Raw genomic sequence first — 56,685 nt, 5'->3', positions numbered from 1 at the left:
CTACGGGTGCGCAACCCTGATAGCCGTGAATCCACCTTCGATTACACCGTTCCTGGTCCGGCCGCTGGCTGAGTGCCGAGCGCGGTTGCAACCTGGCGGGTTGACCAACAAAAAGAGGCGCGGCGATTTTGCCGCGCCTCTTCTGTTGCCTCAGGGCATGCTCGTGAGCTCAAGGCCCTCGCGCCCTCCGCTCCAGCGCGTACACGTAGTCGCCCAGCGGCGAGCCGTCGTTGTCGGCGGCGTTGGCGGCGGCGGAGAAGGTGACGGGACCGGTGGCGGGGGCGGTCCAGAGGACGGACCACTCGGCAGCACCGGGGGCGGCGAGGCGGGATCCGGGCTCGGTGTGGCCGGCGTAGCGGATGCCGGCGGTGGTTTCCACCTTCACCGCCGTGGAGCCCGCCGCCACGGCGAGTTCGCCAGCCTGGGCGCCGGCGGCGGTGCGGGCGGAAAGCTGAAAGCCGGCGGCGGCCATCCGCGGGCGGCGCAGGCGCACGATCAGGCGATAGGCCTGTCCGGGCGTGTAGCGCTCGGGCAGGCCTTCGATCGTCAGGGAGCCGGCGGGGTCGTTCTGCTCGTTGCCGAAGTGGCAGGCGATGCAGGTGGGCTCGCCGAATCCGCCCGTCGTCCCCGGCGGCGCGCCGTACGGATAGACGCGGCCGTGCACACGCGCGGAGCCCGCCGCGGCGAGGATTGCGGCGGCGGCAAGCGACAGGGGAAAAACGGCGAGCGCACTCCGGAGCTTCATCTTCCCAGACTTCGGCGCGAGGTTCAGGGGCTTGGGAGGGATGGCCGATGATAGCTACATCACGTCGGGCGGATTGTCGAGGGCCGGGGGCTGAGATCCGGGTATCCGCCGGCTTTTACGGATGTGCCTCACACGGAGTCAACGGAGTTAACGGAGTGCAGGCGGAGGGGTGAGATTCAGGGTTCGCGGGTATCGGTCCGGGCAGGCAGGGGAAGTTGGCTGTGGTTGACAATGGGCCGATGTACAGGTCATTTGGCGGATGATGGAGGGACCGGGGCGGCGGTGCGGCGCCCCGGCGTTTTTTCGTATCAGCGCGGATGGATGCGGATGGGCGACGGGACAGTGGCGGAGCGGCTGCGGCTGGGGCACATCATCTACAGCAACTGCTTTCCGGTGCACGCGCGACTGCTGGACGTGGGCGCGCCGGAGTGGATCGACATCGTGCAGGGCGTACCGTCGCACCTGAACGCGCTGCTGGAGCGCGGCGAGATTGACGTGGCGCCGTGCTCCAGCATCGAGTTCGCCCGCAACGCGCACCGCTACCGCGTGCTGCCGGACCTGGTGATCGGCGCACGGGGTCCGGTGCGCAGCATCATCTTCGCGACCACGCGGCCGCCGGAGCAGCTGGACGGCGCGCTGGTGGCCATGCCCACGGCATCCGCCACCTCCGTGGTGCTGCTGAAGGTGCTGCTGCGGCTGCGCTGGGGCGTGCAGCCGCGCTTTCGCTGGTTCGACCAGGCGGCGGAAGATCCGTTCGCCGCGGGCGCCGACGCGGCGCTGTTCATCGGCGACGTGGCGCTGCAGGCGGACCTGTATCCGCGGGTGCCGCATCGCTTCGATCTGGGCGCGGAGTGGTGGGCGCACACGGGGCTGCCGTTCGCGTTCGCCGTCTGGCAGGCGGGCGGCGGCTCGGACGACGCGTTGCGGCGGCTGCACGCCGCACTGCTGGAATCGCGCGCCTACGGCCACGCCCACCGCGCGGAACTCGCGGCTCGCTGGGCGGATCGGTTCGGGTTTGACGCCGCGTTCCTGGACGGCTACTGGCGCGACCTGTCGTACGAGCTGGACGCGCCGATGCTGGAGGGGCTTACCACCTTCTACCGCCTGGCCGCGGAGATCGGCGAGATTCCCCAGGCACCGCGCCTGCGCTTTGTATCCGTCAAAGATCCGCACGTGGCGATCGGCTGACCGGCGGCGACCTCGTCCTGGCGGGAACGGTCGGATCGGGGCGGATGATCCACATCCAGTTCCACAACGTGCCCGGCTGAGCGCGGGCCTTGGCGGGCCGCGCGAGTGTGTACATCTTTCAGGGGCCGCGCCGGTGCATCCGCCGGCGCGGCTCTCGTTCTCTCGCGGAATCAACCGTGAACTCCCATCCCCTTCCCTGCCTCCGCGGCGCTCTTCGCCGCGGACCGGCCCTTTGCGCGCTGGTGGCCGCGCTGGGGCTTTCCGTCGCGCCGCTGGACGCGCAGTCGCGTCATCAACCGCGTCCGCCTCTCCGGCCCTTGTCGACGGACACCGCCGCGGGCGTGCGCGTGTGCGCCGGCGGCGACGTGACGCTGGGCACCAACCTCGACACCACCTGGGTGCACACCGCCCGTGCGCGGCTGGGCCGCCGCGTGGCCGCGCTGCCGTCGCCGGACTCGCTGCTGGCGCCGCTGCGGCCGCTGCTGGAGGATGCGGACATCGTGCTGCTGAACGTGGAAGCGGCCATCGGCGAGGGGCGCATCAACCGCCAGAAGTGCGCGCGCGGATCCACGGCGTGCTTCGCCTTTCGCTCGCCGGTGGCGGCGGCGGGGGCCATGCGGCGGGTGGCGCCGGAGCAGGCGCGGGTGATTGGCAACGTGGCCAACAACCACGCCCGCGACGACGGCGACATCGGCCGCCGCAACACCATCCGCCACCTGGACGACGCTGGCGTGCAGGTGACGGGGATGGACACCATCGCCACGCCCGTGGTCACCGAACGCGGCGACACGGTGGCGTTCCTGGGCTACGCGCAGTGGACGGGGCCGGACCCGCGCGACCTGCCCGCCGTGCGCCGGCAGGTGCGCCGCGCCGCGGACGCGTACGCGCGCGTGGTGGTGACCATGCACATGGGCGCGGAGGGGCGCGGCCGGCAGAACACGCCCAACGCGCGGGAGATGTTCGTGGGCGAGGACCGTGGCAACGTGGTGGCGTTCGCGCGCGCGGCGGTGGAGTCCGGCGCGGACCTGGTGATCGGCCACGGGCCGCACGTGATGCGCGCGGCGGAGTGGCGCGACGGCAAGCTGGTCTTCTACTCGCTGGGCAACCTGGTGACGTACGGCCCGTTCACCATGAGCGAGCCGCTGAACCGGGGCGGCATCGCCTGCGCGGTCCTGGGCCGCGACGGCGCCATCCTTTCCGCGCAGCTGCGATCCACCGTGCAGCGGGTGCCGGGGCTGGTTTCGATCGATTCCACACATCGCGCCGCCGTGCTGACGGACTCGCTGGGCCGCATCGACATGCCGTCCACCGCCGCGCGTCTGGATCGCTACACCGGCGAGGTGCTGCGCCCGGACGGCACGCCGCTCCCGCGCGCGCTGCCCGGGATCCCCGCGCCCGCCGTTCAGCCCGACTCCGTGGCGCCGCGCAGGCGTGGAGCGCGGCGGCGGAGCCCGTAACCGACTGGGCCTCACACGGAGTCAACGGAGTTAACGGAGTTTTCTCGTGCCGTTTCATCGGGCTTCGGTCCGAGGAAACACGACAAAGCAACTCCGTTAACTCCGTTGACTCCGTGTGAGCTATTTCTTGTGATGGATGAAAAACGAAGAAGCCGGCTCCCTTGCTCGGGAGCCGGCCTCATCGTGATCTGCATCGACCGAAGACGGAAGATCAGCTGCGCGGGCGCGTGGCGCGAGGGACCGCGGGGGTGCCCTGGCGAGGCGCGGGGGCGCGCTGGGCCACCGTGGCGGCCGTGCTGTCGATCTGCGAGCCGAACACGCGGCGCACGCCCATCCAGGCGCGGACCAGGTTGCTCTGCGGGCGGTCCAGGTTGCTTTCGGTGATCTGGCCGCGGCCACTGCTGGCGTGCACGTACCGCCCGTCGCCCACGTAGACGCCGATGTGCGTTACCCGGCCGCCGCGGCCAAAGGTAAGCAGGTCGCCGGGGCGCAGCATGGAGCGTTCGCGGGGAATCTCCGTCCCCACGCGCGCCTGCTGGGCGGCGGTGCGCGGCAGGTTTACGCCAAAGGCGCGGGCCAGGTACTGGGTAAAGCCGCTGCAGTCAAAGCCACGGGTGCTGGTGCCGCCAAAGACGTAGCGGATGCCAAGCTGCTGGCGGGCGAACGCGACCACGGAGTCGCGGCGGGCTTCCATGCCAAAGCGGGGCGAGTCGTCGCTGGGTACGGGGCGGCCTTCCTGGGCCACGGCCACGACGGGAAGCAGTAGAACGGAAAAGAACAGCGCACGCAGCGCGGTGGTCCGGGACATCGTTTTCGGGGATTCGGGTCCGCGTTCCCGGCGCCGGGAAACAGCTGGCCGGGTGGCGTCGGTCCCTCGCAAGGGAGAATGACGACCGCGGCGGCGCCGGACGGATACAGCAGCACTGCTGTTGGATGGGGCGGCAACCTACGCCCGGCCGTGAGGCCCGTCAACACCTTCGGGGCGAACGAATCTCTATCCCGTTGCGCCCCATCGACTTGCGATCCGGTCTTCGGGGCGGCGGAAAGGGCGGACGGGCGGGCGTTCTTGTGACGATGCCCATCGCCCGCTACCATGGCCGCACGTTCCCGCCGATCCACCAGATCATCGTGCATCGGCGGATGATCGAGCGAACAGAAGGACGCGTGTGATGAACGAGATGCAGACGTTTACGGACCTGTTCGCGGGCACCGTGGCGAACGGGCTGTGGAAGGCGACGCTTACCGCCATCGTCTTTGGTGCAGGCGGGCTCGCGCTGGGCGTGGGGCTGGTCGTATTCGCGGGGCGGCGGGGGATGCTGCGGCGCGACCCGCGGCCGTGGGGGTGGGTGGCGCGGATGAACTACGTGTACGTGCCGGTGGTGCTGATGCTGCTGTGCGCCTCGCTGGGGAGCGTGTACAGCGCGCACCGGGTGGTGCGCACCGCCATCGACCGCACCACCGACCCGGCGATCTCCTACGCACGCTCGTACCTTCCCGCGCTGCAGACGGCGCTGAACGAAAAGCTGGGCAAGCCCCGCGGCTCCGTGGCCACGGTGGAAACGCTGGTCGCCGAGCAGATGTCCGGCGAGCGCGTGCGCAACCCGCTCGTTCGCCAGGCCCTGTACCGGCTGAACCTGGCGCTGGTGCACCACGCGCTGGACCAGGTGCAGGTGCCGGACGGCGCGCGCGGCGCGGTGAACGCGCTGCGCCACGCAGACCTGACCGACCTCGACGCGCAGTCGTTCCAGAGCCTGCCGCGGGCGCTGCACGGCGCGGCCAACTCGTTCTTCTTCGCCAAGTACCTGTTCGTGTGGACGCTCTTCGCGCCGTTCCTGCTCATCCCCGTCGCCGAGCACCTGGCGCACGCCGGCTACCGCTGGCACCGCCGCCGCGCCGCCGCGCATCCCCATCCACAACCCTGAGCGACCCCATGCGCCTGCGCCTCGCCTGCTTTGCCGCGCTCCTGATCGCCGTCCTTCCGCTCCAGGCCACCGCCCAGGCCGACATCGCCGGGTTGCGGCGGTCGATCGAACAGATCACGCGCGGGTACGAGGGCGTGGTGGGGGTCAGCGTGCGCAACCTGGCCACGGGCGAGTCGCTGTCCATCCGCGGGGCGGAGACGTTCCCCTCGGCGTCGCTGATCAAGGTTTCGGTGCTGGTGGCGCTGCTGGACGAGGTGGAGCGGGGGACAATGCGGCTGGACGACCCGCTGACGATGATCGCGCGCGACCGGGTGGGCGGCAGCGGCGTGCTGCAGCACCTGCACGGCGGCCTGCAGCTGACGGTGGAGGACGCGGCGCGGCTGATGATCATCATCAGCGACAACACCGCCACCAACCTGCTGCTGGACAAGGTGCCCATGCGCACCGTGTGGGCCAAGATGGATTCGCTGGGGCTGCCGCACACGCGCATCCACAGCAAGACGTTCCTGCGCTCCACCTCGGTGGCGATGGACAGCTCGGTGAAGTACGGGCTGGGCGTCACCACGCCGGACGAGACGGTGCGGCTGTTCACGCTGCTGCACCAGGGGCGCGCCGTGTCACCCCGGATGGACTCGGTGGCGCTGGCCATGCTGCGCGGCAACGAGGACTGGAACAAGATGGTGCGCTGGCTGCCGGACGGCGCCACCGCCGCGCACAAGAGCGGCGACGTGGACCAGTCGCGCAACGACTGCGGCATCCTGTACGGCCCCGACGCTCCCGTGGCCCTGTGCGTGATGACGCGCGAGAACCGCGACACCTCGTACGCCACCGACAACCCCGCCAACCTGCTCATCGCCCGCATCGGCGCCGAGGTCTACCGCTTCTTCAACCCCTCCGCCCCGCCGCCGCCGATTCCGCGCTAAAGCGGACCCGCCGACGCAGGCGGGCGCATCGGCGTTGAGAACCGCCGGACCGGCAATCCACCCGGGAAGATGCAGCCGCTCGCGCCATGCAGCGCCGGTCCCTTACCTTTCACCGCATGCCGATCATCCACCGATCCGCCTTGGCGGCCTTCCTCGCGCTCGCCACCTCCTGCGCGCCCGCCACGCCAAAGCCCGCACCCGCGCCGGCCGCCGATCCGCGGGCGGAGGTCGCGCCGCGGACGGCACTGGGCACGGCGCCGCTGGACGCGGAGGCGGAGGCGTGGGTGGAGCGGACGCTGGCGTCGCTGAGCCTGCGCGAAAAGGCGGGACAGATCGTTTTTCCCTGGACGGGCGGGGAGTACGTCGCGACGGACTCGCCGGAGATGGACCGGCTGCTGGAGTGGGTGGAGCGCGACGGGATCGGCGGGGTAGTGATCTCCATCGGGCTGCCGCACAGCTACGCGGCCAAGCTGAACGCGCTGCAGCGGCGCGCAAAGGTGCCGCTGCTGGTGACGACGGACATGGAAAACGGGCCGGGGATGCGGCTGGGCGGCGGATACACTCTGCCGCACCTGCTGCCGCTGGGAGGCGGGACCGTGTTTCCGCCCACGATGGCGCTGGGCGCCGTGGGGTCGGACTCGCTGGCGCGCGAGGTGGGGCGGGTGATCGGCCGGGAGGCGCGGGCGGTGGGGGTGCACCTGACCTTTGCGCCGGTTTTGGACGTGAACAGCAATCCGCTGAACCCCATCATCAACACGCGATCCTACGGCGAAGACCCGGCGCAGGTGGCGCGGCTGGCGACGGCGTTCATCGGCGGGCTGCACGACGCGGGGCTGATGGGTGCCGGCAAGCACTTTCCCGGGCACGGCGACACCGAAGCCGACACGCACATCGGACTGGCGGCGATCCGGGCGGACCGGGCGCGGCTGGACAGCGTGGAACTGGTGCCGTTCCGCGCCGCGGTCGCCGCGGGGGTGGACGGGATGATGGCGGCGCACATCTCCGTGCAGGGGGTGGAAGGGCCGGACGCGCCCCCCGCCTCGCTCTCCCCGCTGTTCGTGCGGCGGGTGCTGCGGGACCAGATGGGGTTCCGGGGCATCGTCTTCAGCGACGCGATGGACATGGGCGCGGTGGTGCGCCGCCACGGCCGCACGGAGCCGCTGCTGCTGGCGCTGGAGGCGGGGGTGGACGTGCTGCTGCAGCCGCTGGACGCGCGTGAAGCCGTGGACGCGGTGGCGGAGGGCGTGCGCTCCGGCCGCATCCCCCAATCCCGGCTGGACGACGCGGTGCGCGCGGTGCTGCGGGCCAAGGCGCGCGCCGGCCTGCACCGCACGCGCGAGGTGCCGCTGGAGGCGGTGGACGAACACGTGGACACGCGGGCGCACCAGCGTCTGGCGCAGACGGTGGCGGAGCGGTCCATCACCCTGGCCCGCGACACCCGCGCGACCGTGCCGCTGGCGCCGGGGTCGCGCGTGCTTTCCGTAACCTACGCGGAGGCGACGGACCTGACGGCGGGCCGCTGGTTCGACCGGGAGCTGGTGCGGCTGGGGTTCACGGTGGGATCGTTCCGCGTGGATCCGCAGACGCCGCCGGAGACGTACGCCCGCATCCGCACCCTGGCCGATTCCGCGGACGTGGTGCTGGTGTCGGCGTACGTGCAGCCGCGGGAGCACGCGGGGACGGTGGGCGCGCGCGGCGGCTTTCCGGCGTTCGTGGAAGCGCTCTCGTCGGAGGACGGGCGGGTGGTGGCGGTCTCGTTTGGCAGCCCGTACGTAATCGGCTTTTACCCCTCGGCGCCGGCGTACCTGCTGGCCTGGGGCGGCGCGGAGGTCGCCCAGCGCGCCGCCGCCCGCGCGCTCGCCGGACAGACCGCCATCACCGGGCGGCTTCCCGTCTCCATTCCTCCCCTTTTCGCGCGCGGCGACGGGCTGCGGCGTTCCGTTCAGCCCTGAAAAAGATAGGCCTCACACGGAGTCAACGGAGTTTTTACGTGCCGATTCCTCAGGCCTCGTCCGGGTCACAAGGCTGGCGAGAGCAAGGGATGAAAGTGGATTCTGCGCGAAGCCAGCGGAGCCGCGCAGAACAAACTCCGTTAACTCCGTTGACTCCGTGTGAGGCATTCTCTTTTGCGATCCCAGACCGCAGAACGCGGTGGGGAACGACAGGGAAGTGCGAAACGTGCGGAAGCGCGTGAGTGCGGTAGCAGCGACTCCAGACAGGATGGGATGATGGGGATGCGATTGGTTCGCGCGGCGGGGCGCGGAATTGTGGTGGGGATGGGGATGCTGGGCGGATTCGCCGCGGCGCGGCCGGTGGCGGCGCAGGCGGCGGATTCCACGGGAATGCCGGCGGTGGCGAGGGAGTTCCGGGGCGTGTGGGTGGCCACGGTCGACAACATCGACTGGCCGTCGCGGCCAGGGCTGCCGGCGGACTCGGCGGCGGCGGAGCTGCGGGCGATCATGGACCGCGCCAGGGACCTGCGGATGAACGCCATCATCCTGCAGGTGCGGCCCGCCGCGGACGCCCTCTACCGCTCCGATCTGGAGCCGTGGTCCGAGTACCTGACGGGTGAGATGGGCCGCGCGCCGGATCCATCCAACCCCCTCAACGGGTGGGATCCGCTGCGGGCAGCCATCGAAGAGGCGCACCAGCGCGGGATGGAGCTGCACGCGTGGTTCAACCCCTACCGCGCGCGGCACCCCTCCGCCCGCTCGCCGATCGCCGCGTCGCACATCGCGCGGCGGCGGCCGGACCTGGTGCGGCGGTACGGCGGCAACCTGTGGATGGACCCGGGCGACCCCGAGGTACGCGCCCAGACGCTGGCCGTGGTGCTGGACGTGGTGCGCCGCTACGACGTCGACGGCGTGCACCTGGACGACTACTTCTATCCGTATCCGGAGACGGACACGGCGACCCGGCAGCCCATCGACTTTCCCGACGAGCCCAGCTGGCGGCGCTACGTGGAGGGCGGCGGACGGCTGGGGCGCTCCGACTGGCGGCGCGAGAACGTCAACACGCTCATCCGCGAGCTGTACGAAGGCATCCACCGCGAAAAGCCGTGGGTAAAGTTCGGCATCAGCCCGTTCGGCATCTGGCGGCCGGGGCACCCCGAAGGCCAGGGAACGCGCTTTGACCAGCACGAGCAGCTGTACGCCGACGCGCGCAAGTGGATTCGCGAGGGTTGGGTGGACTACTACACGCCGCAGCTGTACTGGGCGATCTCGCGCCCGGACCTGAGCTACCCCGTGCTGCTGCGCTGGTGGACCGAGCAGAACGTGCACGGTCGCCACATGTGGCCCGGCAACTTTACCAGCCGGGTCCCGCGCGAGTGGCGGGCCGAGGAGATCACCGACCAGATCTGGGTAACGCGGGGGATTCCCGGCGCCACGGGGAACGTGCACTTCAGCATGCGCGCGTTCATGCAGAACCCTGATTCGCTGAACGAGCGCCTGCTCCGCGGCCCGTACCGCGCTTCGGCGCTGGTGCCCGCGACGCCATGGCTGGGCGGCACCGTGCTCCCCGCCCCGCGCGTGGTCCTGCATCCGCGCGGAAGCACGGGCGGCGTTCTGCTCAACCTACCGCGTGAGTCCGGGGAAAGGGCGCGCTGGTTCGTGATCCGCGCGCGCCGCGCCGGCGTCTGGACCACCACCGTGATCTCCGGCTGGACGGAGGGATACGGCGACACGGCCGGCGTCGATACGCCCTACCCGGACCTGATCGTGGTCACGCCCGTGGACCGCCTGGGCATCGAAGGCCAATCCACGTATCTGCGCCCCACCACCGCACCGTAGGCGTTTCGCGGACTTCGCGCAGCGAACGGAACGGCGGTTTCACGCGGAGCCGCGCAGGAAAGAAGAGGCGCGGAGAACTTCATCGGTTCTCCGCGCCTTTCCGTTCTGCCTCTGGCATCGGCGCTCCAGACTGGCGGCGGCGGCTCGCCGGGACAGAACCGGGTCGCGATGGACGTTCCGTAAAGGTGCGGATGACGCTGGAGCCTGTCTTCCGCCGAGCTGGTGCGGCAGGAGTGGGCGGTCCCGGGGGACGATGAAGTCTGGGAGACCGGGATGGCGCTTGTCTTTACGCGTACGTAAAGCGGCGGCAGCGGGTGGATGTCCGGCGTCCCACGTCGGCTCCCCCCGCCCGTCCACCTCCTCCGCGCCATCCGCGTCTCCGTGTAGTTCCGGAAAACCAACATCGGAAGGTACAGAGGGACCGAGCACAGCCAGAGGAACAGAGGTCATCCGCATTCAGTCCTCTGTTCCTCTGGCTGTTGTCTGCTCCTCTGTACCCTGACCTCTGTTTCCCGACGTCCGACGTGAGGTGAGGTGTTTTCCCGGATCTGGTATAACCATACGAACTGCCGTTCGGCGGCTTCGAACGACGAGAGTCACGGCGGCACGCTCAACGGCGCTTGATGCGGCGCGGGTCCTGGCCCTGCTCGATGCGGTCGGCCAGCTCCAGCAGCGCGGCGAACGCCTGCTCGGCCGAGGCGTCCAGGTCGCCGATCTCCAGGCGGTCGGCGTCGCCCACGGCGCGCTGCAGGGCGTCAACGGCTTCGCGGATGGCCTCAGCGCGGCTGCCGCGGTCCTCAGTGCCCTCCACCGGCGCCGGGGCGGACTTGGTCCAGCCGCTGCGGGCGCGGCGGCGGCGGCGCACCTTGCTTTCGTAGAACGCGCGCCCGGCGTCCGTAAGCAGCACCAGGCCATCCGCCTTGCGCAGCAGGCCGCGCCCCTCGAGCGCGCGCACCACGCGGCCATCCAGGTCGTCGAACGGCACCGGCTGCTCCGAAAGCGCCAGCTGCCGCAGCATGTCTTCCTGCGTGGTGTTGACCGTGGGATCCGCCTCCGGCTCCGCGGCGGGCGCGGCCTCGCGCGGCTGCATGGGATACGGATCGCGGCGGATGGACGGCGCCGGCGCCGGGGTCTGGCCCCGCTGCAGCGCCTGCAGCGCCTTGCGGCCTTCCGGCGTGATGATGGAAAAGCCGCTCAGACGCTTGATGTAGCGGCGCAGCCCCAGGCTGCGCAGCGCGTCGGCGTCCAGGCGCGCCTCGGAAACGGGCGCGCCCTTCTCCGCCAGCTCCTTGAGCAGGGTGATCTCGGCGGGCGAAATCTCGTCGAACACGGGTCGTGATGTGGGGGGGATGCGGAACCATGTGGCCAACCAGGCTTCCGGTGCAGAAACGTACATCCATTTCGCCCCGAATGCCAGCACCCGCGCCGCAAGAGGCGGGTTCAGCGTCCCTGCGCCACAGGTTCGGACGATGCCGCGGAACCGTCTACACGCGTTGACGTCCTGAGTGATGCGCCGCACCGGAGCCTGCTTCCAGGCACCGACGAAGGACCTTCCCTGCTTGACTGAGGGACTTGAACGGCTCCCGAGGGCTGGGCCTGGCGCGACCCGACAAAGATCCTTCAGTCGCGCGCAAGCGGTTGAGCGGATTCAAGTTCCGTGTGGCGCTCCCTCAGGATGACACCGGGGCCCCACCACACCAGCTCAGAAGCTTGACGCTGTCGCACGGGTCTGACACACGCCCTCTCAAGGACCGCGCGGGCTGAACGGTTCCGGATAATGGTCCAGCGCCTCCTGTGCAGCCGCTTGCAGCGTCGCCGCGGTGGCGGGATCGAAGCGAAGGGTCTGCGTACCGTCCGGGGAGCGGACGGTGAGCGCCGCCGGCATCTGCGCCGGCGCGTGGCCGGACAGGCGCGCGGCGATGGTCAGCGCGGCCAGGTAGCTTCCCGCCGGCGTGGGATGCAGGCCGTCCTGGTACAGGTCCAGGCCCGGCTCGCGCTCCCACGCCTCCAGCCACGCCGTCGCCGCCGGAAGCATCACGCCGTTCACCTGCTCCGCCGCCAGCGCGTAGGATTCGATCGAACGGGCAAAGTCGGCGCGGCGCGCGGCGGCGGGCCAGACGGAGAACAGCGCGGAGCGGCCGCCCTGCTCGCGCACCAGCCCGTCGAAGCGGGCCGCGTACTCCAGCAGCAGCTCGCGGCTCTCCGCCAGCGACGAGGGGCCCTGCTGCAGCACCACGTAGTTCCAGCAGCCGCCACGGATGGCCCGCGCCGCGCGGCCGTCGTTCCAGTGGTCTTCCAGGCTGAAGTCCGGCAGCGCCACCTCGCGCAACACGGGCGGCGCGTCACCCGCGCTGTCGGCCAGCGCCTGCACCATGTACGGCAGCTCGTTGAAGTACGTCAGGCTGTTGCCGATGAAGAGGATGCGCATGGGCCCGTCCGCCCCGCCGTCGCACGCCACCGGCCCCGTCCCGCCGCCCCGGCACGCCAGCATCCCCATCATCGCCACCCCCGCCAGCACCATGCGCATCATCATCCCCCGGTTCCGTGTTCGTCGATGTCACTCGTCCATCGAACGCGGACACGGCGGGATTACTGCCGGATTGGGGATGAACGGCTTCACGGCGTGACGAGCGGCCGATTCGATCCACGGACGGGGATACCCCGGAGTCCGCGGCGTCGCTCGCGCCGATCCGCGGCCTCCGCGCTACGCGCCGCCGGCGGCGACCAGGCGCTCGGCGGCGATGCGGGCGCCGTCGGCGCGCACCGACGCGGCGACGGTGCGCGCGCGTACCGCCACGTCAGGGTGCAGGGCGCGCTCCAGAGCGACGCGCAACGATTCAGTCGTCGGAGCGCCGGGCGCGTGCGCCGTCCCGATGCCCAATTCGCCCACGCGCAGCGCCCAGTAGGGTTGATCGTAGTACTGGGGCATCACGACCTGGGGCGCGCCGGCGCGCGCGGCCGCGGTGGTGGTTCCCGCGCCGCCATGGTGCACGACGGCCGCCACGCGCGGAAAGAGCGCCTGCTGGTTCACCTCGCCAATGGCCAGGCAATCCGGCCCGTCGTCCGTCAACGACAGTTCGGCCCATCCCCGCAGCACGATGGCGCGGCGGCCCAGGGCCCGGGCGGATTCGATCATCGCGCGGCTGAGACCCGCCGGCGCCCGCATGCTGCCGAAGCCGAAGTACACGGGCGGCTCGCCGGCATCGAGAAACGCTTCCAGTTCGGAGGACAGGGGCCGCTCGTCCGGCAGGATCCACGCGCCGGTCTGGAAAACGGCGCCGTCGGCGGGATCGGGCCAGGGCCCCAGCGTGGGGTCGGCGGCCAGCCAGGGACGGGCGGTGAGGACATGGGCACGCACGTCGTCCACCGGCGCCAGGCCAAGGGGGACCCGGCGCGCGTTGAGGCCGGCGCCCCACATGTCGTTCCAGCGCAGCCCATCCAGCTCCCACAGCGCGCCGACGTCGGGGGCAGGCGCGGCCGGCGTGTCGCCCAGCATCGTCAGCACCGGCGGCGCGTGGTGCCGCGACGGCAGCAGACACGGGCAGTACGAGGCAAAGACGTAGGGAATGCCCATCCGCTCCGCCACGGACGGCGCGGCGATCTGCAGCGCCGTCGCGCCCACCATCAGGTCGCGGTCCCGCGCGGCGGCCGTGAGGGTGTCGAACTGGGCGGCGACGGTGGATTCCATCATGCGCCGCACCTGCTCCGGCGTGGGACGGGGCGCGGACGGATCTGCCCTGCCCGTGGAACGCAGCTCGGGGCCAAGGGGCGTCACCGGCATTCCCAGCCCCTCGATCCACGCGCGAAAGTCCGGTGGCACGCACAGGCGCACGTCCTGGCCCAGCGCCCGCAGCTCCAGCGCCAGCGCCACCAGCGGCTGTACGTCGCCCCGCGAACCGATTGTCGAGAGAAGCACGCGCATCAGAAACATCCTGGGAAGGGGTGATCCGGTGGCGAAACACGGGCACAAGTGTGCAACCGCACCGGGCGCTTGCCGCAAGCCCGCCCCCCGGTGATATTGTCGGTCACGGGGCACAGGGCACGCGGGGACCGATCCGCGGGATGTCGAGCGAGGCGTGGAGACCGGTTCTCCGCGCCTTTTCTGCGCCCGCGAACCGCGGACCCGTGCACCGCGGCATCTTTCCATTCTCCGCTCCGCGACGTATGCTGCGGCGCCCAAATCCGATCGAGCTCCATCCATCCGCAGGACCATGAAGCGCTTTGCCGCCTACGATCCGCCCGAGTACCACAACTGGTCCGCCGACCCCGCGCTGGTCAAGGCCTGCCGCGAGTGCATCACGTCCAACCCGCAGCGCGAAGAAGTGGTGCGCGGGCTGGGCGAGGAGCAGCTGCTGGACCTGTACGCCGGCCTGCTGCGCAACCGCCTGCACGACATCATGCTCAAGCGGTGGGTCAAGAGCGGCGTCATCAGCAAGGCGTGGCTGGGCGTGGGCGAAGAGGCCACGACCGTCGGCCCGGTGCACGCGTTGCGGCGCACGGGGCCGGACCGCGACGTGGTGGCACCCATGATCCGCAACTCGGGCGCGTGCCACGAGATGGGGATGCCGGTGGCCGACATCTTCCGCAGCTACCTGGGCACCGCCGACAGCCCGTCCATGGGCCGCGACCTGCACGTGGGCGCGCTGGAGCACGGCGTGCTGGCGCCCATCAGCCACGTGGGCGACGTGGTGCCGGTGATCAGCGGCATCGCGCTCTCGTTCAAGCAGCGCGGCCAGGACCGGGTGGGGATGACGTGGACGGGCGACGGATCCACCAAGACCGCCGCGTTCCACGAGGGGATCAACTTTGCCGCCGTGCTGCGGCTGCCGGTGATCTTCATCATCCAGAACAACCAGGTGGCGCTGGGGACGCGGCTTTCGCAGCACGCCGCCGGATCGTTTGCGGATTGGCCGGCGATGTACGGCGTGGCGGGCGGCACCTTCGACGGCAACAACGTGCTGGATGCCTACGCGGCCACCAGGCTGGCCGCGGACCACGCGCGCGCCGGCAACGGCCCCACGCTGCTGATCGCCGACACCTTTCGCATGGGCGGCCACGCCACGCACGACGAGCGCGAGGCGCGCAGCATGTTCGACGCGGAGCTGTTCACCAGCTGGGGGCGCCGCGATCCCGTGGGCCTGTACGAGGCGTGGCTGGAGGAAGAGGGGATCGGCCGCGACGCGCTGGAGGCCATCGAAGCGCGGGTGAGCGCCGAGGTTGAAGCGGCGGCCGAAGACGCCATCCGGAGCCGCGAGAACGCCATGCCCGCGCCCGAAGCCGCCGCGCAGGGCGTGTACGCGTGAGCCAGCCGGCGCCGCTGCACGGAAAGCCGGACGCGGCGGCGCCGGGCTACATCGTCGTTTTTCACGACGGCACGGTGCCGGACCCGGTGGTGGACGAGCTTGCCGCCGCGCACGGCTTCGTCCCCAAGCACGTCTTCCGCAACGCGCTGCTGGGCTTCGCAGCAGACCTTTCGGCCGACGCGCTCGACGCCATCCGCCGCCACCCCGCCGTAAAGTACGTGGAGCACGAGGGCGTGGTGCGGACGACGTAGCTCCTCATCACCCGCTAACCTCCCCGCCCCAACCTCCGCCGCGCCCGCGGCATCCAATCCGGCGTGACCCCGATCCACCCCACCACGATCTTTCTGATGATGAAGACGCGCTTTCTCCTTGCCGCGGCGCTGCTGCTCTGCGCCGCGTTCGCCGCGCCGGCGCGCGCGCAGACCGCCGCCGACTCCGCCGGCATCCGCGCCACCGCGCTGGACTATGCGGAGGGCTGGTACACGGGCGACGGCGCGCGGATGGGCCGCTCGCTGCATCCGCGGCTGGCCAAGCGCATCTCCATGCAGCGCGACGGCGCGTGGACGCTGGACGAGATGTCGGCGAACGAGCTTGCGCGCGCAGCCGGTGGCGGGGGCGGCACCCGCACCCCCCAGGCGCAGCGCCAAGCCGACGTGCAGATCCTGGACGTGTTCGGCAACGTGGCCAGCGTGCGCGTGACGATGGCGGGGTGGATCGACTACATGCACATGGCCCGCGTGGACGGACGCTGGCAGATCGTCAACGTGCTCTGGGAGCTCAAGCCGCGCGGGTGAGAGTTCCAGGCGAACCGCAGAGTTCCTGACGGCTGGTGGGTACAGAGGAACAGAGAAAGCCAGAGTAACAGAGGGAACGTCTTCCTCTGTTTCTCTGGCTTTTGTCTGTCCCTCTGTACCCTTCCTCCGTTTCGTGCTCTGACGAACCTGGGAGTCGAGCCGGGTTCACTCCGGAAGCGCGCTCCCCGCGTACAGCGCCTCGACCACGGATGCGTAGTGCTTTTCCACCAGCTTGCGCTTGATCTTGAGGGTGGGCGTAAGCATGCCGGACTCGATGGTGAACTCCTGGGGGATCACCGCCACCTTCTTGGGCCGCTCGTACTTGGCGAACTCGTCCAGGCCGCCCAGAGCCTCCCTGGTCATGTGCTCCACGATGCGCGGATCGGCGGCCAGCTTGTCGCGGTCCGTCTCGGTGATGCCGTGCGACGCGGCCCAGGGGAGCAGGTTCTCCCACTCGGGCACCACCAGGACGCTGGGAAACGGCCGCCGGTCGCCGATGATGACCGCCTGCGACACGAACGGCGACATCACAACCGCGTTCTCCATGGGCTGCGGCGCCACGTTCTTGCCGCCCGCCGTCACGATGATGTTCTTAAGCCGGTCGGTGATGCGCAGAAAGCCATCCGGCGTAAGCTCGCCGATGTCGCCGGTGTGAAACCAGCCTTCGGCGTCGATTATCTCGCGCGTCGCCTCGTCGTTGCGCCAGTAGCCCTTCATCACGTGCGGCCCGCGCGTAAGGATCTCGCCCGACTGCGGGTCGATGCGCACCTCCACGCCGGGGATGGGCTTGCCCACCGTCCCCAGCTTTACCGCGTCCGGCTTGTTCACCGCGATCACCGGCGACGTCTCCGTCAGCCCGTATCCTTCGAACACCGGCAGCCCGGCGGCGAAAAAGAACTTGGCCACGTCCGGCGACAGCGGCGCGCCGCCGGAAACAAAGTTGCGCATCCGCCCGCCCGTCTTCTCCCGCAGCTTGCCAAAGACCAGCTTGTCCGCCAGGGAGTACCGAAGCTTCAGCGAGCCGCCCGGGGTGTGCCCCGCCAGCTTTGCGTCCGCCACCGCCTCGCCCACCCCGCGCGCCCAGCCCACGATCATCTTCTTTCCGCCCGTCACGCCCACCACGCGCGAGTAGATCTTTTCGAACAGGCGGGGGACGGAGACGGCGATCATCGGCCGCACCTGCACCAGGTTGTCGGCCACCTTGTCGATGGATTCGGCGTACGCGGTGCAGGCGCCGATGTCCCAGTACAGGTAGTCCACCATCCGCTCGAACACGTGCGACAGCGGAAGGAACGAGAGGGTGGTGTCGCCCGTTTTGATGACATCGCTCAGCCCGTGCTGCAGCGCGCCGGCCACGTTGCTGGCCAGGTTCCAGTGCGTGAGCATGACCCCCTTGGGGTTGCCCGTGGTGCCCGACGTGTAGATGAGCGTGGCCACCTGGTCGCGCGGCACGGCCAGCGCGCGGGCGCGAAAGCCGGTGAACCGCCCCTCGTCCACCGCCCGCTGCCCGTCCGCCACGAACGACTCGAACGTCGTCGTCCCGGGCGAAACCGTGCCGTCGAACACGATCACGTGCCGAAGCTCCGGCAGGTTGTCGCGGATCTCCGCGATCTTGGCGGCCTGGGCAGAGGTGGAGACGAACACGATCTTCGCCTCGCAGTCGCGCAGGATGTACTCCACCTGGTTGGCGGGAAGGGTGGGATACAGGGGGACGTCGATGATCCCCTGGCCCACGGAAGCGTAGTCGGTGATGGCCCACTCCGGCCGGTTCTCGGAAAGGATGGCCACGCGGTCGCCGGCCACGATCCCCGCCGCGTCCAGCGCCGCCGCCACCGCCGTCACCCGCCGCTCGATCTGCGTGGTGGAAAGGCACGCCCATACGCCGTCGCCCGTGGGGTACTGCATGGCCTCGGCCCGGTCGTACCGGTCCAGGCCGCCAAAGAAGATCTTGGGGATGGTGTCGCGCTCCACGGGGAGCAGCGGATCGAGCGTGTTCTGCATGGCGGCTGAGTCCCGCTTGGGATCGGGTGATTTCCGGATTCCGGCACGCAAGCACGCTGCGAAACGCGTGCAGGCATCCAGCGAAGCTACCCCGCCCCGCAAGCCGAAACAAGACACCGCACGGACGTTCGATCCGGAGCGTTCCACCGGATCCGCTACACGCCGCGTTGCTTTCGTGAGACGGTTCTGCCAAACCTCACCTGCCCGGGAGGCGCACCGTCATCCTGAGGGAGCGCACACCCGTCAGGTCCGTAACCACAAACGCCTGCGCGCGACCGAAGGATCTTTGTCGGGTCGCGCCAAGCCCAGCCCCAGGAGCCGTTCCAATCCCTCGATCCGGCAGACGAGATCCTTCAATCGCGCGCCGGCTGCGGTGCGGGCGGCAGAAAATTGTGTGGCGCTCGCTCAGGAAATCAGCTTTCGGGGGTTCGATCCCAAGTATCCAGATGCACGACGCCCCCGACCGGAGATTCCGGCCGGGGGCGTCGTTCATCAACCGGACTGCCGTTGATCAGCAGTACTGGTCGAAGGCGTTCCGCAGGTCTTCGGCGATGGCGTCGGCGCTGCGGCCCTCGATCTGGTGGCGCTCCAGCATGAACGCCACGTCGCCGTCCTTGAGCAGCGCAATGCTGGGCGACGACGGCGGATAGCCGTGAATGTAGCCGCGAGCCGCCTGCGTGGCCTCGATGTCCTGGCCGGCGAACACGGTGGTCAGCTTGACGGGCTTCTTGCCGTTCTCCAGCGCCATCGCCACGGCGGGGCGCGCGTTGCGGGCCGCGCAGCCGCAGATGGAGTTCACCACCAGGAGCGTGGGCTCGCTGGTGTCTTCGAGCACCTGCTTTACCTCGTCGGGCGTGCGAAGCTCCTGCACGCCCAGACGCGTGAGGTCCTTGCGCATGGGCGCGACCATCATCTCGGGATAGGCCATCTTCGTCCTCTCGGTTCGTTGATCGGAAACTGCTCCCGCTGCTGCGGTTGCTTACTCCGGAACGCCGGATCGGTTCACGCGTGGCGGATTGGGAGCGTCCGGCGGGGCGACCACCACGGGTCCGGTGGATCGGCGACGTGCATCGAACTGCGTCCGGCGGTGCCCTTCCCCCGGCCCCTCCCCGCTCGTTCCTCGCGGAGAGGGGAGGACGTAGCCGCGGGATCCCGGCGTCCTCGAAGGGCATCGAACGGACGCCGGCAGAACGCCCTCTTACTCGCGCAGGCCCGCACCTCCCCAAAAACCCTGGGGGAGGTGGGACTTCGATCCTGATCCGGAAGCTGCCGACACCACCCCTCCCCCGCAGTTTGGGGGAGGGGTCGCCGGCCGTTGCGAGGAACGAGCAAAGGCCCGGCGGGGGAGAGGGCCCCGCGTCGCAGACGCGGCCCGGGAAATCGGATCGCGTTAGCGCAGACGACTACACCGCCGCGCCGTCGACTGCGATGAGGGCGCTCAGGGCGGCGGCGCCAAGGGTCCACTCCAGCCAGAGCAGGCGGCGCAGGACTTTGCGCGGCGTCCACTCTTCGCCGTCCAGCTCGATGCGGTGCGCGCGAGCCTCGTCCGGCAGCGTGGTCAGGCGGTCGACGACCAGGACCATCGCCGTGTCCAGGCGCGCCAGCGTCTTTTCCGGCACCTCCGCCATCGCCGACGCGCCCAGGCGGCTGAGCGTCCACCACTGCGCCCGCGCCAACTCCTCCAGCACCTGCCGCGCCGACATCCCGCCCGGCGTCTCGGCGTCCAGCAACGCCTCGGGGCGGCGGCGGATGCGCGCCAGCAGGCGGGCGCGCAGGTCGCCCAGGCGGTGCACGCCGCGCTCCGCCTCGTCCTGCGGGAGCGCGCGCAGGTCTTCCGCGAAGAGCGCGGTCGTCTCGCCGGCGGCAACGCGGGCGTCGGTGGCCAGCCACTCGTCCACCGACAGCTCGATCTCTGCGTCGCGCGGCGGCACCGGCTCGCCCAGCGCGGCAAGGAAGCGGAACCACTCGCCCAGCACGCGCTCGAAGGCGGCCACCGCGGCTTCCGGCGATCCACCCACGGCGGCGCAGCCGGGAAGGTTAAGCGCGTGCGCCATCACCGCCCCGTCCGCGCCTTCCTCCAGGCCCACGCGCACGCGCGTCAGGTCATCCACCGGCTCCATCACGCCACCGCCGGCTCCAGCAGTTCCAGCGTGCCGGCATCCGCGTCCAGCCGTGCGCGCACACCCATCGGCAGCGTCCAGTTGTCGTCGATGTGGCCGAAGGGAAAGCCGATCGCCACCGGGACGCCCAGGCCGGAGAGCGCGTTGCGCACCACGGTCGCCGCGTCCGACATCCCCTCCGTCTCCGGCGACTCCGTGATGCCGCCCACGGCGATCCCCGCCACGGCGGAGAGAACGCCGGCCAGCCGCAGGTGCGAAAGCAGGCGGTCCAGCCGGTACGGGTGCTCGCCCACCTCTTCGACAAAGAGGATGGCGCCCCGCGGCTGGATGGCGAACGGCGTCCCCAGCGTGGCCGAAAGCAGCGACAGGTTGCCGCCCAGCAGCGGCCCCTCCACCACACCCGGCGTCACGGTCTCCACCTGCCCGTCCGCCGGAAGCGGCAGCACGCCCGCCGGCTCCGGCGACGCCAGCACGCGCAGCAGCTCGTCGCGCGCAAAGTCGGGGAACTCGACGGAGTGCGGATGCGGGCCGTGAAAGCTGACGACGCCCGCGCGCTGCGCTCCCAGGTGCACCGCCGTGTTGTCGCTGAAGCCGATGAGCGCCTTGGGATGGCGGGCCAGCGCGTCCCAGTCGATCCGGTCAAGGATGCGCATGGTGCCGTAGCCGCCGCGCAGAAACCAGATGGCGGCGACGTCCGGATCGGCCAGCGCGCGGTTCAGGTCGGCCAGGCGCTGCTCGTCGCTCCCCGCCAGGTAGCCGTCTCGTGCCCCGCAGTTCTCCTCCCGGCGCGGCACCCAGCCGAACGACCGCACCCGTTCCTCAGCGCGCTCCACGCCGCCCGGGGGCACCGGGCCCGCCGCGGCCACCAGCGAGACGACCGAGCCTTTGCGCAGTGCGGGCGGGCGGATCATCGCGCCACCTCCGGCCCGCGCGCCGCCGTCGCCAGGATCAGCAGCGCGACCGCCGCCAGCAGCGCCCCGCCCGCGTACGGCGCGGCGATGCCCACGTAGGCGAACGCGGCGCCCGCCGCCCACGGTCCCAGCACCCGCGCCAGCGCGGAAAGCGACTGCGACGCGGCCAGGATGCGCCCCTGGTCCGCCACGCCGCCCTGGTGCGAGATCATCGCCATCACCGAAGGCGTGGCGGCGGCCTGGCCCAGCGCAAAGACGGCGGCGGCCAGCACCACCAGCGGCAGCGAGGGCGCCAGCGGGATGAGCACCATTCCGGCCGAGATCAGCGCCAGCCCCAGCAGCCCCGAGCGCCGCTCGCCGATGCGCCGCACCAGCGGACCCACCATCAGCCCCTGCGCCGCCGCGGCCACCAGCCCCACCATCGCGAACCCGTATCCCACGGATTCAAAGCCCAGCCCCCAGCGCCGGCCGGCCCACAGCGCCAGCGTGGCCTCCATCCCCGCGATCCCCATGGTCACCATGAACGTGGTGGCGTACAGCCCGCGCAGCTTGCCGGGCGCGTCCAGCACCGTGGCCACCCGCGCCCGCAGCCCCGCGTTGCGCGCCGTCACCGCGCCGCGCACCTCCGGCGGCAGCGATTCAGGAAGGCGGAACCAGGCCAGCACGAAGTTGGCGGCCGCCAGCGCGGCGGCGCCCAGGAAGGGCGCGTGCGGCCCCCAGCGCGACAGGAACCCGCCGATCGCGGGGCCAAAGATGAAGCCCAGGCCGAACGCCGCGCCGATCATCCCCATCCCCCTGGCCCGCTCCTGCGGCGGCGTGACGTCGGCGATGTACGCCTGCGCCACGCCCACGTTGGCGCCCATCAGCCCGTTGACGGCGCGCGCCACGAACAGCCAGGTAAGCGACCCCGCCAGCCCGAACGCCAGGTACGAAAGCGCAGCCCCCGCAATGCCCACCAGCAGCACCGGCCGGCGGCCCACCCGGTCGGAGAGCCGCCCCCACCAGGGTGCGAAAAGGAACTGCATCAGGGAGTAGATGGACAGGAGCCACGCGGCCGCCACCGGCCCCGCGCCAAACCGCTCGGCGTACAGCGGCATCAGGGGGATCACGATCCCGAACCCCACCAGGTCCAGGAACACGGTGACAAAGACCACCGCCAGCGGCGAACGGCCGCGGGCGGCGGGACGGCTGCGCGCCAGGCGCGGCCGGTCAGCGGCCGAACGGAAGCCGCGTGAGGCTGCGGAGCTCGCTGATCTGCTCAATGACCGACTTGTTGTCATCATTCCGGGTTTCGGGAGGCGGCGGCGGGGGCGGGCGCAGCAGGTCGCGCACGTCCAGCACTGCCTCCAGGTACAGCTGGTCCCGCCTGAACTCAAAGTCCAGCCGCGCCATCTCGGCGTGGTCGGTGGCGGCCTGCGCGCGGGCGTGGGCCTCGCGGTACAGGGCCTCCAGGTTGCTAAGGATGTGCTCGCGCGGGCGTGGCACGTCCGGTCTCCCTCTGTGGACACGGTGAATGCGGGGCGCTCAAGATACCGCCCCGCGGCCTCCCTGACAACGCGCCCAAGTCGAGATCGCGGCATCGTTTCGCGTGCCCAGCCGCCACCACGCGATTCGGCCCTTCCGCGCCCGGCAGACTGCCCTCCGTTCGCGCTGAACTGTCATTCCGAGCCCCCACCCACCCCACCCCGTCTCCTCGCGCCGCAGGTCGCAGAGCCGAGGAATCTACCTCCGCCTGCTGGCGCCCCGACGCGGCAGCGCGCTCCGAAGCCGCGGCAACGACAGGGGCGGACGATGGCCGATGGGGAACGCCGCGAGATCTCGGTAACTGCGGCCAGGGAGGAGCATTCCGAGAGCAATTTCTCATTCGCGCGCCTGGTTGGGAGGGTGCGGACGGGTTCGCGCGGCGCTCCCTGGAAACGACAGATGGTGGGGAACGCGATCCGTTCTCCACCCTCGTCCGGCGCAGTTCGCCGGGCGAGCGAGCCAACGGGCTGGGGACCCGGCGCGGTTCTTCCGGAGGCGGCGCCCGCATTCACATGCTGGCGGATTCAAACATCGGGAGGATGACGTGTCGGAAGACCGGATCGCAGCGCTGCAAAAGATGATCGCCGAGCACCCGGACGATCCGCGTCCGCGCTTTGGCCTGGCGCTGGAGTACGAAAAGGCGGGGCGGTGGGAAGACGTGATCGCGGCGTTGCGCGACTACCTTTCCATCGCCGACGACGAGGGGAACGCGTGGGGGCGGCTGGGCGCCACCCTCCGCACGCTGGGCCGCGAAGAAGAGGCGCGCGAGGCGTACCGGCTGGGAATCGCCGCCGCCACGCGCCACAACCATCCCACCATGGTCGGCGAGTTCGAGGACATTCTCGAAGAGTGGTAAGCCGGCGGCGGATCCCACGGCCGCGCCAGCGGGAACTCTGGCTGGCGCACCAGCCGCCCGGTGGCCGCGGACGATCCAACTGCTACAGAATATCGGGTGCGATGGGCAGCGAATACCTGCACAGCTACTTGCGATTTCCGTGCAGGCATGCACGGTGCTACAGATTTGGGAGAGCGGCTCGATGAGCCCATAAACCTCACGCGTGCGGCAGCCCAGGATCGTGATCCGGGCCGCCGCACGCGCGGAACCGTAACCCTGTACATCCGAAGCACCATGCGCCGCACACTCCTGATCGTTGCCCTTGCGTTGCCACTTCTTTCCGCATGCGCGTCGGGCGGCGGAATGAGGCCGCGGTACGATCCCTCCGCGGGCCAGAGCAACCTTGAGCAGCTGATCCTGCAGACCTCCGACGCGACGCCCATGCGGGTGACCGCGCGGTACAGCTGGCGCGGTCAGGGCACGCCCGACCCGGCGCCGCACGCGTATCTCAGCTTTGACGCGTGGCCGCAGTCCGGCTGGCCGTGGCGCAGCGAGAACCAGCTGCAGGTGACGGTGGAGGGGCAGCGCGCCCGCTACAACGGCCGCTACGACAGCGACACGCAGGGTGGCCGGCGGCACGAGAACGTCACCTACCAGATCCCCATCGGCGACCTGGCCGTGATGGCCGACGCCGACCGCATCGAAGGCCGCATCGGCCCCCGCAGCTTTACCTTCGAAGGCGCGGACCTGGCCCGCCTGCGCGAGTTCGTCACCTACATCCGCGGCGGCACGGGGCGTTAGGCTCTCGAACACAGATCATCCTGCAGTCGAAGCCCCGCGCGGTTGGCGGGGCTTCGCTTCGTTTCGTCGCAGGGCTAAGCGAACGCTCAAATCGCTATCTCTGTCCTCGCTCTACAATTCCGACTCGATCAGCCCGCTTCCCGCCAACGCCTGTAAACATTTGACCGTGACCACTGCTGCCGTTAGGCTTGTAAACATGGTGAACACGGTACCGACGCGCCGAGGACGGGCAGCTACGCTCTGGACATGGAAGTCAATCGGGCTGGCAAAGAAGCCCGTATGGCTGACGGTCCTTTTGTGGGTGCTCGCGGGGTGCTCGTCGTTGCAGGGCCAGGGAGCCGCCGGGCGGGGCGCTGATGCACTCGCCGCGGTCGCCGAAGTGATGTCGCTGAGGCGTAGTGCGCTGGGAGATTCGCTCCCATTCGATGCCTGCACCGTCTTTGAACAGACCGGGCAACCCGCGGGCTTTCCCGATGGACTGCCGCCCGGACTGATCCCCTTGCTGGACCGGAGCGGACCTGATCCGTGCTCGACCGAGCGCCCCGGAGCAACGGGGAGGTTTCCGCGCACGGTCCGGGTGGATTCAGTGAGGGTTACCAGTTCATCGGCGTCCACCTGTACGTGAAACGAGGGGAGTGGAGCTACAACGAGGATTACTTCTTCGCGGCCCTGCCACCTGGCCGCGGCTGGGGATTTCGGGAAGCGCGGACGACGCATCTCTTCCGGGCTACCTCGCCACCCTGAGCCTTCTCCCAGCACGACCGTCAACGACGATCAGCCAATGCGAGTCCACCAACTGAGCGCCGCAGGGATCATTCGATCAGGAAGGACACGCGTGTCGACGTCGCACGCGATCCCGGATACCCGGCGTGGCCGCGCGTACCGGCGGGTGATGCTGGTTGCCGGCATCCTGTCGATCGTCGGGATCGCCGACCACGTGCGTGCGCTCTTCTGGCGCGTCCTGTCCGGCCCGCCCACCAACGGCAGCATGGGGGTGCCGCAGCGCCTGATCATCCTCACCGGCTGGGCCATCATCTGCTGGTGCGCCGTTAGAGCGGTCCGCGGCAACCTGCTGCCCCCCATGTGGGCGGCGGTCACATTACCGATTCTGATCTGGACGTACCTCCTCTGGCCTGGTTGACCTTGGGCGCCGCCCATCGCGCAGACCTCCCTGCAGATTGAAAGAAGCCCCGTTCGGCGAGTGTAACGAGCCGAACGGGGCTTATCGCTTTCCCAGCAGCGGGTTTACCCGCTCATCCCGGAGCTTCGCCCGATCCCATCCCACCCTCACCCCCGCCTGCGCTCCTCCAACACCGGCGGCACCAGAACGTCCGCCGCGCTCACCTCCCCCGGCGTAAACGGCAGCAGCACCTCGCGCCGGGTACGGACGATGGTTTCGATCTCGAAGGCGATGTCCTCGATCGACCGCCCCTCCGCCGGCACCGACACGTCCGCCAGCCGGTACAGCGGCTCGCGCTCCGCCAGCATCTGCGCGATCATGCCGCGCGGGTCGGGGTGGTCGCGAAACGGGCGGTCGATGGAATCATCGCGCAGCCGCCGCACGGTCTCGTCCACCGAGACGCGCAGCCAGACCGAGAGCGTGCGCGAGCCCAGCACGTCCAGCTGCTCCGGCCGCGTGATCCACCCGCCGCCGGGCGCCAGCACCAGCCCGGGCCGCTCCGCCACCTCGGCCGTGAGCGCGGCCTCCATCCCCCGGAACGCCTCCTCGCCCGCCACGGCGATCACCTCCTTGACGGTGCGCCCCTCGCGGTGTTCTATCTCCACGTCAAAGTCCAGGAACTCCCAGCCCAGCCGCCGGGCCAGCGCCTGCCCCACGCTGCTCTTACCCGACGTCATGTAGCCCAGCAGCACCACGCGTTCGATCACCAGCGCGGGCGGCAGCGTATCCGGCACGGCGGCGCTCCAGAAAACCGGGTTCAGAAAGGTTGACGGACGGCCCCGCGGCAAGGCAGGTTGCGGGCCGCACCCGCCGAATCCAGGAATCCGAAGAATTTCCGAACCGAACCGGGGACGCGGTGTATCCGCGCCAGGCCGCCATCTGCCGCCGGCTATTCCCTGTTCCCTGTTCCCTATTCCCTGCGGTTGATGGCGATCCTCACCCCCACGCAGCGCGACCGCGTACTCCCGCGCCTCATCGAAGACGAGATGCGCGAGTCGTTCATCGACTATTCGATGAGCGTCATCGTGCAGCGCGCGCTTCCCGACGTGCGTGACGGCCTCAAGCCCGTGCACCGGCGCATCCTGTACGCCATGCACGAGGCGGGGCTCATCCCCACGCGGCCGCACAAGAAGAGCGCCACCGTGGTGGGCGACGTGCTGGGCAAGTACCACCCGCACGGCGACCAGTCCGTGTACGACGCCCTCGTGCGGATGGTGCAGGACTTTTCGCTCCGCTACCCGCTCATCGACGGGCAGGGCAACTTTGGCTCGATCGATGGCGACGCGGCCGCGGCGTACCGGTACACGGAAACGCGCCTGTCGCCCATCGCCACGGAGATGCTGGCCGACATCGACAAGGACACGGTCGATTTCGCCCCCAACTACGACGACCGCCTTACCGAGCCCCGCGTTCTCCCGGCGAAGTTTCCCAACCTGCTGGTCAACGGCTCCAGCGGCATCGCCGTGGGGATGAGCACCAACGTGCCGCCGCACAACCTGGCCGAGGTGGTGCGCGCCGTCATCCACATGCTGGACCACCCGGAGTGCACCGTCGAAGAGCTGATGGCCCACCTGCCGGGGCCCGACTTTCCCACCGGCGGCATCATCGTGGGCACGCAGGGGATCCGCGACGCGTACAACAAGGGACGCGGCCGCGTGGTGATGCGGGCGCGGGTCTACAAGGAATCGCGGCGCAGTGGCAAGGAGCAGCTGGTCGTCACCGAGATCCCGTACGGCACCAACAAGGCACGCATCATCGAGCAGATCGCCGAGCTCACCCGCGCCGGCAAGCTGAACGACATCGCCGACCTGCGCGACGAATCGGACCGTGACGGCATCCGCGTGGTCATCGAGCTCAAGCGCGGGGCCGACCCGGCCAAGGTGCTCACGGGCCTGTTCAAGTGGACCGCGCTGCAGACCACGTTCGGCGTGATCGCGCTGGCGCTGGACAACGGCGTGCCGCGCGAGTTTGGCCTGAAGACCATGCTGGAGCGGTTTCGCGACCACCGCCTGCAGGTGGTCGTGCGCCGCAGCCGCTGGGAGCTGGACCGCGCCCGCGACGAGGCGCACGTGCTGGAAGGCCTGATCGCCGCGCTGCGCAAGATCGACCAGGTGATCGCCATCATCCGCGGCTCCCGCAACCGCGAGACGGCGGCCGCCAAGCTGCAGAAAGAGCTCAAGCTCAGCGAGCGCCAGGCGGAAGCCATCCTCAACATGCGCCTCTCGCGCCTCACGCAGCTGGAGGCCAGGGAGCTGCGCGACCGCCTGGCGGAGCTGGAGAAGCGCATCGGCGAGCTGGAGGCGCTGCTGGCGTCGCCAGACCGGCAGATCGGCGTCATCCGCCGCGAGCTGGCCGAGCTGGCGGAGAAGTACGGCGACCCGCGGCGCACGACCATCTTCGAGAACGACAAGGCGGTGCGCATCGAGGACCTGCTGGCCGCCGAGCAGGTGGTGGTCACGGTCACGCGCGAGGGCTTCGTCAAGCACATGCCCATGCCCGTGTACCAGAAGGCCGCCAGCACCGGCCGCGCCCTCATCGGCAGCGACTACGAGAGCGACTACCTGGAGCGCGTCCTGGTGGCCAGCACCGAGGACTGGCTGCTGGCGTTCACCAGCGACGGCCGCGCCTACGGCCTGCCCGTGCGCGACCTGCCGGAAACGGACCTGCGCTCGCGCGGCAAGCGGCTGCACCAGATGCTGGAGCTGCCCAAGAACGCGGACGTCGCGGGCGTGCACCTGGTGAGCGAGTTCAGCGAGTCCAGGGCGGTCCTGTTCGCCACCGCCGGCGGCACCGTCAAGCGCACGTCGCTGGACCAGTTCACCCGGCCCCGCTCCGGCGGCGTGGAGGCCATCTCGCTCAAGGCCGGCGACCGGCTGGCGTTCGTCTCCATCACCGACGGCCAGATGGAGGTGGTGCTGGCCGCGTCGGGCGGCCGCGCCATCCGCTTCGCCGAGGGCGACATCCCGCTGATGGGCCGCGCCACCCAGGGCGTGCGGGGGATGAAGCTGGGTGAAAAGGAGCGGCTTGCGGGGATGGTGGCCGACAAGAGCGACGCCACGCTGGCCGCCGTCACCGCGCGCGGCCAGGGCAAGCGGTTGGCGATGGATGACCTGCCGCTGCAGAAGCGCGACGGCAAGGGCACCGTTATCGCGCCCGGCGGCAAGGATTTCGGCGACCTGGTGGCGCTGCTGCAGCTGGGCGTCACCGACCTGGCCGCCGTCACGGCGGGAGCGGTGATGATGCGCATCCGCCGCGCGGACCTCCCCCTTCTGCCGCGCGACGCGCAGCCGGAGCCCGTGCTGGAGCTGGCCCGGAGCGAGCGCATCGCCGCCGTCACCCAGCTCGCCGAGCGCGACGCCGCCACCCCCATCACCACCGCCGACGAGCTTCTGGAAGAGCCGTCGACCGACGGCGGCGAGGGTGGAGAGGGTGACGGAGGCGCCGAAGGCGAGGGCGGCAGCGGTGACGGCAACGGTGGGGATGATGACGGCGGCGGCGGTGGTGCAGCGCCCGTCTCTTCCGATGGCGATGCGCCGCCCCCCTCCACCGATGATGTGACCCCCGAGGCTTCCGCCGACGGCGACGCCGACGACGAGGCACCGGCCGCCGACGCGAGCGCACCCGACGACGCGCCGCAGCCGGACGACTCCGCGCCGTCGCCGGCTTCGCTGCCCGCCGAATCCGCCGCGGCTCCTGAGGATCCGGCCCTGTTCGCCGACACCGCGAACACGGGTGATGCGGACGATGATGATTCCATCATCGAAGATCCCATCACGCTCCCCAAGCGCAGCCGCAAGCCCGCGCCCGCCGCCGCGCCCCCACCGCCGCCGCCGGCTCCCGAGCCGCCGCCTGCACCCGCGCCGAAGCGTGCGCGCAAACCCGCGGCTGCTCCCGCGTCCGCGCCGCCCCCCGCCGCCGAGCCGGAGCCGGCGCCGAAGCGCGCCCGCAAGCCCGCGGCGCCCGAAGCCGCGACGCCGGAGCCGGTAGCGGAGCCCGCTCCGAAGCGTGGCAAAAAGCCGCCCGCCGCGGAGCCGGCTCCCGAGCCACCCGCCCCGCCGAAGCGCGGCAAGCCTCCCAGGGCCGCCGCGCCCGAGCCGCCGACGCCCGAATCTGCACCACCCGCGGAAACGGGCAAACGCGGCAAGAAGAAAGTCGCCGACGAACTGGACCTGTTCGGTGGCTCCTGAACACGAGATCGGCCCGGCATCTTGCCGCCCCGATTTGGTTGTGTTCATCACCACCCGATGGGTTATCGGAAGTTTATCGGCATTTCATCGGAAGGTTATCGGAAGCAGCGCGCTCAGGGCGAAGGCGAGCGGCTGGAGGAGAACTGATACCGATCCGGAGAAACAACATCGAAAGGTACGGAGGAACGGAGAACAGCCAGAGGAACAGAGGTGATCCGCGATTCCCTCCTCTGTTCCTCTGGCTGTCTCTGTTCCTCTGTACCCTGACCTCTGTTTTCCTGTAGTCCGACTTGAGGTGAGGTGTTTCAACGGATCGGGTATGAGCATGAGGAGATTTCGTGGATCGTGAACACGAGATCGAGCCCAGAATCTCGCCGGGCCGATTTCATCTCATCACCGGCTATCGCGCCGTCCTACCGCAGGCGCTGCGCACGTTACCAACCTGCTTCCCGTGGCGGCGGCGGCGCGATCCAGACGCTGTTGCACGCAGGGCAGCGCTGCGCCTGCAGGCGTTCGCCGGGGCGGAGCACCTGCTCCAGCCTGGCCGACTCGTGGCGGCGAAAGACCAGTGGAATCCAGGCGTGCCGGTCGGTGAACACCTGCTGCCAGAACGTGCCCTGGTTCAGGAACGCCGTCCCGGTTTCCATCTCGATCCCGCAGCCCGGGCAGGGGAGCGGATCCGGTGCGATCTCCGGCTCCACCGGCCACGCGACGGGTCCCGAAAAATGGCCGCCGCAGCCCATGCACGCGGTCGCGTTCTCGGGGTTGCCTTTGCGGCAGCGCGGACAGATCCGCACGGGCGCCCCTGTCGCGCGCGGCGGGATCAGCGGGGCGGCCGCGGGATCGACGAGGTTCACGCGGCATTCGCGGCAGTACCCGCGGGCCAGCGCGTTCATCACTCCGCATCTGTGGCAAAAGACCGTCTGGTCCACGGTGGATCGGTTCGGCAGATGGATTTCAGAGGGTACGCGGCGCCCTTCCTTCCCCGTACGCGGCCTCCGGAGACCCTGTTTCACCCCCACGCGCCGCAGGGCTGGCGGAGAGGGACGGAATTGCGTACCTGCTAAACCTGAGTTGACGAGGCCAGAAAGCCTGACGCAAACACGCGAATCCCCGCCATCCACCCGGAGTCGGTCACCGGGCGTCCGACCAGGGAAAAACCGGAAAGCGGAAAACAGGTGACGTAAGCAACCGTCGCCAAACCACTTGCCCGCATACGGCCTGCTTTTTGCCGCCCGCGTACGTTCCTGCGGGTTGGCCGGAAGCACGAACGGAAGGGGACCGCGGTGGACGGCGCGAACGGCAAGACCACCATCCTGGTGGTGGACGACAACAGCGACAACGTAGAGATCCTGCGGGCGTTCCTGGAATCGCGCGGCTTTACGGTCGCCGAGGCGCGCGACGGGCGCACGGCGCTGGCGCGCATGGAAGAGGTGCGCCCGGACCTGGTGCTGCTGGACGTGATGATGCCGGGCATGGACGGCTGGGAGGTGTGCCGCGTGATCAAGCAGCACCCGCAGCTGGGCGACACCAAGGTGGTGATGGTGACGGCCAAGGGCGGCTTCGAGGACAAGATGGAGGGGCTGCGCTCCCGCGCGGACGACTACGTGGTCAAGCCCGTGGACTTCAAGGAGCTGATGGAAAAGGTGACCCGCAACCTTGCCGCCCGGGGCAGCCAGGCGTGAGGATCGTCGGATATGCCGGGGACGAGGGCTTCCGCGCGCGCCTGGAGGCCGCCGCGGCCAGCGCCGGCGCCGAGCTCACCCTGGTGCAGCCGGCCGGCGGGGGCTCCGCCGCCAACGACGACCAGTTCTTTGCCCTGCTGCGAACCCATCCGGACGCGGCGCTGCTGGAAATGCGCCGCGGCCTGCTGGAGCGCACCCGCGACGAGGCGGGTACGCGCGGCATCGCCGTGGTCGTGGTGTGCCGCAACGAGGACGAGGCCCGCCACGCCATCCGCGAAGGCGCCGAGGAGTGGATCCTGGTCGACGCCGACGAGATGGAGATCTCGGCGCGCATCGAGGGCGCGTGCGAGAGGCTGGCGCGCACCATTCCGCCCAAGCAGGCCCAGGACGCCGCCGACCACCTGCGCTACGAAGAGCTGCTGTACGACCGCTTTACCGGCTTTCCCACCCTGCCGGTGATGATCGAGCGCGGCCGCGACATGCTGGACAACCGCGGCCGGCTTACGCTGCTGTACATCGAGTTCGTGCGCTACAGCAAGCTGGAGGAGATCTACGGCTGGGAAAAGCTGGACGAGGTGCTGCAGACCACCGCCAGCGCCGTGCGCGACTTTTACGCGCGCTACGACGGCGACAGCGCCATGATGGTCAGCCACACCGGCGACGACGACTTCATCTTCTTTGCCGACATCGCGCAGGAAGAGGCCGAGAAGCGCATCAACGAGATGGCGGTGGCGCTGGAGACCGACGTGCGCGCCCGGCTGGAGACGGAGCACGGCGAGGACATCGCGGGATTGTTCGAGATCTACGTGGGCTCCGTCACGCTCTTCCGCAATCCCAAGATCCGCACCGAGCGCATCATCTACCGCGGCATCCGGGAGGCGGCCCAGGCGGCGCGCAGCGTTGAATCGCGCGAGCGGGCGCGCAAGGTGGCGGGGCTCAAGGACACCCTGCGCGAGGGCGCCGTCTACATCGTCTACCACCCCATCGTGGTCACGGAAACGCGCGAGGTGTTTGGCTACGAGGCGCTGGCCCGCGGCGTACACCGTGCTCTGCGCTCGCCGGAGGTGATGTTCGGGGTGGCCGAGGAGGCCAACCTGATCTGGGAGCTTTCGCGCCTGTGCCGGCGCAAGGCCATCGAGGGGATGTCGGACCAGCTGGAGCCCCAGCACCTGCTGTTCATCAACATCGATCCGCACGACTTTCGCGACCCCACCTTTCGCTACCTGGACCTGGACGACCTGGGGGTGGACGATCCCAGCCGCATCGTGCTGGAGATCACGGAGCGCACGGCGATCACCGACTATCCCACCTTTCAGGGCTATCTCAAGGAGTTCCGCGACCGCGGCTTCCGCTTTGCCGTGGACGACGCGGGAAGCGGGTACGCGGGGCTGGGGAGCATCGCCAACCTGGAGCCGGACTTCATCAAGCTCGACATCTCGCTCATCAGCGGCATCGACGCCAACTTCATGAAGCAGAACCTGGTGGAGACGATGGTGCAGTTTGCCAACGACCACAACATCAAGGTGATCGCCGAAGGCGTGGAGCGCGAGGAGGAGTGGGAGACGGTAAAGCGGCTGGGCGTGCACTTTACCCAGGGATTCCTGTTCCACAACGTGGCCGCCCAGGCCGCGCAGACCAACGCCGCCCTTCAGGCCATCGCCGGCGAGAGCGCCGCCAGCGCGGAGAACGCGGCGGGCGCGGAGAACGCCGCCAGTGCTGAGAACGCCGCAAGCGCGGAGAACGCAGGCGCGGCGAAGTAGGAAGACGGCGCCTCGACGAAAAAGATCGAACTGGCGCCCGCCGGGGTGCCCCTCCCCCGGCCCCTCCCCGCTCGTTCCTCGCGGAGAGGGGAGAATTCGATCCCGCTTCGGAAGGGCCCAGCTGCGTCCGCCGGCGCCCCCTCCGCTCGCCGAGGCTCGCACCTCCCCCAAAAACCCTGGGGGAGGTTGTTGTTGCCGACGGAATCAGGCTCGACGAACAGGAGCGCACCTACGCCCCACGGGTGCCCCTTCCCCGGCCCCTTCCCGCTCGTTCCTCGCGGAGAGGGGAGAATCCCATCCTTGTTCCACAGAGTCCGTTTGCGCCGGCCATCCGGGTCCGCTCCGGACGTTCGGCTCGCGTCACCTCTCCCCCGAAGTTGGGGGAGAGGCCGGGAGAGGGGGCCGCCCGCGGACGCAGTTCGATATCTGCCAGACCGTCGTGGCCTTCCTCCGCCCGCCCCATCCTCCCGCTCCACCGCCAGGCCCGCCGCTGGTACGCCTTCTGCCTCCCCACACACCGCACCCACAACCCGCCGCGCCGCGTGATCATCGACTGCCACACGCACCTGAACCGCTACACCGAGGACCAGCCGGCCACCCTCCCCGAGCGCCACGCGGCGCTGCTGCGGGAGATGGACGCGAACGGCATCGTGCACGCCATGGTCCTTACCTCGTACGTGAACAACGAGGACCGCTGCTCGCCGGAAGAAATGCTGGCGGAGGTGGAGGACGATCCGCGCATCAGCGTGGTGGCCGGCGTGGACGTGCCGCGGCTGGACCAGGACCAGATGGACCGGCTGCGGGGCCTGCTGCGGGCGGGGCGCATCCGCGGGCTCAAGCTGTACCCCGGCTACCAGCCGTTCCACCTGCACGACCGCGAGTTGCGCCCCGTGTACGAACTGGGGGCGGAGTTCGGCGTGCCGGTGATGATCCACACGGGCGACACCTTCAACCCGCTCGCGAAAGTCCGGCTGACGCACCCGCTGCTGGTGGACGACATCGCCGTGGACTTTCGGGAAACCACGTTCGTCATCTGCCACCTGGGCAACCCGTGGTTCACGGACGCCATGGAGGTCATCTACAAGAACCACAACGTGATGGGCGACATCTGCGGCCTTACGCTCGGCGAGTTTCAGCCGCGGTACGAGCGCTTTGCCCTGCGTTGCGTGAACGACGCCATCGCCTTTATCAACGACCCCGACAAGCTGATGTTCGGTACCGATTGGCCCATCAGCGACGTCGCCAGCTACCTGCGCTTCGTGGATCGGCTGGAGATGACGGACGCGGAGCGCGAGGGGCTGCTCTGGCGCAACGCGGCACGCCTGTTCCGCCTGCCGGTGGTGGGCGCGGCGTGATTGCGGAGGGCGAGTACCGGGTGGTGGTGGTCGATGACGAGCGCGCGCCGCTGGCCACGGAGGCGCTGGAGCTGATCTCCACCTCCATTGGCGACGTGCAGCCGGTGAACGACCTGCTTTCGGAGATCGAGGAGCGGCGCCGGGGTATGCCCAGCGGCGGCGATGCCCACCTGCTTGCCATGGTGGATGACGACGGACGAGCGGCGGCCGCGGCGGCGGGAATCTACCTGGAGGGCGTCAACGCGGGGTTCATCACCTACCTGGCCGTGCGAAAGGACCTGCGCGGCAAGCTGCTGGGGCGCGGCCTGCGCGGGCACCTGGTGAACTCCATCCGCGCGGAGGCGCGCCGCAAGAACGGCGCGGACCCGGCGTGGATCGTGGGCGAGGTGCGCAGCGGCAGCCCGTGGCTGCAGACGCTGGTGGGCGCGGGGCAGGCCATCCCCTTCGGCTTTCCCTACTTCCATCCGTGGATGCAGCGCCGCAGCGAAGGCCGCTACGTGCTGTACCGCGAGCCGCTGGCCGACACCCGCGCGAAGCTTCCGGCGCAGGAGGTGGTGCGGCTGGTCTACACCATCTGGCGCCGCGCCTACCGAATCCGCTTTCCCCTGCAGAGCGAGACGTTCTGCTACATGATCGAACGGCTGCAGGCCGCCGGCACCATCGGCGCGCACCCGGACTTCGCCCAGGCCTCGCTTCCGCTCACCCAGCTGCCCGGCGACAACTGATACCATTGCTCGCAATCAGAGGAACGACGGAAAAGCATCACGCGGAGGCGCGGAGGAACTGATGAGGCGCGGAGGCGTTTTTGGCGTCCCTCCGCGCCTCTTCTGTTTTCTCCGCGCCTCCGCGTGAAAATCGTTCCCCACAACCGTCTGCGCGCGGCAGGGCGTAGTAAAGAATGATACGTAAGGACCCTTATTCCGCCTGGCGGGGGATAAGGGCGGCAAGGGCAAATCCAACCTGGAAGCAGGTATGGCGAAACACCCTGCATCTTGCGCTACAAGGCTTGTACAATGAAATTCATGCATTGTGACAGTTCCGTGATTGGTTCGTCAGATCCGGGATGTATGGCGGCGGGAGTGGGCCGTGCACGCCTGTTTCTGCCGGTACGAGGGTTGCGACAAGGAGGCGCTGGCCCCTTGAAGTGTAACCATGCCGCGCCGCGATGCAGCCGGCGTACGAAGCATCACCTGCGCAAGAAGTAACCGCAGAAGCAACAATGAGCTACCGCATCAAGCGCGTCGCCCACCTTACCGGGATCAACCCCGCCACGCTGCGCGCGTGGGAGCGCCGCTACGGCCTGGTGGCGCCGGACCGTACCGGGTCCGGCTACCGGCTGTACACGGACGAGGACGTGGCGATGCTTTCGCGCATCAAGGTCCTTGTCGACGAAGGACTTACCATTGGCGAGGCCATCAGCCGGGTGCGCCGCGGCAATGCGCCGCTGCCGCCCGACGCCGGCGGCCCGTCCATTCGCGACGTGCGCTTCCGCATGCTCGAGGCGCTGATGTCGTTCGACCGGCGCGGCGCACTGGAGGCGTACCAGGACGTCATGCGCCTGCCGCCGGAGCGCCGCGTGGAAGAGGTGCTGCTCCCCGTGCTTCGCCAGGTGGGCGAGCTGTGGGAGGCCAACGAGTGCGGCGTGGGCGAGGAGCACTTTGCCACCGCCTTTATCCGCGAAAAGCTGGCGGGGATCATCGAGGACCTGGACACCGGTGCGGCTCGCGGGCCCGAGGCCGTGTGCGCAGGCGTGCCGGGCGAGCGTCACGAGTGCGGGCTGCTGGCGGCCACCATTCACCTGGCCACGCGCGGCTGGCGGGTGGTGTACCTGGGCCCCGACGTGCCGGTAGACGAGATCCGGCGCATCCTGCATCAGCGGCGCCCGGCGCTGTTCTGCACGTCCGTGGTCAACACCATGAGCATCGCCGACTTCCGCGCCCTGACCCGCGCCCTGCGCGACGCCGCGCCCGCGGAGACGGAGGTCGTGGTCGGCGGCCCTGGCGTCCCGGCCCCGTTCGCCAGCGCCGAGGGCGTGCGCCTTTCGGACGACATGGGCGTGCTGGCCCACGCCCTGGCGTAACCACCGTCCGTCGCGAACACAAAAGCCCCGCCCGGCGGCACGCCGGGCGGGGCTCTTCGCGTCAGTACGGCGGACCGCACGAAAAACGACGATGCCGGCCGTCACATCTCCTGGATGTTCACCGGGCCGTTGGTGGTCACCACTCGGATGGTGGGGCCGCCGCCGTTGACGTCGGTGTTGATCCGCCCGCCCGGGCTCCAGCGCCGTCCGCCTTCGCGCCGCGAGCGGATGCCGCTGGGCGCGTTGATGGGGCCGTGCACAGTGCCGCTCTCCAGGTGCGCCGCGTAGCCGCGGGGCATGCGCAGGGTGACGGGGCCGTTCACCGTCTCCGCGTCCAGTCCGTCGCCACTCCAGCGGCGGCCTGCCAGGGCCACGGTGATGGGACCGTTCTGCGCCCGCGCCCGCACGTCGCCCGCCAGCTCGGTGAGCGTGATGGGGCCGTTCACCGCCCGCAGCTCCATGTCGCCGGACAGCCGCTCCACCGCGATGGGGCCGTTGTGCGTCTCCACGTCCAGGTTGGTGCGCGCCGGCACCAGGATCTCGTAGCTCACCGCCCAGTGGCGGTTGCGGCCGGAGGTTTCAGGTCCGGTGGAGCGGATAGTCCCGTCGGTGCTCACGCGCACACCCCGCGCAAGCTCGCGCGCATCCGCCTCCGTGCGCGCCGACGCCTGCACGCGGGCGCGCACCAGCACGTCGCGCCCGTCCCAGGCGCGCACGGTCACGCCGCCGTTCTGCCCCGCGTTCACGCGCAGCGACCCGCGCGCCGGGATGCGCGACTCGCGCACCTCGCAGTGCGTCTCGCGGTCTGAGCCGGCGTTGTTGCGGCGGCAGCGCTCCACCCAGCCGTCGGAGTCGTTCTGCGCGGACACCGGCGCCGCCGCGGCGGCAAGGGCCAGCGAAAAAAAGAAGAGGCGAGACGTACGCATCGGTGGGGCTCCGGAATCGTGGAGAGAAGAGGCGGCAACACCGCGCCGCCGTCGAAACCGATGCTCTGATGCGCCCCGCCCTCCGAGGGTTTGGACAGGATGAAAACGATGCGCACTCCCTCACCTCGATGACGGAGTGCACCGACGGTTTTCCAGATCGCGCATCAGGTGGAGCGATCGACGTGTTCCCGTGCGCTCCGGCAGACCCTCCGCCGATCCGCATCCCTCCCGAAAAAACGCGGATGGCCCCCTGCCGCATTCCATCCACTTCCCGTTCCCGACGCCCTCACAAACGATCCTGCCTCGTCGACATCCCTCATCTGCACCCGACACCAAACAGATACGGCTTCAGCGCGGAAGCGGACGAAACGCTACGTAAAACTCTGTTGACTCTGCTAACTCTGTGTGAGGCCAATCTTTTCTTCGCTCGCGATGCCCCCCGAGGAATCGCCCCCGTAAAACTCCGTTGACTCCGTTAACTCCGTGTGAGGCCAATCTCTTGTGAAATCGGCCGACATCTCACCGCGTGGGACCGGCTGAGGATCAGCGGACAGGATTCGCACGCGCCGCCTCGATGATGGCGACCACGCCGGGATGCCGGGGACGGCGCTCCACCGTGAGGGCGAAGAAGTGCTGCAGCGCGTCCGGCGCCTCGCCCACCGTCTCCAGCCCGTGCCGCGCGCCCAGCTCCGCCGCGACCACGCTGGGCGCGGCGATCACGCCCGCCGCGGACTGCGCCAGGAGCAGCCGCGACGTCCAGTCATCCAGCTCAGCCACCACCGTGGGCGCCACGCCCGCCGCCTGCAGCCACGCGTCAACGGAGCGCCGCAGAGGGGCGTCCATGGGCGGCATGACAAAGGGGATGCCCTCCAGCGACGCGGGAAACCGGGCCGACAGCTCCCCCGCAAGCGCGCGCGCGGCCAGCAGGGTAACACCGCATTGCCCCAGCGGGTGCGGCCGCGCGCGCACCGCGGAGCCGGCGGGAAGGCGCTCGGCGCTCAGCACCACGTCCAGCTCGCGCGCCCCAAGCTCCGCGCTCAGCCGCGCCAGGGGGCCATGGTGCACCGCCAGGCGCACGGGGCGCGGCAGCCGAAGGGCGGGGGCCAGCAACTGGTGCGTAAGCGTGGGCGGCACGCCCTCGGCCACGCCCACCGCCAGCCGCAGGGGACGCCGGCCGCCGTGCTCCAGCGTCTCCAGCATCTCCCGCCCCAGCGCGAAGATCTCGTCCGCGTACGCGTACACGGTGGTGCCGGCGGGCGTGAGCGCCAGGCCGCGGCCGCTCTTTTCAAAGAGCTTTACCTCCAGCGACCGCTCCAGCCGCTGGATCTGGCTGCTTACCGCCGGCTGCGAAACCCCCAGCTTGACCGTGGCGGCGGCGATGCTCCCCTCGCGGGCCACCATCCAGAAGTACAGCAGGTGGTTGTAGTTGAGCGTCGCCATGTGCGCGGTGCTTGAATGCTGGGCGCCCTTGCGTCAAGGGCGCGTGCACGCGGACGGGCCGCCCCGATCCGGGACGGCCCGTCCGTGACGCCGGCCAAAGGCCGGACGCTGGAGCAAGGACGCGGGAAGGCTGAGGGCCGCGAAGAACTGTGCTTCGCATCGTCGGGGGGCGCCGTACTGTTGAACCGCACATTGAAAACGGTGCAACCCCCAACCTGCCCGCACCCTGGCTGCTCCAGCCTCAAAAGCTGGCACGGTGAGTGCTACCATGTACTGTAGCAATGGGCATACCGCGGCCGTTCCCCGCGGGGCATTTCTTCGCAAATGAAGGCGATCCAAGCTTTTACAAAACACCTTGACAAGCGTGGCCGCAGGAACGGGCTGGGGCAGCCGCGGTACACACCGTGGCGTAAACTACCCAGGCCACCTCTCCCCCGTCCGCCACGAGGCCCCCGATGCGCCAATCATCTGTTTTCGACCACTCTCAACGTCCCATATTTCGTATTTTCGCAAAGTAGCGCACTAGGGGCCCTTACGCAAATCGCTCCCCGGATGGCCGATGCCCGGGGAGCGATTTCTCGTGCGATGTTGCCGGATCGGCCGCGGTTCAGGCCTGGGCCACGCGCGTAAGCTTGGCGTCGACCGACTGCAGCAGATCGCGGAAAGATTTGGCGAACTTCTCCACCCCCTCGCGCTGCAGCTGGTCCGTCACCTCGTCCATGTCGATCCCCAGCTCCTTCAGCGCGGCGATGTCGGCCACCGCCCGGTCCACGTCCTGGTCCACCGTCGTTTTGCCGATGCCGTGGTCGGCGAACGCCTCCACGGTGGCCAGCGGCATGGTGTTGACGGTGTGCGGGCCGATCAGCTCCTCGACGTAGATCACGTCGCGGTAGTCCGGGTTCTTGGTGGACGTGCTGGCCCACAGCGGCCGCTGCACCTGCGCGCCCACCGCCGCCAGCCGCTCCCACCGCTCGCCGGAAAAGATCTCCTGAAAGCGCCGGTACGCCAGCCTGGCGTTCGCCACCGCCGCCTTGCCACGCAGCGAGAGCGCGCGCTGCTTCGCCGTGTCGTCGGTGGCGGCTTCGGCAAGCTTGTTCAACTGGCCGTCCACCGCGCTGTCGACGCGCGAAACGAAGAACGAGGCGACGGAGCCCACGCGGTCCAGCGGCTGCCCCGCCTCGTGGCGACGCTCCAGCCCGCGCAGGAACGCCTCCATCACCTGCTCGTGGTTCTTCACCGAGAACAGCAGGGTGATGTTGACGTTCATCCCCTCGAACAGCAGCTGCTCGATCACGGGAAGGCCGGCTTCCGTCCCCGGCACCTTGATCATCAGGTTGGGCCGGCCCACGGCCTTCCACAGGCGCCGCGCCTCATCCAGGGTGCCGGCCTCGTCGTGCGCCAGCTCCGGCGACACCTCCAGCGAGACGAAGCCGTCCGTGCCGTTGCTCTCGTCGTACACGCCGCGGAACAGGTCGCAGGCGCGGGTGATGTCTTCCACCGCCAGCGACTCGTACGCCTCGGTCGCGTCGGCCTGGTCGGCGGCCAGGACGTCGAACGCGTCGTCGTAGTCGTCGCTGTCGCCGATGGCCTGCTCGAAGATGGAGGGATTGGACGTCACGCCGCGCAGATCGAAGCGGCGGATCATCTCCTCCAGCTCGCCGTTGTCCAGAATGCCGCGGCGAATGTAGTCCAGCCACACGCTCTGCCCCAGCGCGTGCAGCTGGTGCAGCGGGTTCTTGTCCCCGGACTCGACGGCGTCGGTGGGGTGCTTGGTTTCGGGATCCATCGTCTTTATCCTCCCCCGGAGGGTGTTGGTACGAGAGTACGAAAGTACGAGAGTGCGGGCTCGGCGTGAGCCCGCAGCCTCTCCAATCCGCTTGCGTACTCTCGTACTTCGTACTTCCGTACTTACTTCTCGTCCGTCCCGTGCGCGGCCGGCCCGGCGCCGGCGCGGCCCTTCTCCGACTCCCCGTCGCCCAGCCCCAGCAGCTGCTTGGCCTTGGCGCACACGTTGTCCGCGCTAAGCCCCAGCTCCTGGAACACCCGCTTGGCGGGCGCCGACGCGCCAAAGCGGCTGATGCCGATCGCCTCGCCCTCGCTTCCCACCCAGCGGTGCCACCCCATGGGGTGCGCGGCCTCGATGCTCACCCGCGCGTGCACCGCCGGCGGCAGCACCTGGTCGCGGTACTCCTTCGACTGCTGTGAGAACAGGGCCCAGCTGGGCATGCTGACCACGCGGGCGCGGATCCCCTCGCCCGCCAGCGCATCGCGCGCCTCCAGCGCGACGGAAACCTCGGAGCCGGTGGCGATCAGGATGACCTGCGGGTCGCCGCCGTCCGCGTCCGCCAGCACGTACGCACCCTTTCGCAGCCCGTCCGCCTTGCCCGTGGTCACGTGCGGCAGCGCCTGGCGGGTGAGGGACAGGAAGACGGGCCCCTCGTTGTGCTCCATGGCGAAGCGCCACGCCTCGGCCGTCTCGTTGGCGTCCGCCGGGCGCAGGTCGATCAGCCCCGGGATGGCGCGCAGCGAGGGAAGCTGCTCGATCGGCTGGTGCGTCGGCCCGTCCTCGCCCAGGCCCACGGAGTCGTGGGTGTAGACGTAGATGGTCGGCTGCTCCATCAGCGCGGCCAGGCGCACCGGCGGGCGCATGTACTCGGAAAAGATCAGGAAGGTGCCGCCGAACACGCGCACGCCGCCGTGCAGCGTCATCCCGTTCATCGCCGAGCCCATGGCGTGCTCGCGAACGCCGAAGTGCAGGATGCGCCCCGCGTAGTTGTCCGGGCCGTAGTCGCCGCCGCCGTCGATGTTGGTGTTGTTGCTCCCCGCCAGGTCCGCCGAGCCGCCCATCAGCCAGGGCACCCGCGTGGCGATGGCGTTCAGCGCCTTGCCCGACGCGGCGCGCGTGGCGATCGGCTTGTCGTCCGTGCTCCACGTGGGGATGTCCGCGTCCCAGCCGGCGGGAAGGGTCCGCGAGAGCGCCTGGTCCAGCTCGGTGGCGGTGTCGGCGTGCGCGGCGCGAAAGGCCTCCATCCGCCGCTCCCACTCCGCCTGGCGCTCGCGGCCCTGCTCGCCCGACGCGCGCATGTGCGCCAGCGCCTCGTCGGGAACGAAGAAGCTGTCCTGCGAGGGCCAGCCCAGCGCCTTTTTGGTGAGCTTGATCTCTTCCTCGCCCAGCGCCTCGCCGTGCGCCTTTTCACTCCCCGCCTTGTTGGGCGAGCCGTAGCCGATGATGGTCTTGACCGTGATCATCGACGGGCGCGGATCGGCCTGGGCGGCGCGGATGGCGGCGTCGATCGCCTCCAGGTCGTTGCCGTCCTCCACCGTCTCCGTGTGCCAGCCGTACCCCTCGAAGCGCTTGGCCACGTCCTCGGTAAAGGCAAGGTCGGTGCTGCCTTCGATGGTGATCTTGTTGTCGTCCCAGAAGTAGATGAGCTTGCCCAGCTTCAGGTGCCCGGCCAGCGACGCCGCCTCGGCCGCCACACCCTCCATCAGGTCGCCGTCGGAGCAGATGGCGTAGACGTAATGGTCGATGACGTCGTGGCCGGGCTTGTTGTAGCGCGCGGCCAGGTGCGCCTCGGCCATCGCCATTCCCACGCCGGTGGCAAAGCCCTGCCCCAGCGGGCCGGTCGTCGTTTCCACGCCGGGCGTAAGGCCGTACTCCGGGTGCCCGGGGGTGGGGCTGTCCCACTGCCGGAAGTTCTTGATGTCGTCCAGCGTAAGGCCGTAGCCCGTCAGGTACAGCATCGAGTACAGCAGCATCGACGCGTGCCCGGCGGACAGGATGAAGCGGTCGCGGTCCGCCCACTTGGGATCGGCCGGATTGTGCTTCAGGTGGCGCGTAAAGATGACGTACGCCAGCGGCGCCAGCGCCATGGGGGTGCCGGGGTGGCCGGAGTTGGCCGCCTGCACCGCGTCCATGGACAGCGTGCGGATGGTGTCGATGCAGAGCCGGTCGAGCGTCTGGGCTTCGGAGGGCATCTATCTTCCTGGTTCGTGCGGGAACGGCTGGGATGTGTGGATGTGGAGCCCGCCGCGCTTCGGCCGAGTTCGGGGCGCACGGCCGGCGCCGCCTCCAGGCTCGCACCACTCGTCCACCTCCCCCCCAAAAACCAGGGGGAGGTTGGACTTCGAAGGGTCGAGCTGCGTCCGCCGGGTGCCCCTCCCCCGGCCCCTCCCCGTTCGTTCCTCACGGAGAGGGGAGAACTTCAATCGCGCTTCGACGCGCGCCGGAGTCAGGCTCAACCCACCCCTCCCCCGCAGTTTGGGGGAGGGGTCGGACGCCGTCGCGAGGAACGAGCGAAAGGCCGTGCGGGGGTGACGGCCCCGCGCCCCGGACACGGCCCGCGCTACGCCCCGATCCGCTCCAGTGCCACCAGCGCCGCGCCGCGCAGCGTCGCCTCGTGGTGCGGGGACAGGCGCAGCGGCCGCCCGATCGCGCCGGCGATGATGCGGGTCCACGCGGGCGACGCGTGCAGCGCGCCGCCGCCGGCCACCACCTCGTCCACGGGCCCGAACGCCGCCTCCACCGCCCCCACCGCCTCCGCCATCGCCCGCGCCGACGCCTCCAGCCACGCCCGCGCGATCTCCACCGGCCCCGTCGCCGCCGTCAGCCCGGCGATCTCCGCCGTCTCCCGTCCAACCGGCCGCGGCGGGCGCTCGGCGACCAGGCGGGGGATGACGGTCAGCCCGTGCGCGCCCGTCTCCATCGCCGCGAGGCGCGCCTCCAGTTCGTCCGGCGGGGGCAGCCGCAGCGTCCGGGCCAGCCAGGCGAACCCGTTGCCGCCGTTGGACAGCGCCCGCCCGCAGACCGTCCGCCGCGCGTCCAGCCGGTAGCACCAGAGCCCGTCCGGCACCACGACGTCCGCATCGTCCCGCAGCACCCGCACCGCCGCGGACGTGCCAACCGTCAGCCCGATGCGCCGACCGACGGCGCCCATCCCCAGGCTGGCGCACGCGCCGTCGCCCAGCGCCGGAAACCAGGGGATCGCCGCCAGCTCCGGCCAGCGCGCCGCGAACGGTTCGCGCAGGCCCGTGAACGGCGCGTCGCCGATCGGGGGGAGCGCGTCGGCAGAGACGCCGGCCGCGTCCAGCATCTCCCCGTCCCACCCCTGCCGGTACAGGTCCAGCAGCCCCGTCCCGCTGGCCATCGACACCGACGTCCGCCGCTCGCCAAACAGCCGGAACCCCAGGATCTCGCCGATGCTGGCCCAGGTGGCGGAGGGCGGCAAGCTATCGCCCGCGGAGCCCCGGAGCCAGACCAGCTTGGCCGCCGGATACAGCTCGTGCAGAAAGCACCCGGTGCGCCGGTGGACCGCCGCCTCGTCCAGCCGCGACCGCAGCGCGTCCGCCGCCTCGCGCGCCCGCCCGTCGCCCCAGCCGTAGAGCGGCGTTACCGCCCGCCCGTCCGCACCGATGCCGGCCACTCCGTGCCAGAACGCCGCCATCCCCACCGCCGCCGCAGCCACCCCCGCCGCGCGCCCCGCCTGCACCGCCGCGTCGATCACCCGGACGCACAGGTCGGCCAGCGCGTCAGCGTCCGTCTTCATCCCCCCATCCGGCGTGGCGCGCCAGGCGTACTCCGCCCGCGCCACGACGCCGTCGGCCAGCGGCGCACCGGCCGCATCCATCCACTGCGCCCGCACGGACGACGAGCCCACGTCGAGGGCCAGGATCCAGGGACCGCGGCGGGCGGGCGGCAGAGAAGGCGTCATGGGAAGAGACAATCTACCGCCTCGCGCGCGCGGATGCCACGCGCGCGAAAGAGCGCCCCCGCCCGCAGGCGGAAGCGCCCCTCGCAGGTGCGCGGCGGATCAGAGGTTACCCGTACCGCCCACCCCGCGGTTGTCGCGGTCTTCGCGCAGCCGCTCGCCGGCCTCGTGCGCCAGACGGGTGGTCTCGTCGCGGTCCGCGGCCACGCCCTCCTGCCCGGCGCCGTGCAGCGTGGGCTCCGAATGGGAAAGCCCGCTGCCGCTGAGCTGATCCACCTGGCGGGCATCGCCCGTCCCGGCGCTCAGTCCGACGTCGCCGCGGTCGGCCTCGTGGGGCGAACCGCTCATTCCGCCGAGCCCCCGCCCCGAGCCGCCCTGCCGGCGCGAGCCGTAGAAGCGCGCGTCGTCGAACGCGTCGCTGGCGTAGAAGTCCTCGTCGGCGTTGTGCAGGTAGTCCGATCCGGCCAGCCCGGCGCGGTGGCTGGCGTCGCCGCGCATCTGCACCGCGTCGCGGTCGTAGCCCAGCTCGCCCGCGCGTTCGTTCAGCGCGCCCATCCCGCCGGACGAAGCGCCCGCGTCCATCCCGCCCACCGGCCCCTGGGACCCCGCGCCCATGCGCTCGCCGCCGCGCAGCGCGTCATCCGCGGACGCCATCATCCCCGCGGACGAGCCGGTGGAGTGCATGGAATCCGCATCCGGGGCGGACGTCCGCATCCCGGCGCTGGAGACTCCACCGGTGGTGCCGGACGCCATCCCCGTCATCCCCAGCCCCGTGCCGGTGCCCGGCGTGTTGCCCAGGCCGGCCGTGTCCAGCATGCCCGCTCCGCCCGCAAGGCCGGTCGTCTCCCCCGTGCCGCGTCGGGCGGAGAAGCTTTCGCGAACGGAGGTCTCGAAGTCACGCGTCAGCGGCCCCTGGTCGTACGACGGCACGCCGCCCAGGTCGGCCGAGGCGAGCGCATCCACCATCACGCGGTCGCTGCCTTCGTCCAGCCGCGCGTAGCCGATGGGGATGAGCACGTGGCGGTCGGCGCCGCCGGCCACCATGCCGTCGTCCACGTCCACGTCCAGGTAGCGCACCTTCATCGCGGCCGTATCCACCAGCAGCTCGTCCACCTCGCCGATCTTGCGGCCGTCCGACGCCAGCACCTCCCAGCCCCGCACGTCGGGCTCGCCGTCGGCGACCTTGAAGTCGTCCAGCTGGCCGAGCGGAACCACCCGGTCCATGTCGTTGTTCGCCATAGGGGCTCTCCGTGGGCTCTGCGGCCGATGTCCCGGTGCCGCAACAACATCGGCGCGCGGATGTGACAAACTGCGAGCGTCACCGGGGAGCCCGGGACGGTGCACACCGCGTTCCAGAGCGGTTTGGGAGCACCGCATCCCAGGCCCTGTAACAGTCCGGGCCAACGATTGACAAACCCTTTACGCCCGGGTACGATTCTGGCGAAGGGGCCCGGCGGCGCTGCTACCCGGGTGAGGAGCAGCATCCCCCAGAGAATGACAGGAGCTCTACCCATGCAGTCCACCCTCAGCGGCACCACCGAAGTCCTGGAGCGCGCGGACGTGCTCACCGAAGACGAACTCGACAGCCTTCCGGTGGGGATGATCCAGCTGGACCGCGACGGCACCGTCCTCAAGTTCAACCAGACGGAAAGCAGCCTGGCGCGCGTCGAAAAGGGCGATGCCGTGGGCAAGAGCTTCTTTGACGAGGTGGCACCGTGCACCAAGGTGCAGGAGTTTCACGGCAAGTTCGTCGAGGGCGTGCAGAACCGTAACCTGCACACGGTGTTTCCCTACCAGTTCCGCTTTCGCGACGGGCGGCAGAAGAACGTGGTGATCTCCATGTTCTACAGCGGCAGCACCGAAACGGTGTGGGTGCTGGTGCAGCGCCCGAACTCCTGACCGCCGCGGCGGAACGCGGTATGAAGGACGCCACGGGGGCGCGGCCGGTGCATCCGGCCGCGCCCCCGGCGCGTTGAGAATCGAAACGACAGAGAACGGATTGCGGATGGCGAAGCGGGAGTGGCCGCGGCGGCTGGGGTTCGCCGTAAAGGTGGCGGGACGCGAGGGATTGAAGAGCAACGACGCTCGGCGCTGGCAAAGCAATCCGCACCTGCGCGTGTCGATGGACATGCTGCGCGAGATCCTGGACTACCTGGAAGAGATCGACGTGCGGATGTACCGCATCTCGTCGGACTTCGTACCCTACTGCACGCACCCGGACCTTCCGCAGTTCCACGGCCAGATCACCGAGTGCCGCGACGGGCTGGCGGAGCTGGGACGCACGGCGCGCGAACGGGGGATCCGCCTGTCGCTGCACCCGTCGCAGTACGTGCTGCTCTCCGCGCTGGATCCCAAGATCAACGACAAGGGAATCTGGGACGTCAACAGCCAGGCGGAGCTGCTGGACGCCATGGAGCAGGGTCCCGAAGCCATCGTCATCCTGCACCTGGGCGGCGCGTACGGCAACAAGGACGCGGCCATGCAGCGCTTCGTGGAGAACTACCCGCGCCTCTCGGAATCCGGCCGCCGCCGCCTGGTCATCGAGAACGACGAGACGCTGTACACCGTGCAGGACTGCCTGCGCGTTCACGAGGCCATCGGCATCCCCGTCGTCTTCGACCACCAGCACCACCTGCTCAACCCCGGCACCCTGTCGCTGGGCGACGCCTGCCGCGCCGCGGTGGCCACCTGGCCCGCCGGGGTGATGCCCAAGGTCCACTTTTCGTCGCCCAGGCTGGACTCGCGCATGGTGCTGCGCGGCAAAAAGGAGGTCCCCGCCCCACCTCTCCTTTCCCAGCACGCCGACTACGTGCACCCCTGGGAGTTCGGCGGCTTTCTGGCCGCCGTGGGCCCTGCCCCCTTCGACGTGATGCTGGAGGCCAAGATGAAGGACCTGGCCCTCCTCAAGCTGCGCGACGACCTGACCAGGCTCGGGCTCTGGTGATCACATCGATTGAGAGGCTTCCTGACTCTTCCATATCGCGAGCACTTTGTTTACCTTCCGGTGTCTACGCTGCGCTACTGCTACTTGGATTACGGGTTACGGAGCCGTGGGATGTCGCGCTAGGTGAGGGGTCGGGGCTGGTCTATGAACGAGTACGTGCTTACATTGTGCCTACTACAGGAGAAGGCACATGCGAGCACGGGTAGTGAGAATCGGTAACTCCAGGGGCATCCGGATCCCGAAGCCTATGTTGGAGCAAAGCGGCATCGTAGATGAGGTCGATCTGCAGGCCGAGGATGGTCAGATTGTGATCCGCGCCGTCCGCCATCCGCGCGAGGGCTGGGATGCCGCGTTCGCCGAAATGGCTCAGCGAGGCGATGACAAGCTCCTGGACGACGTACCATCCACCAGTACCTGGGACGAGGAGGAATGGGAATGGTAGCGGAGCGGTTCGACGTTTACCTCGTCAGTCTGGATCCGACGGTTGGAAGTGAGATCAAGAAGACTCGGCCTTGCCTGATCATCTCTCCGAATGAATTGAACCGGCACGTCGCGACCGTCATTGTCGCACCGATGACCACAAAGGGACGCACGTATCCGACGCGCGTCCCTTGTGTTTTTGAGGGGAAAGCAGGCGAAATCGTGCTCGATCAGCTACGAACCGTCGACAGGACAAGACTCGTCAAGCGGTTGGGACGCATAGATTTGGCGGTTCGCAAGACAGTACTCAGCAGACTTGCCGACCTGTTCGCAAGTTGAGTGGCCGCGAAGCGGCGCATGTTCTGAGCCAGTCGCGTTCAATCCTGGATCCTAATCGAACCGCAGCTGCATCCGCCGAAAATCCAGCGTCATCGACTCGAACTGGCGGATGACGTCCTGGCCGATGTTGCCGAAGACGCGGTCGCTGTCGTCGGACGTGGGCTCCACGTACACGCGCACCTGCGGCACCGTCGCCTCCCGCCCGCCGATTCGCAGCACCAGCGGCGACAGGGTGTACGCCCGCACCTGTCGCACCCCGCCCGCGCCGCCCACCTGCACCGTCGTCGCCTCGCCGCCGGCCTCCACCGCTTCACGGCGCGCGGCGTGGAACGGCGGATACAGCGCCGTGGCCTGCGCCCCCGTGTCAAAGCCAAAGTGCAGCCGCTCGCCCGCGTGCTCCGCGGCCACCGTCGGCATCAGCCCGCGCAGGCAGAGGTTCTGCTCGCTCGCCGCGCCCGCGTTTGCCGTGTCGCCCAGCACCAGCTCTCCGCCGCGCGTCAGCGTCGTGACGCCAAAGCCGGCGATCACGGGAAAGCCGATGATGCCGCGGATCTGGTAGTCGATCTGTGGAAAGGCCAGCGCGCTGTCCGGAAACACCAGGAACGCCGCGTTGCGCACCGTCGCCCCACCGATGCGAATCTCGGGCGCCACCGCCACGCGCGCCCAGCTGCTGCCGCCGGTGATGGAGCCCACGCGCACCGAATCGCCCAGCAGCCGGAACCCCATCTCCCGTGCCGTCGACGCGGTGACGGTGGAAAGGTTGGCGCCCGTGTCGTAGACGAAGTCGACCGACTGCCCGCCGGACTGGACGCGCACGTTCACCAGGTTGGCGCGGTCGCGCGTGGTCGCGACGCGGACGGGACCGGGCGCCTCCACGGTCTGCGCGGGCGTGCCGGCCAGCGCGCCCCACAGCCCCCGCACGTTCGCCGCGTTGTCGCGCCCCGCGGAATCCGCCGATGCCTCGCCCGCCAGCGCGGCGTACACCTCCGCCGCCTCGCCGTAGCGGAAGGTGCGAACGTACGCATCGCCCAGCAGCTCGTACGCGGCCTGCCGCCGCTCCGCGTCCGCCGCCGCCTCGTGCGAGTCCAGAAAGCGCCGCAGCTCGCCGATCGCCTCGTCCGGCCGGTTGAACGCCACCGCCGCCGCCGCGCGGTAGAAGTCCACCGTCGCCCCGCCCCGCATCCCCGCCAGCGCGTCCCGCAGCCCAAAGCAGTCCTGCCGCCTGTACAGCTCCGCCAGCCGCGCCGCATCCGCTCCATCCGCCGCCGGGACCGGCGCGGCCAGTGGCGGACCAGACGCTGGCGCCGCGCAGGCAGCAAGCCAAACGATCACGGTCGCCGCGAGACCGTGCTTCAAGAGGTTCATCCGCCTGCCCCCATGGACGAGCGCCATCACGCGGCGCACGCGAAGCCCGCCAGCCGCCCCAGTGCCTCCAGGCTGGCCTCCAGCTCGGCCTCGATTTCGTGGGGCTCGACCGGCGCTTCGATGATGACCGGGACCTTAAGCGGGATCATTTCGGCCACCTGCTGGCAGGCCCACACCCCCGCCGACGACAGGCGCACGTGCCGGCTGTGGGCGTCGAGTTCGCTCACGTGCACCTCGGCCAGCCGGTCGTGGAAGGCATCGAGCAGCCGAAACGCTTCGCCCATGGAGGGATCGCACTGCCGCGCGTGCGCTACGTCGAAGCAGAACGACGCCTGCGGCAGCCGCGCGAACATGGGCTTGAGTTCCTGTACCGTGCGCCCCACCGGCTTGCGATGGTCCATGTTCTCGATGCACAGCCGGTCACCGAAGCCGGCCCACAGCCGCGGGACGCGGATTGTGTCGGGGTGCACCACCACCAGCCAGCCACGCTGGGCCACCGGCAGCAGCGCCGCCGCGATCGCGGGCTCTTCGGCCGCCGTGAACGCGCTGGGCGCGTGCACCGAGATGTGCGCGTACCCGTCGAGCGCGAGAAGGGGAATCACCCCCAGCAGCGGCGCAAGCTCGTGCGTGCGCAACGCCGAAAGCTCCACGGCCTCGGTGGCGTGCGGCTCCAGGAGCCGCAGCGCGCGTCGCACGTCGGACTTTGCGGCGGACCCCGTTGAGAAGCCGATTCCACTCATCAGAACACCCCGTACCGGATGGTGAGCTCGCGCAGGGGCGTGTCGCGTTCGAAGAAGATCTCTATGAGCGCATCCTGTACGCGCCTGCCCAGCTGCCGCACTTCGTGGTACACTGGATCACCTTCGGCGCTGGAGGGGACAAGCGCCTTGAGGTGCGCGCGCCTACTCTGCAGCAGCCCCAGGAGTTCGTTGTGATGGAAGCGGCGGCGCTACACATGCGCCGCCGCTATGCTCTGGCGCCCGCTCAGCTCCCGGCCGCCAGCCGCCGCACGACGGCGTCGCCGGCGGCGGCGGTGCCCAGGGTGCCGCCCAGGTCCGCCGTCGTCTCGCCGGCGACGATGCAGTCGCGGACGGCGTGCTCCAGGCGCTTGCCCAGGTCCGGGCGGCCCAGGTGCTCCAGCATCAGCCCGGAGGTGAGGATGGCGGCGAAGGGGTTGGCCAGGTCGCGGCCCGCCAGGTCCGGCGCCGAGCCATGCACGGGCTCGAACAGGCCGATGCGCCCGGGGTGGATGTTCCCCGACGGCGACAATCCCAGCCCGCCCGCCAGCTGCGAGCCCAAATCGGAAAGGATGTCGCCGAACAGGTTGCCGGTGACGATCACCTGGTAGCGCTCCGGGCGGCGCACCATGTCCATCGCCAGCATGTCCACGTACAGCGCCTCGCTCTCGATGCCGGCGTACTCGGCCGACACCAGCTTGAACACGCGGCGCCACAGCCCGCCGGCAAACTCCATCGCGTTCGACTTGTCGCTCATCGTCACGCGCGTCTTGCCGTTGGCGCGCGCCCACTCGAACGCCGCGCGGATGATGCGCTCCACGCCCTTGCGCGTGTTCACGTCCTCCTGGATGGCCACCTCGTCGGGCGTGCCCTGCTTGAAGGTGCCGCCCATCCCCACGTACACGCCTTCGGTGTTCTCGCGGAAGATGACCATGTCCACGTCATCCACGCCCTTGTCGCGCAGGGGAGTGTGGCTCTCGTGGAACAGGCGCACCGGGCGAAAGTTGACGTACAGGTCCAGCTTGAAGCGCATCCCCAGCAGGATCTGCCGCGCGTGCTCGTTGCCCGCCACGCGCGCGTCGCCCAGCGCGCCCAGCAGGATGGCCTGGTAGTTGGCGCGCAGGTCGTCGAACTCGGCGTCGGTAATGGCCTCGCCGGTTTCCAGGTAGCGGTCGGCGCCGTGCGGCCACTCCACCAGGTCCAGTTCCAGGTCCGTTCCGGCGGTCACCGCCCGCAGCGCCGTTACCGCCTCGCGCGTGACTTCCTTGCCCACACCGTCGCCGGGGACCACCGCTACTTTCGGCATCCTGTCGCGCTTCCGTCTTGATCAGGGATGGATGATGATTCGCGGCGCGGAAAGTACCCGGCGTGCGGCGGGTCCGGCAAGGAAGGAGCGGATGATGACGACGGCTATGCCGCGGGCCGAACAGGCCGGGGAGTCGGGGGGATGAATCCGCGGCTGGATACGCGGAAAGCCCCGCAACTTGCGCGAGGCTTTGACTCCGATGATGTGGAGCATGTCCGGAGATTTTTCCGGTTGCGGACGCGCCGGAGCATGGGGCGCCGCACACGTCTGGGCCGCCGAGTCCACGAAGGTGGACTTTGTGCAGTCGTAACGGCGAACTGACTCGCTCCTGCAGGGGGGCAGCCCGGTGCCGAAACCCCACCGCCCTTCCACCCGCCGATGCAGGATCCGGCGCCCCGCGTCACTCTCTACTCGGCTCATCCCGATCGCGATCCGCCGCGCCTGCCGGGCCGCTCCGCTACTGCGCGCCGCGGCGTGCCAGCGAGTAGGCGTAGGCCGAGACGGCGCGGATCTGCGCTTCGTTGAACTGGCCGTTGCCCTTGGGCGGCATGGGGACGCGGAACTGCTCCGTGGCGGGCGCGCCTTCGGTGACCACCTGGATGATCTCCTCGAAGGCGCCGGTGCCCTTTGTCCACTCGTTGTCCACCAGCGACGGGCCCAGCTGCGTCCCCTGGCCGGCCTCGCCGTGGCACATCACGCAGTTGCCGCGATACAGGGTGCGGCCCTCGTTCCCCTGGTCGGCGCTCACGCCCTGCGGAAGCTGCCCGGGCGGCGGGCCTGGATCGCCCGGCGCCTGGGCACCCTTTTCCGCCTGCCGCCCACCACCGCTCTGGCCGCCCCGCTCGCAGCCCGAGACAAAAACGGCCAGCAGCAGCGCCGCCGCCGTGATCCACCGCACGTTCCGCATCGGCTCCGTCCGCAACAACTGAATCCCCGACCGCCGCCGATCCATGCACCGGGCGGGGCCGCCTTTCGGGGTGCGCTACCGCAAGCGTTGTTCCGGGCGCGGCGCGGGCGGGGTGACGCCCGTCTGGCGGGGCGCGCCGCAGGTGGCGCAAAAGCTCCACTCCGGCTGCATCATGGCGCTGCAATCGGCGCACGGCACCGGGACCAGGCACGTGCCGCAGAAGGGGCAGAAGCGCGCTTCGCGGTCCGTCGGCAACGGCGAGCGGCAGCCGGGACAGGGCTTGGGCCGCGGGCGCGCGGGCACCGCCGGCTCGGCCGCCGCGCCGGGATCCGTGCGGTCCACGGGGACGGGCAGCTCCAGCCTGGGCGGAGAGGCCGGCGCGGGTGCGGCGACCACGACGGGCGGCGGCGCGGTCAGGTCGCCCGGCTGCGGCGCAAAGGGGTTGGGCTGCACCCCCACGTCGGCGTAGTCGCGGTAAATGCCCAGGATGGGGTTGGGCGCCTGCAGCTCGCGCCGAAACTCGTCGGCCACCTCGGGCCGCTCCGTCTCCAGGTACTCGCGCTCGCCGGCCAGCAGGCGCAGCAGGGCGTGCTCGTACTCCGCCAGCTCCGCGAACCCCAGCTCGGAGCGGATCAGGCGGTACGGCACCACTTCCTGGTACAGGTCACCCACGGTGAGCGCCCGTCCCGGGTCGCGCGCCAGGGCCAGGGATACGCGCCGGTAGAGCCGGTCGAGTGCGTCCACGGGAGAGTGCGTGAGTGCGGAAGTGCGTGAGTGCGAAAGTAGAAGAGCCCGCATCGGCGGATGCCGGCGTTGCACTCGGAATGCTGTTATATACGCAATCGAAGCCCCGTTCCGCGAGCACGGCACGCGTAACGGGGCTGATCCGGCTGCGGACGCGCAGGTGCGTGAAACGCCCGATGCCGCCCGGCCGCCGAGTCCGCGCAGGCGGACTTTGCGATTTTTCCAGCGGCGAATTCATTCGCTCCCGCGCGGGGACGCGCCAGGTACTCCGCGGAATCGCGCTGGCGCTAGAGCGGTTTCATCTAGCCGAATTTCCTGGCCTTATTAGACCGGACTAACGCGCGCCCGCTCATCCCGGTCGCGGCCCGCTGCGCCCTCTACGGCGTCGCCGCCCCGCCTGCCGGGGCGCCCCCCGCCGGAATAGTCGCCGCCGGGGGAGCCCCCGCGTCGGGAGCCGGGGCCGCGGCGTCGGCGGTGCGCATCAGGGCGCGCAGCTCGGCGGGGGCGCGGTGCAGCACCTGCTCCGCGTCGGTCGGACGGCCGGTGGCGCGCAGCGACTTTACCAGCCCCGCCCACGCGCGCTGCGAGGTGCTGTCGCTCAGGATCGCCTGGCGAAACACGGGGACGGCGTCCGGCGCGCGGTTGCTGTCCAGCAGCAGGTAGCCGTGCTCCGTGTGCAGCCCGGCGTCCCCCGGCGCCACGCGAAGGCCCGCCTGAATCTCCCGCTCCGCGTCCGGAATCCGCCCCGCCTCGCGATAGATGCGGGCCAGGTACACGCGGGGCTGGGCCTCGCGCGGGTGCTCGTCGGCGTAGGCGCGAAAGGCGGTTTCCGCCTCGGCCACGCGGCCGGCGCGCAGGGCCGCCTCGCCGCGGCGCAGCGTGTCGTCGTCGCCGCCGCGCAGGCGGATGGCCAGGATCAGCAGAACGGCCAGGGTGGCCAGCGCCGCCCACGTCTGCCAGGTGATGCGGCGGCGCGAGGGCACGGCGCGCACCAGGTCCTCGTCGTCGTGCAGCAGGACGGACTCGTCGGGATCGGGGACGGCGGGATCTTCCAGCAGTCCGTCCGCGGGAAAGGAGCTGATGTGCGACTGCAGGCCGTCCGCCACGTGCACGGCCAGCTGCGCGTCGCGCGGGCCGGGGTCCGCGCCGCCGGAGATGCGCTCGCACGCCAGGTCCAGGTCGTGGAACGCCGCCGCAAGCTCCATGGGAAGGCGGTTGCGGCGGCGCAGCTCGGCCAGCAGGTCGGGGGTGGAAAGGTCGTCGTGCGAAAGGGCCCGCAGCCGCAGCTCCACCGGGGCGGTGGGGTCGTCGCGCAGCATGCGCCGCAGCGTGGTCTCGCTGGCGCGGGCAATACGCACCACCAGCGCCGGCGCGGGGGCGCCCGCCCGCAGCGCCTCCACGTCGGCGGCGCGCTGCCGCAGCGGGCGCAGGGTGCTCTCGGGATCGAAGCTCACGGCCGTGGCGGCGCGAGCGGGGCGAGGTGCGTCACCGGCTCCGGAATGCGGGTCACTCCTCGATGTGCAGCAGCCCCATGCGGGCTCCCGCCTTGAGGAACGCCTCGGCGCTGTGAAAGGGCACGTCGGTCCCCGTCCGCTCGCGGATCTGCCGCGCCGCGCGGCGCATGAACGAGCTGAGCGTGATGGTGGGCTCGCCGCACGAGTCGCGCATCCCCGCCACGATCTCGTCCCACGAACCCTCGAACACCGACCCCTCGGCGGTGCGCACCCGGTGCGGCGCCGGCTTTACGGCGGCGGCCTCGGCCGGGGGGGCGCCCAGGATCTTCATGATGAAGTCCATCTGCGCCGAAAGCTCCAGCGCCGCCTGCGCGCCCTCGTCCACCGCGCCCTCGAAGCTGGCCTCCACCTCGGCCAGCAGGTGGTCGATCTCGTCGGGCTCGGCGTCCAGCTCTTCCAGCCGCTCGCGCCAGGGCAGGAACCAGGCGTCGTCATCGGCCACACCGTCCAGCTGGCTCTTGAGCTCGATGTAGCGCCAGAGGGAAAGCGTGTCCCAGTGCTCCTCGGGCGGCACCTGCTCCAGCTCCGTCAGGGCGCCGCGCTGGTCGCCGCGGTCGTGCAGCAGGTGGCTCAGGTAGATGCGGGCCTCGTGCAGCTCGCCGTCCAGCCGCACCGCGCGGCGCAGCTCACGCCGCGCGCCCAGGTCGTCGCCCAGCGCGTGCAGGGTGTAGCCGCGCGCCGCCGCCAGCTCCGCCGAATCCGGGTGCGCCGCCGACAGCGCGCTGAAGCGGGCGCGGGCGTCGGTGAACAACCCCTCGCGATAGAGAGCGCGGCCCACGGTAAGTCCCAGCTCCAGGTCGTCGGCCAGCCCCATCTCGTCGATGCGGGCAAAGCACTCCAGCGCCTCGTCCACCTTGCCGAACTTGAGCAGCGACTCGCCCAGCCCCACCCAGGCGTCCTCGTACTCGGGGTCCAGCTCCAGCGCCCGCTCAAAGCACTGGCGCGCCCACGCGTACTCTTCGCGGGCCACGCGCGTGTAGCCGAGCCCCACCTGCAGCAGGACGGACTCGGGATACTGCGCCAGCCCCTCGCGCAGCACGTGCAGCGCTTCGTCGTATTCGCCGGCGTCGTAGTGCCGGTGCGCCAGCTCGTCGTATTCTTCGGAGCTGAGAAATGAAGTTCCCATTCAGCCTTTCCCTTGACCCTTCAAAAAGGGGGGTGTTGGGGCAAGGGCCCGGGACGGGGCCAGGTTCAAGCGGCGGGGTCGCGCGCGGACGTCGGCGCGGTGGACACCTGCGCAAATATACACCGGAACGCCCCCCGCATCCAAGCCCCTGTGCGGCCTTGCGGCCCGCCGGGGCGCGTGGTCAGATTGAGTGCCCCGTACGACCCTGCTACAACCGGAGGATGAGGAGCTGATGTTCGACTGGCTGCGGCGCCGCCGCCTGAGCAACGAGGCCAAGCGCAAGCTGCTGATTGCCGCCGCGCGCGCCGAAGAGGCGATCGTGGAGACGCACGTGGCCAACGTGCTGGATCTGCTCGACATCCTGCGCGACGAGGTGGACGTGGACCGGGCGCTGGAGCTGTACATGGAGATGCTGCCCATGGACGAGCACATCGCCGCCACCGTCACCAACCGCGTGCTGGCCCGCCACGATGCCCCCGGCGTGCGCCCGTCCGCCGGTACGGGCCGCTTTGGCGGCGTGTTTCGCGACACCGGCCGCTAGCCGCCCCGCACCCTCCGGTCCAGCGTACGGAACACGGCCGCCGCGGTTGCCCACCCGCGGCGGCCGCGTCCGTCCAGCCACAGGACGGCGTCCGGATTCCGTACAC

The 56,685-nt window shown here is 70.1% G+C and carries 50 protein-coding genes (1 of these 50 only partly in view); 24 read left to right on the top strand and 26 right to left on the bottom strand.

Annotated elements, in window-relative coordinates; all coding sequences use genetic code 11:
- Positions 1 to 72, top strand: the 3' end of a protein-coding gene (locus ACOJUJ_RS25375; protein ID WP_420129727.1) for an IPT/TIG domain-containing protein. Its footprint begins 1,227 nt before the window's first position; 72 of the gene's 1,299 nt are visible here — the last part of the coding sequence; its start codon lies beyond the left edge, outside the window; the stop codon is at positions 70 to 72.
- A 97-nt stretch (positions 73 to 169) separates the two neighbouring features.
- Here ACOJUJ_RS25375 and ACOJUJ_RS25370 read toward each other — a convergent pair whose 3' ends face one another.
- A complete protein-coding gene (locus ACOJUJ_RS25370; RefSeq protein WP_420129726.1) occupies positions 170 to 745 on the bottom strand; it encodes a choice-of-anchor V domain-containing protein in 576 nt (191 codons plus the stop codon).
- 327 nt (positions 746 to 1,072) lie between these two features.
- On the opposite strand from ACOJUJ_RS25370, the gene ACOJUJ_RS25365 reads away from it, so the two are divergent.
- Together ACOJUJ_RS25365 and ACOJUJ_RS25360 are read left to right on the top strand one after the other, a co-directional pair.
- Positions 1,073 to 1,933, top strand: coding sequence for a menaquinone biosynthetic enzyme MqnA/MqnD family protein (locus ACOJUJ_RS25365; RefSeq protein WP_420129725.1), 861 nt, complete (start codon positions 1,073 to 1,075; stop codon positions 1,931 to 1,933).
- Between the two features lie 317 nt (positions 1,934 to 2,250).
- Positions 2,251 to 3,390, top strand: coding sequence for a CapA family protein (locus ACOJUJ_RS25360; protein WP_420129724.1), 1,140 nt, complete (start codon positions 2,251 to 2,253; stop codon positions 3,388 to 3,390).
- Between the two features lie 211 nt (positions 3,391 to 3,601).
- On the opposite strand, the gene ACOJUJ_RS25355 is transcribed toward ACOJUJ_RS25360, so the two are convergent.
- Complete coding sequence (locus ACOJUJ_RS25355; RefSeq protein ID WP_420129723.1) at positions 3,602 to 4,198, bottom strand: C40 family peptidase; 597 nt, start codon at positions 4,196 to 4,198, stop codon at positions 3,602 to 3,604.
- Between the two features lie 361 nt (positions 4,199 to 4,559).
- Between ACOJUJ_RS25355 and ACOJUJ_RS25350 the strand changes: the two genes are divergently transcribed.
- From ACOJUJ_RS25350 to ACOJUJ_RS25335, 4 genes are all read left to right on the top strand, one after another.
- Positions 4,560 to 5,312 (top strand): hypothetical protein, encoded by a 753-nt coding sequence (locus tag ACOJUJ_RS25350; protein WP_420129722.1) that lies wholly within the window; start codon positions 4,560 to 4,562, stop codon positions 5,310 to 5,312.
- Positions 5,313 to 5,320: 8 nt separating this feature from the next.
- On the top strand, positions 5,321 to 6,235 hold the full coding sequence (locus ACOJUJ_RS25345; RefSeq protein WP_420129721.1) for a serine hydrolase: 915 nt from the start codon (positions 5,321 to 5,323) through the stop codon (positions 6,233 to 6,235).
- A gap of 140 nt (positions 6,236 to 6,375) precedes the next feature.
- Positions 6,376 to 8,187, top strand: coding sequence for a glycoside hydrolase family 3 protein (locus ACOJUJ_RS25340; RefSeq protein WP_420129720.1), 1,812 nt, complete (start codon positions 6,376 to 6,378; stop codon positions 8,185 to 8,187).
- Between the two features lie 282 nt (positions 8,188 to 8,469).
- Positions 8,470 to 10,026 (top strand): glycoside hydrolase family 10 protein, encoded by a 1,557-nt coding sequence (locus ACOJUJ_RS25335; RefSeq protein ID WP_420129719.1) that lies wholly within the window; start codon positions 8,470 to 8,472, stop codon positions 10,024 to 10,026.
- 610 nt (positions 10,027 to 10,636) lie between these two features.
- Here the strand turns inward: ACOJUJ_RS25335 and ACOJUJ_RS25330 are convergent.
- From ACOJUJ_RS25330 to ACOJUJ_RS25320, 3 genes are all read right to left on the bottom strand, one after another.
- Positions 10,637 to 11,356, bottom strand: a complete 720-nt coding sequence (locus ACOJUJ_RS25330) for a hypothetical protein (protein ID WP_420129718.1) — start codon at positions 11,354 to 11,356, stop codon at positions 10,637 to 10,639.
- Positions 11,357 to 11,770: 414 nt separating this feature from the next.
- Positions 11,771 to 12,559 (bottom strand): SGNH/GDSL hydrolase family protein, encoded by a 789-nt coding sequence (locus ACOJUJ_RS25325; RefSeq protein WP_420129717.1) that lies wholly within the window; start codon positions 12,557 to 12,559, stop codon positions 11,771 to 11,773.
- Positions 12,560 to 12,730: 171 nt separating this feature from the next.
- Positions 12,731 to 13,948 carry a glycosyltransferase gene (locus tag ACOJUJ_RS25320; RefSeq protein ID WP_420129716.1) on the bottom strand — a complete coding sequence of 406 codons (1,218 nt, stop codon included), beginning with the start codon at positions 13,946 to 13,948 and terminating at the stop codon, positions 12,731 to 12,733.
- A gap of 289 nt (positions 13,949 to 14,237) precedes the next feature.
- Between ACOJUJ_RS25320 and ACOJUJ_RS25315 the strand changes: the two genes are divergently transcribed.
- From ACOJUJ_RS25315 to ACOJUJ_RS25305, 3 genes are all read left to right on the top strand, one after another.
- Positions 14,238 to 15,329 (top strand): thiamine pyrophosphate-dependent dehydrogenase E1 component subunit alpha, encoded by a 1,092-nt coding sequence (locus tag ACOJUJ_RS25315; RefSeq protein ID WP_420129715.1) that lies wholly within the window; start codon positions 14,238 to 14,240, stop codon positions 15,327 to 15,329.
- Positions 15,326 to 15,580 (top strand): protease inhibitor I9 family protein, encoded by a 255-nt coding sequence (locus ACOJUJ_RS25310; protein WP_420129714.1) that lies wholly within the window; start codon positions 15,326 to 15,328, stop codon positions 15,578 to 15,580. Before ACOJUJ_RS25315 ends, ACOJUJ_RS25310 begins: the two co-directional genes overlap by 4 nt.
- A gap of 96 nt (positions 15,581 to 15,676) precedes the next feature.
- Positions 15,677 to 16,123 (top strand): nuclear transport factor 2 family protein, encoded by a 447-nt coding sequence (locus tag ACOJUJ_RS25305; protein WP_420129713.1) that lies wholly within the window; start codon positions 15,677 to 15,679, stop codon positions 16,121 to 16,123.
- 165 nt (positions 16,124 to 16,288) lie between these two features.
- On the opposite strand, the gene ACOJUJ_RS25300 is transcribed toward ACOJUJ_RS25305, so the two are convergent.
- The 6 genes from ACOJUJ_RS25300 to ACOJUJ_RS25275 form a co-directional block, all read right to left on the bottom strand.
- Positions 16,289 to 18,124: an AMP-dependent synthetase/ligase gene (locus ACOJUJ_RS25300; protein WP_420129712.1), complete on the bottom strand. Its 1,836-nt coding sequence runs from the start codon at positions 18,122 to 18,124 to the stop codon at positions 16,289 to 16,291.
- Positions 18,125 to 18,635: 511 nt separating this feature from the next.
- The gene (locus ACOJUJ_RS25295; protein WP_420129711.1) at positions 18,636 to 19,052 is read right to left on the bottom strand and encodes a BrxA/BrxB family bacilliredoxin; all 417 of its coding nucleotides are present in this window, start codon (positions 19,050 to 19,052) and stop codon (positions 18,636 to 18,638) included.
- Between the two features lie 475 nt (positions 19,053 to 19,527).
- Positions 19,528 to 20,244 carry a type II toxin-antitoxin system HicB family antitoxin gene (locus ACOJUJ_RS25290; RefSeq protein WP_420129710.1) on the bottom strand — a complete coding sequence of 239 codons (717 nt, stop codon included), beginning with the start codon at positions 20,242 to 20,244 and terminating at the stop codon, positions 19,528 to 19,530.
- The gene (locus tag ACOJUJ_RS25285; RefSeq protein WP_420129709.1) at positions 20,244 to 21,155 is read right to left on the bottom strand and encodes a S66 peptidase family protein; all 912 of its coding nucleotides are present in this window, start codon (positions 21,153 to 21,155) and stop codon (positions 20,244 to 20,246) included. The genes ACOJUJ_RS25290 and ACOJUJ_RS25285 overlap by 1 nt, the downstream gene beginning before the upstream one ends.
- Positions 21,152 to 22,417 carry an MFS transporter gene (locus tag ACOJUJ_RS25280; RefSeq protein ID WP_420129708.1) on the bottom strand — a complete coding sequence of 422 codons (1,266 nt, stop codon included), beginning with the start codon at positions 22,415 to 22,417 and terminating at the stop codon, positions 21,152 to 21,154. Before ACOJUJ_RS25280 ends, ACOJUJ_RS25285 begins: the two co-directional genes overlap by 4 nt.
- Positions 22,365 to 22,640 (bottom strand): hypothetical protein, encoded by a 276-nt coding sequence (locus ACOJUJ_RS25275; RefSeq protein ID WP_420129707.1) that lies wholly within the window; start codon positions 22,638 to 22,640, stop codon positions 22,365 to 22,367. Before ACOJUJ_RS25275 ends, ACOJUJ_RS25280 begins: the two co-directional genes overlap by 53 nt.
- A 583-nt stretch (positions 22,641 to 23,223) precedes the next feature.
- Here ACOJUJ_RS25275 and ACOJUJ_RS25270 point away from each other — a divergent pair.
- The 3 genes from ACOJUJ_RS25270 to ACOJUJ_RS25260 all read left to right on the top strand — a co-directional run bounded on the left by ACOJUJ_RS25270 (position 23,224) and on the right by ACOJUJ_RS25260 (position 25,456).
- Entirely contained in the window at positions 23,224 to 23,535 is a 312-nt protein-coding gene (locus ACOJUJ_RS25270; protein ID WP_420129706.1) for a tetratricopeptide repeat protein, read from the top strand.
- A 273-nt stretch (positions 23,536 to 23,808) separates the two neighbouring features.
- Positions 23,809 to 24,315, top strand: a complete 507-nt coding sequence (locus ACOJUJ_RS25265; RefSeq protein WP_420129705.1) for a hypothetical protein — start codon at positions 23,809 to 23,811, stop codon at positions 24,313 to 24,315.
- 835 nt (positions 24,316 to 25,150) lie between these two features.
- On the top strand, positions 25,151 to 25,456 hold the full coding sequence (locus ACOJUJ_RS25260) for a hypothetical protein (RefSeq protein ID WP_420129704.1): 306 nt from the start codon (positions 25,151 to 25,153) through the stop codon (positions 25,454 to 25,456).
- A gap of 146 nt (positions 25,457 to 25,602) precedes the next feature.
- On the opposite strand, the gene ACOJUJ_RS25255 is transcribed toward ACOJUJ_RS25260, so the two are convergent.
- Positions 25,603 to 26,229, bottom strand: a complete 627-nt coding sequence (locus ACOJUJ_RS25255; RefSeq protein WP_420129703.1) for a shikimate kinase — start codon at positions 26,227 to 26,229, stop codon at positions 25,603 to 25,605.
- Between the two features lie 192 nt (positions 26,230 to 26,421).
- Here ACOJUJ_RS25255 and gyrA point away from each other — a divergent pair, with 192 nt between their 5' ends.
- On the top strand, positions 26,422 to 29,682 hold the full coding sequence (gene gyrA / locus ACOJUJ_RS25250) for a DNA gyrase subunit A (RefSeq protein ID WP_420129702.1): 3,261 nt from the start codon (positions 26,422 to 26,424) through the stop codon (positions 29,680 to 29,682).
- Positions 29,683 to 30,116: 434 nt separating this feature from the next.
- Here the strand turns inward: gyrA and ACOJUJ_RS25245 are convergent, their stop codons facing one another.
- Positions 30,117 to 30,578 carry a hypothetical protein gene (locus ACOJUJ_RS25245; RefSeq protein ID WP_420129701.1) on the bottom strand — a complete coding sequence of 154 codons (462 nt, stop codon included), beginning with the start codon at positions 30,576 to 30,578 and terminating at the stop codon, positions 30,117 to 30,119.
- 390 nt (positions 30,579 to 30,968) lie between these two features.
- On the opposite strand from ACOJUJ_RS25245, the gene ACOJUJ_RS25240 reads away from it, so the two are divergent.
- The 5 genes from ACOJUJ_RS25240 (at position 30,969) to ACOJUJ_RS25220 (ending at position 36,562) form a co-directional block, all read left to right on the top strand.
- Positions 30,969 to 31,367, top strand: coding sequence for a response regulator transcription factor (locus ACOJUJ_RS25240; protein WP_420129700.1), 399 nt, complete (start codon positions 30,969 to 30,971; stop codon positions 31,365 to 31,367).
- A complete protein-coding gene (locus ACOJUJ_RS25235; protein ID WP_420129699.1) occupies positions 31,364 to 33,127 on the top strand; it encodes an EAL domain-containing protein in 1,764 nt (587 codons plus the stop codon). Before ACOJUJ_RS25240 ends, ACOJUJ_RS25235 begins: the two co-directional genes overlap by 4 nt.
- A 542-nt stretch (positions 33,128 to 33,669) precedes the next feature.
- Positions 33,670 to 34,482 carry an amidohydrolase family protein gene (locus tag ACOJUJ_RS25230; RefSeq protein ID WP_420129698.1) on the top strand — a complete coding sequence of 271 codons (813 nt, stop codon included), beginning with the start codon at positions 33,670 to 33,672 and terminating at the stop codon, positions 34,480 to 34,482.
- On the top strand, positions 34,479 to 35,207 hold the full coding sequence (locus tag ACOJUJ_RS25225; protein ID WP_420129697.1) for a hypothetical protein: 729 nt from the start codon (positions 34,479 to 34,481) through the stop codon (positions 35,205 to 35,207). Before ACOJUJ_RS25230 ends, ACOJUJ_RS25225 begins: the two co-directional genes overlap by 4 nt.
- A 494-nt stretch (positions 35,208 to 35,701) precedes the next feature.
- Positions 35,702 to 36,562, top strand: coding sequence for a MerR family transcriptional regulator (locus ACOJUJ_RS25220; RefSeq protein WP_420129696.1), 861 nt, complete (start codon positions 35,702 to 35,704; stop codon positions 36,560 to 36,562).
- A gap of 101 nt (positions 36,563 to 36,663) precedes the next feature.
- Here ACOJUJ_RS25220 and ACOJUJ_RS25215 read toward each other — a convergent pair whose 3' ends face one another.
- The 6 genes from ACOJUJ_RS25215 to ACOJUJ_RS25190 all read right to left on the bottom strand — a co-directional run bounded on the left by ACOJUJ_RS25215 (position 36,664) and on the right by ACOJUJ_RS25190 (position 45,875).
- A complete protein-coding gene (locus ACOJUJ_RS25215; RefSeq protein ID WP_420129695.1) occupies positions 36,664 to 37,488 on the bottom strand; it encodes a hypothetical protein in 825 nt (274 codons plus the stop codon).
- A gap of 543 nt (positions 37,489 to 38,031) precedes the next feature.
- The gene (locus ACOJUJ_RS25210) at positions 38,032 to 38,928 is read right to left on the bottom strand and encodes a LysR family transcriptional regulator (RefSeq protein ID WP_420129694.1); all 897 of its coding nucleotides are present in this window, start codon (positions 38,926 to 38,928) and stop codon (positions 38,032 to 38,034) included.
- Between the two features lie 607 nt (positions 38,929 to 39,535).
- Positions 39,536 to 40,714 carry a transaldolase gene (tal, locus tag ACOJUJ_RS25205; protein ID WP_420129693.1) on the bottom strand — a complete coding sequence of 393 codons (1,179 nt, stop codon included), beginning with the start codon at positions 40,712 to 40,714 and terminating at the stop codon, positions 39,536 to 39,538.
- A gap of 122 nt (positions 40,715 to 40,836) precedes the next feature.
- Positions 40,837 to 42,906 (bottom strand): transketolase, encoded by a 2,070-nt coding sequence (gene tkt, locus ACOJUJ_RS25200; RefSeq protein WP_420129692.1) that lies wholly within the window; start codon positions 42,904 to 42,906, stop codon positions 40,837 to 40,839.
- Positions 42,907 to 43,274: 368 nt separating this feature from the next.
- Positions 43,275 to 44,639, bottom strand: coding sequence for a gluconokinase (locus tag ACOJUJ_RS25195; protein WP_420129691.1), 1,365 nt, complete (start codon positions 44,637 to 44,639; stop codon positions 43,275 to 43,277).
- A gap of 99 nt (positions 44,640 to 44,738) precedes the next feature.
- Positions 44,739 to 45,875 carry a PRC-barrel domain-containing protein gene (locus tag ACOJUJ_RS25190; protein ID WP_420129690.1) on the bottom strand — a complete coding sequence of 379 codons (1,137 nt, stop codon included), beginning with the start codon at positions 45,873 to 45,875 and terminating at the stop codon, positions 44,739 to 44,741.
- 273 nt (positions 45,876 to 46,148) lie between these two features.
- Between ACOJUJ_RS25190 and ACOJUJ_RS25185 the strand changes: the two genes are divergently transcribed.
- From ACOJUJ_RS25185 to ACOJUJ_RS25170, 4 genes are all read left to right on the top strand, one after another.
- Positions 46,149 to 46,535, top strand: coding sequence for a PAS domain-containing protein (locus tag ACOJUJ_RS25185; RefSeq protein WP_420129689.1), 387 nt, complete (start codon positions 46,149 to 46,151; stop codon positions 46,533 to 46,535).
- A gap of 106 nt (positions 46,536 to 46,641) precedes the next feature.
- The gene (gene uvsE, locus ACOJUJ_RS25180; protein ID WP_420129688.1) at positions 46,642 to 47,580 is read left to right on the top strand and encodes a UV DNA damage repair endonuclease UvsE; all 939 of its coding nucleotides are present in this window, start codon (positions 46,642 to 46,644) and stop codon (positions 47,578 to 47,580) included.
- A gap of 190 nt (positions 47,581 to 47,770) precedes the next feature.
- Positions 47,771 to 48,022: an AbrB/MazE/SpoVT family DNA-binding domain-containing protein gene (locus tag ACOJUJ_RS25175; RefSeq protein ID WP_420129687.1), complete on the top strand. Its 252-nt coding sequence runs from the start codon at positions 47,771 to 47,773 to the stop codon at positions 48,020 to 48,022.
- On the top strand, positions 48,010 to 48,339 hold the full coding sequence (locus ACOJUJ_RS25170) for a type II toxin-antitoxin system PemK/MazF family toxin (protein ID WP_420129686.1): 330 nt from the start codon (positions 48,010 to 48,012) through the stop codon (positions 48,337 to 48,339). The genes ACOJUJ_RS25175 and ACOJUJ_RS25170 overlap by 13 nt, the downstream gene beginning before the upstream one ends.
- 51 nt (positions 48,340 to 48,390) lie before the next feature.
- On the opposite strand, the gene ACOJUJ_RS25165 is transcribed toward ACOJUJ_RS25170, so the two are convergent.
- From ACOJUJ_RS25165 to ACOJUJ_RS25135, 7 genes are all read right to left on the bottom strand, one after another.
- Positions 48,391 to 49,695 carry an aspartyl protease family protein gene (locus ACOJUJ_RS25165; protein WP_420129685.1) on the bottom strand — a complete coding sequence of 435 codons (1,305 nt, stop codon included), beginning with the start codon at positions 49,693 to 49,695 and terminating at the stop codon, positions 48,391 to 48,393.
- A gap of 35 nt (positions 49,696 to 49,730) precedes the next feature.
- Entirely contained in the window at positions 49,731 to 50,399 is a 669-nt protein-coding gene (locus tag ACOJUJ_RS25160; protein ID WP_420129684.1) for a hypothetical protein, read from the bottom strand.
- 289 nt (positions 50,400 to 50,688) lie between these two features.
- Entirely contained in the window at positions 50,689 to 51,747 is a 1,059-nt protein-coding gene (locus ACOJUJ_RS25155; RefSeq protein WP_420129683.1) for an isocitrate/isopropylmalate dehydrogenase family protein, read from the bottom strand.
- 457 nt (positions 51,748 to 52,204) lie between these two features.
- Positions 52,205 to 52,654 carry a c-type cytochrome gene (locus tag ACOJUJ_RS25150; protein WP_420129682.1) on the bottom strand — a complete coding sequence of 150 codons (450 nt, stop codon included), beginning with the start codon at positions 52,652 to 52,654 and terminating at the stop codon, positions 52,205 to 52,207.
- A 75-nt stretch (positions 52,655 to 52,729) separates the two neighbouring features.
- Complete coding sequence (locus tag ACOJUJ_RS25145; protein ID WP_420129681.1) at positions 52,730 to 53,398, bottom strand: zinc ribbon domain-containing protein; 669 nt, start codon at positions 53,396 to 53,398, stop codon at positions 52,730 to 52,732.
- A 377-nt stretch (positions 53,399 to 53,775) separates the two neighbouring features.
- Positions 53,776 to 54,852: a tetratricopeptide repeat protein gene (locus ACOJUJ_RS25140; protein ID WP_420129680.1), complete on the bottom strand. Its 1,077-nt coding sequence runs from the start codon at positions 54,850 to 54,852 to the stop codon at positions 53,776 to 53,778.
- Between the two features lie 52 nt (positions 54,853 to 54,904).
- Positions 54,905 to 56,038 carry a tetratricopeptide repeat protein gene (locus ACOJUJ_RS25135; protein ID WP_420129679.1) on the bottom strand — a complete coding sequence of 378 codons (1,134 nt, stop codon included), beginning with the start codon at positions 56,036 to 56,038 and terminating at the stop codon, positions 54,905 to 54,907.
- 190 nt (positions 56,039 to 56,228) lie between these two features.
- Between ACOJUJ_RS25135 and ACOJUJ_RS25130 the strand changes: the two genes are divergently transcribed.
- Positions 56,229 to 56,579, top strand: coding sequence for a hypothetical protein (locus ACOJUJ_RS25130; RefSeq protein ID WP_420129678.1), 351 nt, complete (start codon positions 56,229 to 56,231; stop codon positions 56,577 to 56,579).
- Positions 56,580 to 56,685 lie beyond the last annotated feature (106 nt).

Origin of the sequence: Longimicrobium sp. (assembly GCF_048594345.1) — a bacterium.
GTDB lineage: Bacteria > Gemmatimonadota > Gemmatimonadetes > Longimicrobiales > Longimicrobiaceae > Longimicrobium.
Note: the sequence above shows the minus strand (reverse complement) of the source record. Positions and strands in the feature narration are given on the sequence as shown.

What these genes read in the sequence shown, in the direction of transcription:
- ACOJUJ_RS25370 (WP_420129726.1), bottom strand. Translation starts at nt 745, where the DNA reads ATGAAGCTCCGGAGTGCGCTCGCCGTTTTTCCCCTGTCGCTTGCCGCC.
- ACOJUJ_RS25365 (WP_420129725.1), top strand. Translation starts at nt 1,073, where the DNA reads ATGGGCGACGGGACAGTGGCGGAGCGGCTGCGGCTGGGGCACATCATC.
- ACOJUJ_RS25355 (WP_420129723.1), bottom strand. Translation starts at nt 4,198, where the DNA reads ATGTCCCGGACCACCGCGCTGCGTGCGCTGTTCTTTTCCGTTCTACTG.
- ACOJUJ_RS25350 (WP_420129722.1), top strand. Translation starts at nt 4,560, where the DNA reads ATGAACGAGATGCAGACGTTTACGGACCTGTTCGCGGGCACCGTGGCG.
- ACOJUJ_RS25345 (WP_420129721.1), top strand. Translation starts at nt 5,321, where the DNA reads ATGCGCCTGCGCCTCGCCTGCTTTGCCGCGCTCCTGATCGCCGTCCTT.
- ACOJUJ_RS25335 (WP_420129719.1), top strand. Translation starts at nt 8,470, where the DNA reads ATGCGATTGGTTCGCGCGGCGGGGCGCGGAATTGTGGTGGGGATGGGG.
- ACOJUJ_RS25325 (WP_420129717.1), bottom strand. Translation starts at nt 12,559, where the DNA reads ATGATGATGCGCATGGTGCTGGCGGGGGTGGCGATGATGGGGATGCTG.
- ACOJUJ_RS25320 (WP_420129716.1), bottom strand. Translation starts at nt 13,948, where the DNA reads ATGCGCGTGCTTCTCTCGACAATCGGTTCGCGGGGCGACGTACAGCCG.
- ACOJUJ_RS25315 (WP_420129715.1), top strand. Translation starts at nt 14,238, where the DNA reads ATGAAGCGCTTTGCCGCCTACGATCCGCCCGAGTACCACAACTGGTCC.
- ACOJUJ_RS25305 (WP_420129713.1), top strand. Translation starts at nt 15,677, where the DNA reads ATGATGAAGACGCGCTTTCTCCTTGCCGCGGCGCTGCTGCTCTGCGCC.
- ACOJUJ_RS25300 (WP_420129712.1), bottom strand. Translation starts at nt 18,124, where the DNA reads ATGCAGAACACGCTCGATCCGCTGCTCCCCGTGGAGCGCGACACCATC.
- ACOJUJ_RS25295 (WP_420129711.1), bottom strand. Translation starts at nt 19,052, where the DNA reads ATGGCCTATCCCGAGATGATGGTCGCGCCCATGCGCAAGGACCTCACG.
- ACOJUJ_RS25290 (WP_420129710.1), bottom strand. Translation starts at nt 20,244, where the DNA reads ATGGAGCCGGTGGATGACCTGACGCGCGTGCGCGTGGGCCTGGAGGAA.
- ACOJUJ_RS25285 (WP_420129709.1), bottom strand. Translation starts at nt 21,155, where the DNA reads ATGATCCGCCCGCCCGCACTGCGCAAAGGCTCGGTCGTCTCGCTGGTG.
- ACOJUJ_RS25265 (WP_420129705.1), top strand. Translation starts at nt 23,809, where the DNA reads ATGCGCCGCACACTCCTGATCGTTGCCCTTGCGTTGCCACTTCTTTCC.
- gyrA (WP_420129702.1), top strand. Translation starts at nt 26,422, where the DNA reads ATGGCGATCCTCACCCCCACGCAGCGCGACCGCGTACTCCCGCGCCTC.
- ACOJUJ_RS25245 (WP_420129701.1), bottom strand. Translation starts at nt 30,578, where the DNA reads ATGAACGCGCTGGCCCGCGGGTACTGCCGCGAATGCCGCGTGAACCTC.
- ACOJUJ_RS25220 (WP_420129696.1), top strand. Translation starts at nt 35,702, where the DNA reads ATGAGCTACCGCATCAAGCGCGTCGCCCACCTTACCGGGATCAACCCC.
- ACOJUJ_RS25215 (WP_420129695.1), bottom strand. Translation starts at nt 37,488, where the DNA reads ATGCGTACGTCTCGCCTCTTCTTTTTTTCGCTGGCCCTTGCCGCCGCG.
- ACOJUJ_RS25210 (WP_420129694.1), bottom strand. Translation starts at nt 38,928, where the DNA reads ATGGCGACGCTCAACTACAACCACCTGCTGTACTTCTGGATGGTGGCC.
- tal (WP_420129693.1), bottom strand. Translation starts at nt 40,714, where the DNA reads ATGGATCCCGAAACCAAGCACCCCACCGACGCCGTCGAGTCCGGGGAC.
- tkt (WP_420129692.1), bottom strand. Translation starts at nt 42,906, where the DNA reads ATGCCCTCCGAAGCCCAGACGCTCGACCGGCTCTGCATCGACACCATC.
- ACOJUJ_RS25195 (WP_420129691.1), bottom strand. Translation starts at nt 44,639, where the DNA reads ATGACGCCTTCTCTGCCGCCCGCCCGCCGCGGTCCCTGGATCCTGGCC.
- ACOJUJ_RS25190 (WP_420129690.1), bottom strand. Translation starts at nt 45,875, where the DNA reads ATGGCGAACAACGACATGGACCGGGTGGTTCCGCTCGGCCAGCTGGAC.
- ACOJUJ_RS25185 (WP_420129689.1), top strand. Translation starts at nt 46,149, where the DNA reads ATGCAGTCCACCCTCAGCGGCACCACCGAAGTCCTGGAGCGCGCGGAC.
- uvsE (WP_420129688.1), top strand. Translation starts at nt 46,642, where the DNA reads ATGGCGAAGCGGGAGTGGCCGCGGCGGCTGGGGTTCGCCGTAAAGGTG.
- ACOJUJ_RS25175 (WP_420129687.1), top strand. Translation starts at nt 47,771, where the DNA reads ATGCGAGCACGGGTAGTGAGAATCGGTAACTCCAGGGGCATCCGGATC.
- ACOJUJ_RS25170 (WP_420129686.1), top strand. Translation starts at nt 48,010, where the DNA reads ATGGGAATGGTAGCGGAGCGGTTCGACGTTTACCTCGTCAGTCTGGAT.
- ACOJUJ_RS25155 (WP_420129683.1), bottom strand. Translation starts at nt 51,747, where the DNA reads ATGCCGAAAGTAGCGGTGGTCCCCGGCGACGGTGTGGGCAAGGAAGTC.
- ACOJUJ_RS25150 (WP_420129682.1), bottom strand. Translation starts at nt 52,654, where the DNA reads ATGCGGAACGTGCGGTGGATCACGGCGGCGGCGCTGCTGCTGGCCGTT.
- ACOJUJ_RS25135 (WP_420129679.1), bottom strand. Translation starts at nt 56,038, where the DNA reads ATGGGAACTTCATTTCTCAGCTCCGAAGAATACGACGAGCTGGCGCAC.